This window comes from Deltaproteobacteria bacterium (genome assembly GCA_026388415.1).
Taxonomy (GTDB): Bacteria; Desulfobacterota; Syntrophia; order Syntrophales; family JACQWR01; genus JAPLJV01.
This window is the reverse complement of record JAPLJV010000040.1, coordinates 1-57671: the sequence shown is the minus strand read 5'-3', so window position 1 is coordinate 57671 and position 57671 is coordinate 1. Positions and strand designations below refer to the sequence as shown.

At 51.8% G+C, this 57671-nt stretch carries 56 protein-coding genes (1 of these 56 running past the window's edge); 25 read left to right on the top strand and 31 right to left on the bottom strand.

The genetic code is table 11. The features are described 5' to 3' along the window. The 8 genes from NT140_08325 to NT140_08290 all read left to right on the top strand — a co-directional run. A protein-coding gene (locus NT140_08325; GenBank protein MCX5831877.1) for a fumarate hydratase crosses the window boundary here: on the top strand, positions 1–49 show its final stretch. 863 nt of this gene lie to the left of the window's left edge; the window shows 49 of its 912 coding nt (coding positions 864–912); its start codon lies off the left edge, out of view; it ends in the stop codon at positions 47–49. A 10-nt stretch (positions 50–59) separates the two neighbouring features. Then, entirely contained in the window at positions 60–695 is a 636-nt protein-coding gene (locus NT140_08320) for a fumarate hydratase C-terminal domain-containing protein (GenBank protein ID MCX5831876.1), read from the top strand. Between the two features lie 368 nt (positions 696–1063). Further along, positions 1064–2263: a hypothetical protein gene (locus tag NT140_08315; protein MCX5831875.1), complete on the top strand. Its 1200-nt coding sequence runs from the start codon at positions 1064–1066 to the stop codon at positions 2261–2263. 125 nt (positions 2264–2388) lie between these two features. Beyond that, positions 2389–2679, top strand: a complete 291-nt coding sequence (locus NT140_08310) for a type II toxin-antitoxin system RelE/ParE family toxin (protein ID MCX5831874.1) — start codon at positions 2389–2391, stop codon at positions 2677–2679. 9 nt (positions 2680–2688) lie between these two features. Next, on the top strand, positions 2689–2994 hold the full coding sequence (locus tag NT140_08305; GenBank protein MCX5831873.1) for a putative addiction module antidote protein: 306 nt from the start codon (positions 2689–2691) through the stop codon (positions 2992–2994). 172 nt (positions 2995–3166) lie between these two features. Next, entirely contained in the window at positions 3167–4144 is a 978-nt protein-coding gene (locus NT140_08300; GenBank protein MCX5831872.1) for a tripartite tricarboxylate transporter substrate binding protein BugD, read from the top strand. A 94-nt stretch (positions 4145–4238) separates the two neighbouring features. Further along, entirely contained in the window at positions 4239–4700 is a 462-nt protein-coding gene (locus tag NT140_08295; GenBank protein MCX5831871.1) for a tripartite tricarboxylate transporter TctB family protein, read from the top strand. A gap of 25 nt (positions 4701–4725) precedes the next feature. After that, positions 4726–6228 (top strand): tripartite tricarboxylate transporter permease, encoded by a 1503-nt coding sequence (locus NT140_08290; protein ID MCX5831870.1) that lies wholly within the window; start codon positions 4726–4728, stop codon positions 6226–6228. Between the two features lie 143 nt (positions 6229–6371). Here the strand turns inward: NT140_08290 and NT140_08285 are convergent, their stop codons facing one another. Together NT140_08285 and NT140_08280 are read right to left on the bottom strand one after the other, a co-directional pair. Continuing rightward, complete coding sequence (locus tag NT140_08285) at positions 6372–8009, bottom strand: ATP-binding cassette domain-containing protein (protein MCX5831869.1); 1638 nt, start codon at positions 8007–8009, stop codon at positions 6372–6374. Positions 8010–8151: 142 nt separating this feature from the next. Beyond that, positions 8152–8352, bottom strand: a complete 201-nt coding sequence (locus NT140_08280; GenBank protein MCX5831868.1) for a cold-shock protein — start codon at positions 8350–8352, stop codon at positions 8152–8154. A gap of 297 nt (positions 8353–8649) precedes the next feature. Between NT140_08280 and NT140_08275 the strand changes: the two genes are divergently transcribed. Continuing rightward, complete coding sequence (locus tag NT140_08275; GenBank protein ID MCX5831867.1) at positions 8650–10233, top strand: class I adenylate-forming enzyme family protein; 1584 nt, start codon at positions 8650–8652, stop codon at positions 10231–10233. A gap of 100 nt (positions 10234–10333) precedes the next feature. On the opposite strand, the gene NT140_08270 is transcribed toward NT140_08275, so the two are convergent. From NT140_08270 to NT140_08250, 5 genes are all read right to left on the bottom strand, one after another. Further along, entirely contained in the window at positions 10334–11635 is a 1302-nt protein-coding gene (locus NT140_08270) for a TRAP transporter large permease (GenBank protein ID MCX5831866.1), read from the bottom strand. Further along, positions 11628–12110, bottom strand: a complete 483-nt coding sequence (locus NT140_08265) for a TRAP transporter small permease (GenBank protein MCX5831865.1) — start codon at positions 12108–12110, stop codon at positions 11628–11630. Before NT140_08265 ends, NT140_08270 begins: the two co-directional genes overlap by 8 nt. 50 nt (positions 12111–12160) lie before the next feature. Next, complete coding sequence (locus NT140_08260; protein MCX5831864.1) at positions 12161–13177, bottom strand: TRAP transporter substrate-binding protein; 1017 nt, start codon at positions 13175–13177, stop codon at positions 12161–12163. A 378-nt stretch (positions 13178–13555) separates the two neighbouring features. Beyond that, the gene (locus NT140_08255; protein MCX5831863.1) at positions 13556–14314 is read right to left on the bottom strand and encodes a transglutaminase family protein; all 759 of its coding nucleotides are present in this window, start codon (positions 14312–14314) and stop codon (positions 13556–13558) included. Between the two features lie 15 nt (positions 14315–14329). Beyond that, on the bottom strand, positions 14330–14494 hold the full coding sequence (locus NT140_08250) for an ankyrin repeat domain-containing protein (protein MCX5831862.1): 165 nt from the start codon (positions 14492–14494) through the stop codon (positions 14330–14332). Positions 14495–14661: 167 nt separating this feature from the next. Between NT140_08250 and NT140_08245 the strand changes: the two genes are divergently transcribed. Continuing rightward, entirely contained in the window at positions 14662–14880 is a 219-nt protein-coding gene (locus NT140_08245) for a hypothetical protein (GenBank protein ID MCX5831861.1), read from the top strand. A gap of 6 nt (positions 14881–14886) precedes the next feature. Next, complete coding sequence (locus NT140_08240) at positions 14887–15165, top strand: type II toxin-antitoxin system RelE/ParE family toxin (protein ID MCX5831860.1); 279 nt, start codon at positions 14887–14889, stop codon at positions 15163–15165. A 278-nt stretch (positions 15166–15443) separates the two neighbouring features. Here NT140_08240 and NT140_08235 read toward each other — a convergent pair whose 3' ends face one another. The 3 genes from NT140_08235 to selB form a co-directional block, all read right to left on the bottom strand. Then, the gene (locus NT140_08235; protein MCX5831859.1) at positions 15444–17384 is read right to left on the bottom strand and encodes a hypothetical protein; all 1941 of its coding nucleotides are present in this window, start codon (positions 17382–17384) and stop codon (positions 15444–15446) included. A gap of 261 nt (positions 17385–17645) precedes the next feature. Beyond that, a complete protein-coding gene (locus NT140_08230) occupies positions 17646–18602 on the bottom strand; it encodes an HD domain-containing protein (protein ID MCX5831858.1) in 957 nt (318 codons plus the stop codon). Positions 18603–18685: 83 nt separating this feature from the next. Next, positions 18686–20611, bottom strand: a complete 1926-nt coding sequence (selB, locus tag NT140_08225; GenBank protein ID MCX5831857.1) for a selenocysteine-specific translation elongation factor — start codon at positions 20609–20611, stop codon at positions 18686–18688. 90 nt (positions 20612–20701) lie between these two features. Here selB and NT140_08220 point away from each other — a divergent pair, with 90 nt between their 5' ends. From NT140_08220 to NT140_08180, 9 genes are all read left to right on the top strand, one after another. Further along, complete coding sequence (locus NT140_08220; GenBank protein MCX5831856.1) at positions 20702–22639, top strand: enoyl-CoA hydratase/isomerase family protein; 1938 nt, start codon at positions 20702–20704, stop codon at positions 22637–22639. A gap of 53 nt (positions 22640–22692) precedes the next feature. Then, entirely contained in the window at positions 22693–24555 is a 1863-nt protein-coding gene (gene iorA / locus NT140_08215; protein MCX5831855.1) for an indolepyruvate ferredoxin oxidoreductase subunit alpha, read from the top strand. Between the two features lie 20 nt (positions 24556–24575). Next, positions 24576–25166: an indolepyruvate oxidoreductase subunit beta gene (locus NT140_08210; GenBank protein ID MCX5831854.1), complete on the top strand. Its 591-nt coding sequence runs from the start codon at positions 24576–24578 to the stop codon at positions 25164–25166. Positions 25167–25175: 9 nt separating this feature from the next. Continuing rightward, the gene (locus NT140_08205; protein MCX5831853.1) at positions 25176–25982 is read left to right on the top strand and encodes an acyl-CoA dehydratase activase; all 807 of its coding nucleotides are present in this window, start codon (positions 25176–25178) and stop codon (positions 25980–25982) included. Between the two features lie 26 nt (positions 25983–26008). Beyond that, positions 26009–27271, top strand: a complete 1263-nt coding sequence (locus NT140_08200; GenBank protein ID MCX5831852.1) for a 2-hydroxyacyl-CoA dehydratase family protein — start codon at positions 26009–26011, stop codon at positions 27269–27271. A gap of 67 nt (positions 27272–27338) precedes the next feature. Beyond that, on the top strand, positions 27339–28718 hold the full coding sequence (locus tag NT140_08195) for an FAD-binding protein (protein ID MCX5831851.1): 1380 nt from the start codon (positions 27339–27341) through the stop codon (positions 28716–28718). Between the two features lie 18 nt (positions 28719–28736). After that, the gene (locus tag NT140_08190; GenBank protein ID MCX5831850.1) at positions 28737–30005 is read left to right on the top strand and encodes a (Fe-S)-binding protein; all 1269 of its coding nucleotides are present in this window, start codon (positions 28737–28739) and stop codon (positions 30003–30005) included. A gap of 56 nt (positions 30006–30061) precedes the next feature. Then, positions 30062–31669: an AMP-binding protein gene (locus NT140_08185; protein MCX5831849.1), complete on the top strand. Its 1608-nt coding sequence runs from the start codon at positions 30062–30064 to the stop codon at positions 31667–31669. A gap of 66 nt (positions 31670–31735) precedes the next feature. After that, positions 31736–32500 (top strand): SDR family NAD(P)-dependent oxidoreductase, encoded by a 765-nt coding sequence (locus NT140_08180; GenBank protein MCX5831848.1) that lies wholly within the window; start codon positions 31736–31738, stop codon positions 32498–32500. 192 nt (positions 32501–32692) lie between these two features. On the opposite strand, the gene NT140_08175 is transcribed toward NT140_08180, so the two are convergent. Next, positions 32693–33904 (bottom strand): thiolase family protein, encoded by a 1212-nt coding sequence (locus tag NT140_08175; GenBank protein MCX5831847.1) that lies wholly within the window; start codon positions 33902–33904, stop codon positions 32693–32695. A gap of 57 nt (positions 33905–33961) precedes the next feature. Here NT140_08175 and NT140_08170 point away from each other — a divergent pair, with 57 nt between their 5' ends. Then, complete coding sequence (locus NT140_08170; protein ID MCX5831846.1) at positions 33962–34444, top strand: hypothetical protein; 483 nt, start codon at positions 33962–33964, stop codon at positions 34442–34444. A gap of 133 nt (positions 34445–34577) precedes the next feature. On the opposite strand, the gene NT140_08165 is transcribed toward NT140_08170, so the two are convergent. From NT140_08165 to atpD, 13 genes are all read right to left on the bottom strand, one after another. Beyond that, complete coding sequence (locus tag NT140_08165) at positions 34578–35285, bottom strand: cytidylate kinase-like family protein (protein ID MCX5831845.1); 708 nt, start codon at positions 35283–35285, stop codon at positions 34578–34580. A gap of 41 nt (positions 35286–35326) precedes the next feature. Then, a complete protein-coding gene (locus tag NT140_08160; GenBank protein ID MCX5831844.1) occupies positions 35327–35836 on the bottom strand; it encodes a hypothetical protein in 510 nt (169 codons plus the stop codon). 90 nt (positions 35837–35926) lie between these two features. Next, positions 35927–37126 carry a PAS domain-containing protein gene (locus NT140_08155; GenBank protein MCX5831843.1) on the bottom strand — a complete coding sequence of 400 codons (1200 nt, stop codon included), beginning with the start codon at positions 37124–37126 and terminating at the stop codon, positions 35927–35929. An 18-nt stretch (positions 37127–37144) separates the two neighbouring features. Further along, the gene (locus NT140_08150; GenBank protein ID MCX5831842.1) at positions 37145–37333 is read right to left on the bottom strand and encodes a hypothetical protein; all 189 of its coding nucleotides are present in this window, start codon (positions 37331–37333) and stop codon (positions 37145–37147) included. 73 nt (positions 37334–37406) lie between these two features. Continuing rightward, the gene (locus tag NT140_08145; GenBank protein ID MCX5831841.1) at positions 37407–38297 is read right to left on the bottom strand and encodes a F0F1 ATP synthase subunit gamma; all 891 of its coding nucleotides are present in this window, start codon (positions 38295–38297) and stop codon (positions 37407–37409) included. Continuing rightward, the gene (locus NT140_08140; GenBank protein ID MCX5831840.1) at positions 38284–39843 is read right to left on the bottom strand and encodes an alternate F1F0 ATPase, F1 subunit alpha; all 1560 of its coding nucleotides are present in this window, start codon (positions 39841–39843) and stop codon (positions 38284–38286) included. Before NT140_08140 ends, NT140_08145 begins: the two co-directional genes overlap by 14 nt. Next, complete coding sequence (locus tag NT140_08135; GenBank protein ID MCX5831839.1) at positions 39833–40630, bottom strand: hypothetical protein; 798 nt, start codon at positions 40628–40630, stop codon at positions 39833–39835. The genes NT140_08140 and NT140_08135 overlap by 11 nt, the downstream gene beginning before the upstream one ends. A 4-nt stretch (positions 40631–40634) precedes the next feature. After that, a complete protein-coding gene (locus NT140_08130) occupies positions 40635–40913 on the bottom strand; it encodes a F0F1 ATP synthase subunit C (protein MCX5831838.1) in 279 nt (92 codons plus the stop codon). Between the two features lie 35 nt (positions 40914–40948). Then, entirely contained in the window at positions 40949–41671 is a 723-nt protein-coding gene (locus NT140_08125; protein ID MCX5831837.1) for a F0F1 ATP synthase subunit A, read from the bottom strand. Then, positions 41659–41982, bottom strand: coding sequence for an ATP synthase subunit I (locus tag NT140_08120; GenBank protein ID MCX5831836.1), 324 nt, complete (start codon positions 41980–41982; stop codon positions 41659–41661). Before NT140_08120 ends, NT140_08125 begins: the two co-directional genes overlap by 13 nt. Positions 41983–42021: 39 nt before the next feature. Further along, positions 42022–42384, bottom strand: a complete 363-nt coding sequence (locus tag NT140_08115) for an AtpZ/AtpI family protein (GenBank protein MCX5831835.1) — start codon at positions 42382–42384, stop codon at positions 42022–42024. A 51-nt stretch (positions 42385–42435) separates the two neighbouring features. Next, a complete protein-coding gene (locus tag NT140_08110; protein ID MCX5831834.1) occupies positions 42436–42822 on the bottom strand; it encodes a F0F1 ATP synthase subunit epsilon in 387 nt (128 codons plus the stop codon). A gap of 1 nt (position 42823) precedes the next feature. Further along, positions 42824–44203 (bottom strand): F0F1 ATP synthase subunit beta, encoded by a 1380-nt coding sequence (gene atpD, locus NT140_08105; GenBank protein MCX5831833.1) that lies wholly within the window; start codon positions 44201–44203, stop codon positions 42824–42826. A gap of 559 nt (positions 44204–44762) precedes the next feature. Here atpD and rfbB point away from each other — a divergent pair. The 4 genes from rfbB (at position 44763) to hybB (ending at position 51110) form a co-directional block, all read left to right on the top strand. Further along, positions 44763–45815, top strand: a complete 1053-nt coding sequence (gene rfbB, locus NT140_08100; protein ID MCX5831832.1) for a dTDP-glucose 4,6-dehydratase — start codon at positions 44763–44765, stop codon at positions 45813–45815. 224 nt (positions 45816–46039) lie between these two features. Next, complete coding sequence (gene fdnG, locus NT140_08095) at positions 46040–49075, top strand: formate dehydrogenase-N subunit alpha (protein ID MCX5831831.1); 3036 nt, start codon at positions 46040–46042, stop codon at positions 49073–49075. Beyond that, on the top strand, positions 49072–49911 hold the full coding sequence (locus NT140_08090) for a 4Fe-4S dicluster domain-containing protein (GenBank protein ID MCX5831830.1): 840 nt from the start codon (positions 49072–49074) through the stop codon (positions 49909–49911). The genes fdnG and NT140_08090 overlap by 4 nt, the downstream gene beginning before the upstream one ends. Further along, positions 49911–51110, top strand: coding sequence for a Ni/Fe-hydrogenase cytochrome b subunit (gene hybB / locus NT140_08085; protein MCX5831829.1), 1200 nt, complete (start codon positions 49911–49913; stop codon positions 51108–51110). The genes NT140_08090 and hybB overlap by 1 nt, the downstream gene beginning before the upstream one ends. A gap of 26 nt (positions 51111–51136) precedes the next feature. Here the strand turns inward: hybB and NT140_08080 are convergent, their stop codons facing one another. From NT140_08080 to NT140_08050, 7 genes are all read right to left on the bottom strand, one after another. Further along, entirely contained in the window at positions 51137–51700 is a 564-nt protein-coding gene (locus tag NT140_08080) for a 2-oxoacid:acceptor oxidoreductase family protein (protein ID MCX5831828.1), read from the bottom strand. Continuing rightward, positions 51690–52460: a thiamine pyrophosphate-dependent enzyme gene (locus NT140_08075; protein MCX5831827.1), complete on the bottom strand. Its 771-nt coding sequence runs from the start codon at positions 52458–52460 to the stop codon at positions 51690–51692. The genes NT140_08080 and NT140_08075 overlap by 11 nt, the downstream gene beginning before the upstream one ends. An 18-nt stretch (positions 52461–52478) precedes the next feature. Continuing rightward, a complete protein-coding gene (gene vorB, locus NT140_08070) occupies positions 52479–53558 on the bottom strand; it encodes a 3-methyl-2-oxobutanoate dehydrogenase subunit VorB (protein MCX5831826.1) in 1080 nt (359 codons plus the stop codon). Positions 53559–53568: 10 nt separating this feature from the next. Continuing rightward, on the bottom strand, positions 53569–53808 hold the full coding sequence (locus NT140_08065) for a ferredoxin family protein (GenBank protein ID MCX5831825.1): 240 nt from the start codon (positions 53806–53808) through the stop codon (positions 53569–53571). Positions 53809–53828: 20 nt separating this feature from the next. Further along, positions 53829–54521, bottom strand: coding sequence for a cobalamin biosynthesis protein CbiA (locus NT140_08060; protein ID MCX5831824.1), 693 nt, complete (start codon positions 54519–54521; stop codon positions 53829–53831). Positions 54522–54662: 141 nt separating this feature from the next. Next, positions 54663–55655: a methyltransferase gene (locus NT140_08055; protein MCX5831823.1), complete on the bottom strand. Its 993-nt coding sequence runs from the start codon at positions 55653–55655 to the stop codon at positions 54663–54665. Between the two features lie 344 nt (positions 55656–55999). Next, positions 56000–57040, bottom strand: a complete 1041-nt coding sequence (locus tag NT140_08050; GenBank protein MCX5831822.1) for an integron integrase — start codon at positions 57038–57040, stop codon at positions 56000–56002. Positions 57041–57671: the final 631 nt, after the last annotated feature.

Genomic DNA, 57671 nt, shown 5'->3' with positions numbered 1-57671 from the left:
CCGGACCTTGAGCTGGAAGCTGGACGGCGCCTGCGAAATTTCGGCATGAGGGAGGAAAAATGAAAGAACTGAAAACTCCTGTTTCCCAGGAAGAAATCCGGCAGTTGCGCGCCGGTGATGCGGTGCGAATTTCGGGCCTGGCCCTGACGGGGAGGGATACGGCCCTCAAATACATGGTGGAAACCCTGATTGAAGGCCCCCAGCCTTTGACAACAGAAGATGAGCAGATCTACGGGGAACTGCGGGAGGTGCTCGCAGGCGGGGCAATGTATCACAGCGGCCCCATCGTCAAAAAGGAAAACGGCCGTTGGTCTTTTGTCTCGGCCGGCCCCACCACCAGCGGTCGCGCCGAACTTTACCAGGACAAGGTTATCGGCGCCTTCGGTTTGCGTGTGGTCATCGGCAAGGGGGGGATGGGGCCACGCACCCTGGCCGCCTGTCAGCAGCACGGGGCCGTTTACCTGCACGCCATTGGCGGCGCCGGCGTTTACAACGCTGCCCGGATCACAGAGGTGCTGGACGTCTTCAAAGAAAAGGAATTCGGTCTGCCGGAAGCGATGTGGAAGATCCGCCTGGACGGACTGATGGGCATTGTCACGATGGACGCCCACGGACGGAGCCTGCACCGGGAACTGGCAGCCACCTGGGACGAACGCCTGGCCGGCCTGACGGATGCACAATATAAGAAGATTTGACACTGACGAGGTCGTCAATAGTCGTCACACCGGTGAAAACCGGTGTCCAGTATTTTTGTAACACGTTGAAATATCTGGATTCCGGTGTTTCCCCGTCAAGCGAGGACTGAAAAGAGCACCGGAATGACGATTTTTGGGAATTTTCGACTTTTGACGAAATCGTCAACCTTGATTCTTTTTTCTTGCTTACCACGGAGATCATGCCCTGGGATTTCATCGCGACGAGGGTCAGCAAAGGGGGGGGATTTTAGCGGGAAAATGATCGGCGCCATCGTTAATATGTTAATCATATCATAATATTAAGTCAGTTCCGCGCGCCGCTGATTTCCGCCGTTAGCCCTTTTGAACACACATTTGAGGGGGAATAAATGGAAGATATAATACAAGAGCTAAAGACTCCGGCAGTTTGTTTGCAGCTTGCAAAGAATGTTCGTGACAATAATCCTGATCTTGCACAAAAAGCTCGACGACGAGCAGTTGAACTCCGTGCTATTTCCCATGGAAGCAATAGCGGGGTTGAGCTTGAATTGTTTAAGTCAGTTTATGCATACGAGGAATTTTTGTATGAGAAGCACAAGAAACATCTACGTGCAGCTTATACGTGGCGGATGATTAAAAATGATGGAATCATTCGTGCGGCAGAAAAGGCGGTGAATAGAAAAATTGACCCGGCTGGTTATAAAGCGCTTGTGAAAATGGGCATGCACGATCTAACATTTGAAGCCGTTATTATTCGCCACCCCGATGCATTTAATGAAGAGGTTGTATCGCGTGCCAAGGCACGCTTGGAAGAACTATCAGGCATGCATACCACCAGTCCAATGAATGTTTCGCTGTCTGGCTTTGACAGGCATTTGCAGCGGCTGTCAAAAAGTGGCTCTGTGCACAAGAACACTGCTGGACGCAAAGATAAATATGAGGACAAGGTAAGAGAGATATTGGCAAATGCTGAGAATTATCACGATACCTACTACAAAGCTGAGATTTTTAGTGGTCCGAGTCTCTATTTTCATCAGCGCGCGTTAGCAACACGAAATCCACCGGTGTCATCTACTCATTTAGAATACGTTTACGCAACACTTGCCTCCTGGGGGATGCATAGAATGGGTAGTAGTGGACCTAAAATGCAAAGCTTTCACACTTTCTTCCAGAGTGTCGAACCCCTGAACAACGGGATTGCCCAGGCGCAGGGATTTGATTTTCACGAAATGACCGATATGAAATGGGCGGTCTTAAAGGAAATTTTTCTAGGCATTAAGGTAATGGCAAGCGGGACAAGCATTGTTGGGCATTCTAAGGTCATGCATCACATGTTACCCAATGTCATTCCGCCCATCGATCGCGAATACACTCTTTGGTTTTTACATGGCAGTACAAACATAAAGAATGATTTGGAGAGCGAATGGCTCCTCATGAAAGAAATTATATCACAATTTTTTATCCCAGTTGCCTCCGATACGACATTTTCTTCGAAGGCAGAACAATGGATGAAGAGAAATGAGGATTACCCTTGGGACACCTCAGTTCTAAAAGTAGTGGACAATCTCGTTATTGGTTCAAAAAAATGATTGTGCTAACAAGCGCCTGGACGTAGACGGGCTAAAAACCGCGCCCGCTGGTCAGGCGTAGCGTTGGGCACCCCCACTATAACAATTTTGTTGACAAAGTGTAGCCATACGGCTACAACATTTTCATGATCGAAATTCGTAAAACCGAACATTTCGCTGAGTGGATCGACAGTCTGCAAGATATCCGTACACGTGCACGCATTCAGGCAAGAATTGAGAGACTGGCTGCAGGTAATCCTGGGGATGTTAAGCCTGTGGGTGAAGGAGTTTCGGAGATGCGTATTGATCATGGTCCCGGCTATCGGGTTTATTTCATACAGCGTGAGCGATCGGTGATAATCTTGCTGGCTGGTGGCGATAAAAGCACGCAAGCCAGAGATATAAAAACTGCACTTCGCTTGGCACGAAATTTATAGGAGTTGAATATGGCAAAAACTGTTACAACAAAATATGAGGTCTCCGAGCACCTTCGCACTCCTCAAGAAATGGCCGCTTACCTGGAAATGTGCATTGAAGAAGCGAATGGTGATGCAGCGTTTATTACAAAAGCATTGGGGGACATCGCAAGGGCAAGAGGTATGTCTCAGGTGGCACGAGATGCCGGTTTGTCTCGGGAAAGTCTGTATAAGGCTCTCTCCGGTGAAAGAAGTCCAGGCTTCGATACCATCCTTAAAGTAATAAATGCACTAGGTTTGAAGTTGCACACAGAAGCAGCCCGCACAACGGAATAATCAGCCCAACAAAGGCAATCCAGCCGATCGTTGCGCTCCGGCAGATTTTTGCGTATGAGGAATTATTATCTTGACACAGAAAGGCGACTTCAATATTATCCGATGAAATCCGAGGTGGGTACTGTTTTCTTGTAACTGATATTCATAACTAGGCGTTGATGGAGGAGGGACCATGATTAACAAAGTTTTGAGTATACTTATTTGTCTTGTGTTTCTTGGCGTATTACCGGCGTACGCAGCAGAACCGTACCCGTCAAAAGTGGTTACCATCGTCGTGCCGTTCACTGCCGGCGGCCCGACGGACACAGTGGCCCGTCTGCTTAGCCGGTCCATGGGCGCAGCGCTCAAGACCCAGATCATTGTCGAGAATGTGGACGGCGCCGGAGGCACCATTGGGGCGGCGCGCGTGGCTAATGCTCCCCCGGACGGATATACGCTTTTTCTGCATCATATCGGCCATTCCACCGCCCCGTCCCTCTATCGGAAGCTGCCCTATAATCCCATTAGAGACTTCGAGCCCATTGGACTGATTAACGAGGTGCCGATGACGCTCGTCGCGAGGAAGGATTTTCCGGCCAAGGATCTCAAAGAGCTGATTGCCTATGTAAAGGCCAACAAGGAGAAGATCAATTTGGCCAATGCCGGACTGGGCGCTGTCTCGCACTTGTGCGGCATGCTTTTCATGACCGCTATCCAGACGGACTTGACCACCATTCCCTATAAAGGCACGGGTCCGGCCATGAATGATCTGCTCGGCGGCCAGGTGGACATCATGTGCGATCAGACCACCAACACCACCAGTCAGATAAAAGGTGGAAAAATCAAGGTTTATGGAGTGACGACCAGGAAGCGGGTACCGTCGCTGCCGGATGTGCCGACACTCGGTGAAGCCGGGTTGCCGAACTTTGAAATATCGGCGTGGCACGGTCTGTATGCGCCCAAGGGCACACCGAAGGCCATCATTGATACGCTGGCGAAGGCTCTGCAGGATTCGTTGAAGGATGCCACGGTAAAACAGCGCTTTGCCGAACTGGGCACCGAACCGGTGGCCGCAAATCGCGCTACTCCGGAAGCGCTCCGGGCGCATCTCAAGGCAGAAATTGACAAGTGGGCGCCGATCATCAAGAAAGCGGGCATCTACGCCGACTAATTAGTAAGTGAGAAATTATTTTTTCCGGAAAAAATAATTTTGTTAACTTACTTATCCCGTTTATCGGGGCCAGGGCTTGTTGCAGGAGAATGTCGTGACATCACACATACGCAATATCAAGGATTTCTGTACCGGTATCATTTACATTGCCTTTGGATCGGCCGTAATTTTCATCGGCCGTGATTATGGAATGGGCACCGGCACGAGGATGGGACCGGCCTACTTTCCGACGGTTCTCAGCCTGCTTTTGATCGTAATCGGGATTATTTCCATGATCCGATCGTTTATCCAGCCCGGCACTCCGATCAGCACCATAACATTCAAGGGACTTTTCCTCGTTATTGCTTCAGTATTGCTGTTTGGACTGATCGTTCGGGGCGCCGGGCTCATCATAGCGCTGCCCGTTTTGGTAATCGTCAGTTCTTATGCGAGCATTCAGTTCCGCTGGAAGCCGACACTGGCAGTGGCAATGGCGCTGACGTTCGGCTGCATTTTGATATTCCTGAAGGGCTTGGGAGTTCCGCTCCCAATATTGGGTTCGTGGTTTGGCGGATAATCTGGTCACTATTTAGAGAGGCATTATGGAACTCATTGCGAACCTCAGTTTAGGTTTTCAGACGGCCGCCACGGGCGCCAACTTGTTGTACTGCCTGGCAGGTGTTTTTCTCGGTACCCTGATCGGCGTTTTGCCCGGACTCGGACCGACGGCCACCATTGCCATGCTGCTCCCCGTTACCTTTGTCCTGCCGCCCGTCTCCGCCTTGATTATGCTGGCTGGCATCTACTACGGCTCCCAGTACGGTGGTTCCACTACCTCTATTCTGGTGAATGTCCCGGGCGAAGCGGCATCGGTGGTTACGACGCTCGACGGTTATCAGATGGCGCGTCAGGGACGGGCCGGTGTGGCCCTCACCGCGGCAGCCGTCGGTTCCTTTTTTGCCGGTACTGTTGCTACCTTCCTCATCGCCCTGTTTGCGCCGCCCCTTGCCGAAGTCGCACTGAAATTCGGCCCGGCGGATTATTTTTCGCTCATGGTCCTCGGACTGATGGCCGCCGTAGTGCTGGCTCAAGGTTCCCTGCTGCATGCCGTGGGCATGGTTATCATGGGCCTTCTGCTCGGGCTGGTGGGTACGGATGTCAATTCCGGCGTCCAGCGATTTACCTTCGGCATTATCGAGCTGGCTGATGGTATCGGTTTTGTCGTGGTTGCCATGGGCATGTTCGGTCTCGGCGAAATTATTCGCAATCTGGAAAACGAAGCAGGCCGCATGGGCGAGGTGACGAAGGTCACTTCCCTGATGCCAACCAAGGAGGACTGGAAACGCATGGTCTGGCCGATCCTGCGCGGAACTACGATCGGTTCGGCCCTGGGTATTCTGCCGGGCAGCGGCTCCATTCTCGGCGCCTTTGCCGCCTATTCTATTGACAAGAAGGTCTCGAAGCATCGAGCCGAATTCGGCAAGGGTGCCATCGAAGGCGTTGCCGCCCCGGAGTCGGCTAACAATGCCGGCGCCCAGACCTCCTTCATTCCTATGCTCACGCTCGGTATCCCGTCTAACCCCGTTATGGCGCTTATGGTAGGCGCCATGATCATTCAGGGCATCCAGCCCGGTCCATCAGTAATTACCGAGCAGCCGGCGCTGTTCTGGGGGATTATCGTCTCCATGTGGATCGGCAATCTTTTTCTGCTTGTCCTCAATCTGCCCATGATCGGCATGTGGGTGAAGATTATTACGATACCTTACCATTTCCTTTACCCGGCGATCCTCGTGTTTTGCGGGATCGGCGTGTTCAGCTTGAAGAATGCCCAGTTTGATATCTATTTCATGGCGCTTTTCGGCTTCCTGGGATATATATTTACCAAATTGGACTGCGAACCTGCCCCGCTGCTCCTGGCCTTCATCCTCGGCCCGCTGATGGAGGAGTATCTGCGCCGGGCCATGCTGCTCTCGCGCGGCGACCCGATGGTTTTTTTACAACGCCCCATCAGCTTGACCCTGCTTAGTCTTGCCGCTCTGGCGATAATTGCCGCCTGCATCCCCACCCTGGGGAAAAAACGCGAAGAGGTCTTTCGCGAAGAATGATGAGGGGATGCTAACCCCGATAAACGGGATAAGCCCCGCTGAGCGGGATAAGTGCGTTAACGAAATTGTTTACTGGTAAACAATTTCTAACTTGCTAATGCGTTCACGCATTTGCTTTCCGCGGTAAAGCAAATGCTAACTTACTAAAGGCGAAATCCCTGCTGACCGTAGCCAAGCTCCTGCCTGATCATCGTCACCTCGCCATTTTCTAGGTATTCATCAAAGCCCATCATCCGGTCTATAACTCCGGCCGGGGTGATCTCCACGATCCTGTCTGCCACCGTAGATACCAACTGTTGATCGTGGGAGGAGAAGAGCACCACCTCCGTGAAGGCGATCAGGCCATTGTTCAGGGCGGTGATGGACTCCAGGTCCAGGTGGTTGGTCGGCTCGTCGAGGATGAGGGCGTTCGCGCCCGTGAGCATCATCTTGGAAAGCATGCACCGGACCCTCTCGCCGCCGGAGAGGACAGATATCTTCTTCGTCGCCTCTTCCCCGGAAAAGAGCATCTTGCCGAGAAACCCCCGGGCGAAGGTCTGCCCCTCGGCCTCAGGGGAGAACTGGGCGAGCCACTCCACTAGGTTCAGGTCGTTGTCGAAAAAAGAACTGTTCTCTTTGGGGAAATAGGCGGGATTGATGGTTACCCCCCAGCGGAAGCTGCCGCTGTCCGGCGACATTTCCCCGGCCAGGATCTGAAAGAGGGTGGTCTTGGCTAGACTGTCCGCGCCGACAAAGGCAATCTTGTCTCCCTTGTTAACAATTAGCGAGAGGTCGTTCAAGACGGGAATCCCGCCGATTGCTTTGGAGAGTCCGTTTATCTCCAGAATGATGTCGCCGCAGGGCCGCTCGGGCTTGAAGACGATGAAGGGGTATTTTCGGGATGAGACCGGCATTTCCTCGATCGTGAGTTTCTCGAGAAGCCTTTTCCTGGAGGTGGCCTGTTTGGCCTTGGAGGCATTCGCGCTGAAACGCTGGATAAATTCCTTCAGTTCGTCGGCCTTGGCGGTGATCTTTTTGTTTTCGCTCAACTTTTGTTTCAGATGGAGCTGGCTCGCCTGGTACCAGAAATCGTAGTTGCCCACGAATACCTTGATCAGTCCGAAATCTATATCCGCCACATGCGTACAGACCTGGTTCAGGAAGTGGCGGTCGTGGGAGACAATAATGACGGTGTTCTGAAAGCGGGAGAGGAAATCCTCCAGCCAGGCGATGGATTTCAGGTCCAGATGATTGGTCGGCTCGTCCAGCAGGAGGATGTCCGGATTGCCGAAGAGGGCCTTGGCCAAAAGCACTCGCACCTTATCGCCCCCATCCAGTTCCTTCATCTTCTTTGGGCGCAGCTCCTCCGGAATACCGAGACCGCTCAACAGCACGGCCGCCTCGGATTCTGCTTCATAACCGTTTATCTCCCCGAATTCGGCCTCTATCTCGCCGCAGCGTATTCCGTCCTCCTCCGAGAACTCCGCCTGGGCGTAGATCGCCTCCCGCTCGGCCATCAGTTCGTAAAGCCGTGCGTGCCCCATAATAACGGTGTTGAATACGGTTTCCTCGTCGAAGGCAAACTGGTCCTGGCTCAGGACTGCTATCCTCTCTCCGGGACTGACCGAAATGGTACCCTGGTCCGGTTCGGTTTCGCCCGCCAGTATCTTGAGGAAAGTGGATTTGCCCGCGCCATTAGCGCCGATCAGTCCATAGCAGTTCCCCCGGATAAACTTTATGTTGACGTCTTTGAAGATAATCCTCTTGCCATAGGAGAGGGCAATGTCCGATGCGTTTATCATGTCTTGATCCCTTTATCGTAAAAACCCCCGGATCATCACCGGGGTTTCAGTGCGACTTTTTATTACCCTACCCACCCAGTGGGGACAATAAAAAAAGCCCCCCATTACAGGGAGCTTTTTTAATGAAAACGAAGGTCAGGTCTTACAGCTTGCGAACACTCTCCGCAGCCGGACCTTTGGGGCCGGCGACAACTTCGAAGCTGACCCGATCACCCTCGGCAAGCGACTTGAAGCCGTCTGCCTGGATTGCTGAATGATGCACGAATACGTCCTTGCCCCCGTCCTGCTCGATAAAGCCGAAACCCTTTGAATCATTAAACCACTTTACTGTTCCTTCTGACATCTTTACTACTCCTTTGTATTGGGTTCCTTGCGGGAACCATTTAAATGTTGCCGAACTATTCGGCTGGCAGCATGTTTGCGCAAACAAAAAAACCGCACCTTCCGAGAACGTGGATTGTGCGGTCCGATCTTTTCGTTATTCGTTAGCTACAAACATATACTGCACATCAACTGGGACACCCTAAATGATTTTTTATGGAAATGCAAGGTTTATTTTGCTTAATATTGTTTTTTTATTGTCTTGACATACATGGCACCTTAGCCTAATATCCCAGAAAAATAAATCGGGAGGATTAATATGGGCAATACATATACACACATCGGCGATATCTTAGCGAGAAATGCCAGAATGTACCCTGACGACGTAGCGCTTATAGAGCGCATACCCGCGGAGAAGAAAAGATCGGAAATTACCTGGAAGCAATTCGACGACCAGGCCAATCAGTTTGCCAATGTTCTTTTGAAAAAGGGCATCAAGAAAGGCGATAAAATAGTTCACTTCATGATGAACTCCATTGATTGGTTAGTGGCATATTTCGGTATTGTAAGAACGGGAGCTTGGGTTGTGCCGCTCAATTTCCGTTTTATGGCTGAAGACGTCAAGTATTGCTGTGACGTGGCAGAACCGAAAATTATCATTTTCGATCAAGAGTTTACCGACAGAATAACGGCCATCAATGCTCAACTCCCGACCGTGGAAGAATATATCTGTGTCGGCAATAAAATGCCCGATTATGCACAGGACTTTGCAAAACTTCGCGCCGGCGCACCGACGACACCGTTGAGCGTAGCAATCGGTCCCCAGGACGAATGCGGACTCTACTTCACATCCGGCACCACCGGGCAGCCCAAGCCAATCCTGCTCACCCACGACAACATGCTCTGGGCCTGCATCGTAGAAAATGCCCACCATAGACAAACCAGGCAGGACTGTTTTATCCTGATCCCACCGCTTTACCACACGGGCGCCAAGATGCACTGGTTCGGAAGTTTTATCGTCGCGGGCAAGGCGGTTATTCTCAAAGGCGTATCACCCGAATGGACCCTCGAAGCAGTTAGTGAAGAAGGAGGCACCATCGTTTGGCTGCTGGTGCCGTGGGCCCAGGATATACTCATGAAATTAGAGAACGGCGAGCTGAAGGCATCCAACTACAAATTGGATCAGTGGCGGCTCATGCACATCGGCGCCCAGCCCGTGCCGCCGTCCTTGATCAGACAATGGAAAGAGCGTTTCCCCGCCATGGATTACGATACCAATTACGGTCTCAGCGAGTCCACCGGCCCGGGATGTGTCCATCTCGGTCTGGGCAATGAACACAAGATCGGCGCTATCGGACTACCCGGTTTCAACTGGGAATTCAAGGTTGTGGACGAGTTTGGCCAGACATTGAAGCAGGAGGAGGTGGGAGAGCTGTGCGTACGCGGGCCGGGTATCATGAGAGAATACTATAAAAACCCGGAGGCGACAAAGAAAGCGCTAAGCTTTGACGGCTGGCTCTCTACGGGCGATATGGCACGCGCCGACGAAGACGGCTTTATCTGGCTCGTGGATCGCAAAAAAGACATCATCATTACGGGTGGAGAGAACGTCTTTCCCGTAGAGGTTGAAGATTTCTTCCATACCAACCCGAAAATCAAGGACGTGGCTGCCATCGGCCTTTCCGACGAACGTCTCGGTGAAATTGTCGCCGTGGTTATTGAAACGAAAACGGGCATGAGCCTGACCGAGGATGAGGTTCTTAAATTCGGTGCGGCGCTGCCCAAATACAAGCGCCCGAGAAAAGTATTCTTCGGACCAATCCCGAGGAACCCCACCGGCAAAATTGAAAAACCAAAGCTGCGCAAGCAGTATGCCGGTATTGCCGAAGCCTTCAAAATCTGAGCGGACAAACGCAACAGTTCTTCCGTTTCAGGCCCTAAACAAAAAGGGGCGCCGGTGCTTTCTCCGGCGCCCCTTTTACCTTTTACCCTTTCTTTATCCCTTACCCCATAAGCAGATTCGGAAGCCAGAGCGCCAGTTGCGGGAAGATGAAAAGCAGAGCCGCGCAAACGACGAGACTGATTAAAAAGGGATAGACCCCGGCGTAAATCACGCCAAAAGGAACCTTGGTGATCTTGTTGACCACAAAGACGTTAATGGCAACAGGCGGGACTACTACCCCGACCATGACCGTGATGGCGATGATCATGCCGAACCAGATGGGATCAAAGCCGAGCTTGATGATACACGGATAGAAGATCGGGGTGGCAAGAATCATGAAAGCCAGATCATCAATAAATGAACCGCCGATTAGATAGATAATGCTGATAATAATCATGATTATGTAGCGATTCAGGGCCAGCGCACCTACCCAGTCCGCGGCGATCATGGGAATCCTGGTCACGGCCAGAAAGTGCCCCAGGACGGCTGAGCCCGCGATGAGCATCAGGACCATGCACGCGGTGCGCAAAGATTCCGCCACCGACGTGATGTAGCCCTTCAATTTTATGTCCCGCTTGGCAAACGATAATATGAGCACAAAAAAAGTCCCCACGCTGCCCGCTTCCGTGGGAGTGAATAATCCCGACATCAGCCCCCCGACCATAAACAGGAAAATGGCCACCACCCAGGCAATCTCGGGCAAGGCAAGGAGGCGCTCTTTCCATGTGGATTTTTCGCCTTTTGGGCCGAGGGCCGGATCAATTTTGCACCAGATATAGATGATGCAGATGAAAAAGAAGGCAATCATCAATCCCGGTATCAATCCGGCCAGAAAGAGCTTGCCGATGGACTGCTCGGTAATGATGCCGAAGACGATCAGCGTAACGCTGGGCGGGATGAGAATACCCAGCGTTCCCACTACGGCGACGATGCCGGTGGAGAGCTTCTTGCCATATCCGTAGCGATCCATTTCCGGCACGGCCACCACGGCAAACGTTGCCGCCGTAGCCGGGGAAGATCCGCAAATGGCCTTGAAGGCCGTGGCGCCGGCCACCGTTGCCATAGCCAGCCCGCCGGGAATATGTCCAATGAATTTGTAGGAGGCATTGAATAACCGGCGGGCAATGCCGGCATTAAAAGCGACTTGGCCCATGAGCACAAAGAGGGGAATAACCGTAAATCCGTAAGAGGAAAAGACATCGAAAATATCCTTGGCCAAAAGATTGGAGGCGGCGCTGAAAGATACGATATAACCGAATCCCAGGAAACCGATTAGGGCCATAGCAAATCCCAACTCGATGCCCGTGAGAAAAAGCAGCAATATTATCGCCAGACCCGCAAGGCCGATGGTTACCTCATTCATATTCGCCTCCCAGTATCTTGTAGATGTCGCCGACCATGACCAGACACTCCATAAAGCAGCACAGGCCCACTCCGTAGGCAATCGGGTAAAAGGGGAGCCGCAGAGTGGTCGTGACTTCACCCGATTGGAAAAGATCCATGCCGTATTTCATGAGGTTCCAACCGATCAGCAGGAATAACACGATGACGACGCATCTGGTGGTCAGGTTAATGATGTTCTGGACTGGCTTGGAAAATTTCAAAACCAGAAAGTCAACGAAGATATGCCCTCTCATCCAGGAGGTGATTGGCAGGGAAAAGCCGATGACAATGGCGCCGGCATAAGCCACCATTTCATAGGTGCCGCGAACAGGCATCTTGCAAAACCTTAAGACTACGTCAGCAATGGTCAAGAGCATGAGAAATGTCAGGCTGATCCCGGCGATAACATTCAGCAAACTACATATTCCCTTGATAACGTTGATGAATCCTTTCATGAGGCGCTCCTAAATTATATGTTTCTTATATTACCCCTCAATTCTCCATCCTATTTCTGCAGTTGCAGCAGGCGATCCTGGCAGAATTTCAAAGCCTCCTTTGCCGGCAGACCCTTGGCCGTCTTTTCTTTTACATATTCTTCAAACATGGGCTGTACCGCCTTGATCCATCTGGCTTCTTCCGTTTTGGAAAGCGTGGTAATTTTGCCGCCCTGCTTCTGGTAAAAATCATAGCCGGACTTGTCTATATCATCCCAGGCCTGTCCGGTCTTGACAATCCACTCCTCATTGATCTTTTCGATGATTTTCCGGATCTCGGGAGTCAGCGCATTCCATTTGCTTTTATTCATCGCCACAAAGAATGAGATGTTATAGGCCGTACCGAAGTTCTGAGTCGTATATTTTACGACTTCACCGATTTTCCATCCCTGCAGCGTCTCCACAGGGCACGCCACACCTTCGGCCACGCCTCTGCTGATGGCATCGTAAGTTTCACCCATGGGCATACCCACGGCTGTGGCGCCGAGGTGACTTACAAGCTTGCCGGTGGTGCCGGTGGCCCGGATCTTCATGCCCTTGAGGTCCTCAAGTGTGGCGATAGCTTTGGATTTGTTATGGATGATTCCGGGGCCATGGGCGTGCAGGTACATTATCTGCACTTCTTCCAACTCTTTAGGCTTGAATTTGTTGTAATAATCATTAACCATGCGGGTGGCCGTAGCGGCGGTCTTGGATCCCATGGGCAGGTCGAGGACCTCCGTCAGAGGAAACTTGCCCATCGTATAAGAAAATACCGAGCTACCGATGTCCGAAATACCTTTAACCACGCCATCGTAGCACTTGTCGGCCGGGGTCAGCGTACCACCGTAAAACATCGTGACCACAACCTCTCCCTTGGTCCTTTTCTCGATCTCTTTACCCCATTCCGTAGCCAATACGCTATTTTTGTGAGGTGCAGGGAAGAATATTGAGTAATTGAGCTTTGTTACTGCAAAGGCCGTTGTGGAAAATAAAATGCCTACCATTACTGCAACGAGAGTGAAAGGCACCATCTTAAAGTGTTTCATTTTTTTCTCCTTTGTTAAAGGTTAAAGTTTATCCATGAACAATTTACGACATGGAAGCTATTATGTGGCTATTTTTAGCTCAACGGCGCGCCGATGTCAAGAAATAATCAAGCACCTTCTTCAAGGATGACGTTTTACTGTTTTCAGGAAGAAGCATGTACGGCTCTATGAGGGATACGGCGCCAATGACCACATTGAAACCGATAAACCTCTTATGATTGTGACCGGTTCCGGCCAGAGAAGCGGCCAAGCAGGAAGTCATCCGGCAATATTATCGAAGCGGGATTGAGGCGCCTGGGCGTCAATCTCACCAGTGGACTCAATATTTCCACCAGGGACCTTTTCCTGGCCTGACAGTCTTATCAAATTCCCGTATGCTCATCCTTTCGTCTCGGCTTCCACATCCTGCTCGAAGTCGGCCCAAGCGCCGATATCCTGTCCTTCTGCACGCCATAAGCCGGGGTAGAGTTCCCGGAACGTGGTGAACATACTTTCGATCGGTGTATCGGCAAACTCTCCCCGGTAATGGATGTACTCCATGTGCCGATTGCCCGCCGCATCAAAGGAATGGAAGAGCGAGTCCGATCGTCCGTCGAACTCCAGGGGAAGAAGGTTGAACTTCCGGCAGAGCTGGATATTGAACGCCGGCGTGGCCCTGACCCACCGCCCCTCAAGGTAGAGCGAGGTGTATCCATGCCAGTAGAAGATATCTGTCCGCATCATCTGTCGCATGCGCTCCGTGGAAAGGTGGTTACGGACATCGGCAAAGCCGAGCCTCGCCGGGATACCCAGTGCGCGGCAGCAGGCCGCGAGCAGAATCGCCTTCGGAACGCACCAGGCACGTCCGGCTCTAAGGGTTTGGCTCGCCTCGAAGCTCTGTACCGATACAAAGAAAGTGTAGGGGTCGTATCGGATGCCATCGCGTATCGCGTAGTAGAGGCGGACTGCGGCTTCGACGTGATCGCTCGCCCCGGAGGCGTATTTCGCGGCGAATGATACTATATCAGGGTGGTTGGTTTCGACGGTGGGGGTAGCGGCCAGATAAATGGCGAGGCTGGAATCGGTTTCGGTTTGCTGGCCTTGAAATTCAGTCTCGGGTGTTTCTGCCATCGTGATTCCAATTATTCGTTTGTCCACGCCTATCTCTATTTGTTATCCATTGTTGGCTAGAAGGCAAGAATCGCTTCCCTTCGCCATCAAAATCCGTGCGATCTCAAAGCGCCTGCGAGCTGCTGCATAAAACAGGGCGCTTTGCTTATTGCCGTAAAGATAACGGACATCCGCTCCATGGTCAACCAAAACTTTTACGTTATCCAAAATATCTCACCCTTCGGTAACATTTTTCAATGAGGCAACTGGACGATGTCCGTATATCCATACCGAACAGTATTGGAAGTGTCTCCCATTTTTTACGAGTTGCATTACGCAATCAATAGATGTATAGTGTTTACAGAATGCAACAATAATTTTGGGAGGAATATGCGATGGCAACAGCCGTAAGGGTATCTGAAGGACTTGTCACTGAGGCCAGAAAATTTAGTCGAATTGACCACCGGTCCGTAGCAGGCCAGATTGATCATTGGGCTCGAATGGGTAAATGCGTCGAAGAGAATCCGGACCTGACCTATTTACTCATCAAGGAAATTCTGATCGGGCTTGGGGAATTGGAGCAAGGCGAAAAAACGGAATACAGATTTGGATAGGCGGCTATGACAACATACCAGTCAAACTCTTTCGCCCAGAAGGTAAAGAAGATGCTGAAACAGGAAAAAGAATTCCTGGATCAGGAGGTGCTAAAAATCTCTCAGAACCCTTCGCTTGGAGAAGAGAAGAAGGGAGACCTTGCGGGAGTATTCGTCCATAAGTTCAAGATAAATACCATGCAATATCTTCTTGCCTATCGAAAGGTCGGCCAAGACCTGGAGTTGGTTATGATTGGTCCCCACGAAAACTACTATCGGGATTTGAAGCAGTATCTGAAAAGCTGACAAAACCGGGACCGAGAAAGAAAGATACCGAGAATTAAGTTTACTGTCCGCGGGACTCCCGAAATGATTGAAGTCATAGTCGTTGCCGTGGGGATGAGAAAAAAACTCGATGCCTATTCAAAAGCCCAGAGGCGGACAAAGGGGTCATAAGGCTTGTCAATAATTTAGTATGGTGTCCCCAAATTACCGTCCCCAAATTACCACCCAAAATTACCCAAAAAAAGCGCTGCCCGCCTGAGAGAAGACGGACAGCGCTGGTTTATACAACTGATATAAACTTAACCAACAGTAGGAGGATCGTGATGGATAAGCATGTCGAGCTGCGCGATTGACGTGTCTCCGTCACCATCTATTAGCGTGAAGCTAAATGTCTCATGCCCTGGGCCTGCTGCATTGCTGGGGTCATGCGCAGTGTAAGTGTAAGCACCGGTGCTGGGATTAACATCAAGCACGCCGCCGTATTCACCTGTCACCTTCAAACCGTCTGCGGGGGTGGTATCGGAGTGTCCATCGATTACTTTCCCATCGACATGGCTCAATGCCGCAATCGAATCAACATGGCCACCGTCGGCGCCAAATTCACCTTGGAGGGTGCCGTGGACATCTCCTACGACTTGATAGGTATCTGGCTGTGGCGTGGTCACATGAATATCGTCTATCTGTACCGTAAACTTATCGGATCCACCCGTCACATCGTTTGCATCGAAGACCAGGCGATAGGTGCCATCGGCCCCTGCTGGATTGTTTAATGGGTAATTTACGGAATCACTCTCTGTCAGTGTGCCGCCTGCGCCGTTGACCGCACTCCAATCACCATTGCTACCCTCATGGTAGAGCGTCCAGCTGAAGTGGTCTCCTGACGTACTATCTACGATGTTGACATCGAAGTGGATGTTGGCCGTGTGGCCGTCAGCCACAACGAATTCGGGTGAAGAAACAGCCCTTACTTCTGGATTACCCGAGCCCGGATCCGTGATCGTTATTATATGATCTGAAATCGATACATGGTTCGTTATCCCCCAACTATGAGGATCGGCGTCGAGCACATTTAGAGTCGCATGACCAACACCGTGAACATCATCAACATTCCAACCAGTCAGTATGTCTGCAGGTGCGTGCGGAATTGTGATATAATGTGCCTCGCCGGAAGTGTCATACGCCGCCGGCACGTCATCCATGATATTGATGGTAATATGCGCCGGGTCAGAACTGGCTGTACCGTCCGAGGTGGTCATTGTGAATACGTCGTTCTCAGGTGCATCGTGGGTTCCTGGTACTGCGGCACTCGTCAAGTCATAATGGTAGCCGACGATTCCGGTTGCGGTATCGTATCCATCAATCGTCAATGTCCCATGCGCATGCTCTCCTGCAAAGGTGTGCCCCACCAAATTGGCAATGTTGATTGTTTCGCCATTGATGGTGACAGTCTTGATATCGCCCAGACCATCGGCATCAGAAAGAGTAAAGTGCCCGGTGACATCCGTCGTTGTATTAACAACGTGCGATCCATTCGCTAGGGCAGCCTCGTATACAGAGGTACCGCCGGTAATATCCGAAACATGGTTTATACCGTCGGTAATAGTCGGAGCATGGTTAACGGGTGGTACGTAGGGCGGAACAACAGGTGCGTCGGGCGGAACAACATGTACGTAAGGCGGAACAACAGGTGCGTCGGGCGGAACAACAGGTGCGTCGGTTGGTGCAGCGAATGCTCCCTGGATGGTGCCTGATGTTCCAAATTCTGTTCCTGTGGTGCCCGCGCCAGAACCAACTTGGCCCTCAGCGCCTGTCAGAGATAAACTGAAGGGCGAAGTGACTCCTCCGCCTGCCCCGCCGTCACCGCCGGCGGCAGTGGCATCCAGGTCAATCGGCTGATCGCCCGCTAAGAGGGCCTGCTGAATCTTATCGGCCTCGGCGGTGGCATCCGCGGTTACTCCCGGCGCTGCTCCGGCATAAACATCTTCGTCAATAGTCACATGGCTCATTCGGCCGAGATCCAACTGGGTCGCCGGGGCGCCATCATGGCCGTCTATCATGATGGAAACGCTGCCGTCACTGTCGGTGATAATCTGGTCATGGGCAAAAATCGGGCTGTTGGGTGCGAGGGCTCTTTCCGTCCCATCCGCCGCCACGGCTTTTGCCGTTCCATATTGAATAAATACCTTGCCTACCGTCTGACTTCCTGCTGCTGTTCCCGTTGTGCTTTCGCTGCTGGCCATGATTAAATCCTCCTTTTAAGGTTAAAGAATTGTTTATTGTTATTTTGAGTCCAGTTTAAACTTTGTTTTTATATAGTCTATAGTACCTTGGTACTAGTTTTGAAGTTTTTTTTTGGGGGGGGTGGTTGGTTCGACAGGCTCACCATGAGCGGAACGGCTATGCTCACCAGGAGCGGGAAAGTAATGCAGGGTGGATTTGCGAAGCGTTACACAAGCACTGGACACCGGTTTGCACCGGTGCGACGACTTTTGACGAGGACCTCATGCCTTGTTTCTGTAAATAAACCGCTCCAGCAAGCGATGATAAGGGGTCCAGCCGGATTCATCATCGGGGGCCGCCGCAATGAATTCCTGAAAGGCGTTTACCTTGGCATCAAGGTCGTCCATAAAATGGACGATCAGGGCCTCCACGGTCTTGGGGCGCTTCGGCGAACCATACTCCAAATCTCCGTGATGGCTAAGCATTACATGCCTTAACTTCAGCGCCAGGTGAGCGGGGAAATCTTCCAGCGCGGCGATCCGCTTATCCACCATCTCAGCTCCCATGACAATATGTCCAACCAGGCGGCCCTCATCGGTATAATCAACGGTCCGGCCATAGGATAATTCATAAATTTTGCCGATATCATGCAGGATGCCGCCTGTCAGCAGCAAGTCCCGGTCAATGCCTTCATACTGGGCGCAGGCCAGGTCGAGGAGGCGAGCCACCGAAAGGGTATGCTCCAGGAGACCGCCGAGATAGATGTGATGAAAGCCTTTCGCCGCCGGCGCCCTTTTAAAAAGATCAGCTATCTCCTCATCCCGGAAAAAGGCGTTCAATAAGGCTTTCAGGTGCGGGTTGTCCACGCTTTCCACAATGATCATCAGTTCGGCCAGCATCTCCCCCCCATCCCTTCTGGCGGCGGGGAGATAGTCGCTCAGGGTGATGTCCTCATCGGCCGCTTTTTTCAGCTCCATGATGGAGAGCTGGATTACGTTCTTATAATTTGCCGAGCGCGCTTCAATACGGACAATGTCGCCCTTTTTGAAGGCCTTGTCCCATTCCCGGGCATTATCCCATATCTTGCCGTCGAGCTCCCCCGTTTTGTCTTTGAGGCGCACATTGAGATAAGGCGCACCCTTCTGGGAAAAGGCCAGGTTTTTTTCCGCCACCAGGAAATAATCTCCGACCTTGTCTCCCGACTTGATGTCACGAATATATATATTTTTTTTCTCCACGGTATTTTCCTTTCCCAACACGTTACAAAAACACTGGATACCGGCTTTCGCCGGTATGACGACTTTTGACGAGGTCGTTAAGGTTACTGATTGTTCTCTGCTTTGTCTCTCAGGAGGCGATACTCGCCCGCCCGGATGGTCAGCTTGGTCATGTCGAAATATTCCATGAGAGGAATAATAAATTTTCGGGACAGGCCGGTAAGTTCCTTGAAGCTCGCCGGGTTGGCCTTCTCCTCCCGGATCAGCAAGCCCTTGTAATCATTCCTCAGTTTTTGAATGACCGCGCTGTGAAAAAATAAATCCGCGCTGATTTTTACAAGCAGTCCTTCCTTGAGCATCACTCCCAAGACGTTATCAATTTGCGCCTTCCGGTCGGCAAATTTTGCCATTACTTCCTTGACGGAGGGCGGTGTCAGCGCCGCATCCAGGTAAACGCGGGCCAAGGCCCCGCGCAGGTCCTCCTGTTCGCCGGACAAGTCAACGGCATGCCCGGCAAGTCGGACATGCTCCCTTTCGACTACCAGCCCACCGCCTTTTTCCATGTCCTGCATAACCAAATGGAAAAGCTTGGCGCTGACCGGGCGTCCCAGGGAGTTCTTCAATTCCTCTTTTTGCAGCCCCTCTTTCAAAGGAAATTTCTCATGATACAACTTCGTCTGCGACATGATCCGCGCTTGAAGGCCTTTATAAAGGCCGAAGGCCAGAGCCCGTGTTTCTTCTTTATCAATCAGGACGGCCTGTTTTTTGGCAAACATTTCGGCCAGAATGTTTTTCATCATTGTCTGGTGGAGCCCGGTTCGTACGGCGAGTTGCCGCATGGTAATCCCTGTCAGACCCGCCCTGGCCAGCATCACGGCCGTTCGTTCCTGATCTGTGCCATCACGGAGGACGCGAAAATCGTCCCCTGTCTGCTCCAGATGTCGTTTATGCTTCACGGCCTGGGAATCAAGAATCATGCCCCCACCAATCGTCGTCATGGGAGAATAGCTCCTGATAACAAAGCGGTCCCGCGTCATGACCACGGCCGGTGATTCGAGCACTAACTGGGCAAAGGCATTTTCCCCCGGCTCCAGTTCGTCCTGGTCCATCAATACCACGCGGGTAATAAGCTCACTGGCGCCCACGTGCAATCTGACCAGCGCCCGGTTCTTTAATTTTTTGCCGGCGGCAGGCAGATATTCGAGGCTGACATCCAGGCGACGCGACGGGCTCAGGGTAGCGGGATGGGCCAGCACATCGCCTCTTAGAATCGCCGCCTTTTCTATCCCCTGCAAATTCACGGCGGTCCTCTGCCCCGCTTCGGCTTCCTCCACCTGCCGGTTATGCACCTGCAAGCCCCGCACTTTCGCCATGATCTGGCCGGGCAGGATGGCCACTTCCTCTCCCACGCGGAGACTCCCCGACAATAACGTGCCCGTCACAACCGTGCCAAAACCTTTCATGGTAAAGACCCGGTCAATCGGGAGCCGGAAGATGCCATTGTCGTAATCATCCTCTATTTGATCAGTAACGTTCGAGATTGCCTGCAGAAGTTCCGGCAACCCTTCGCCGTTGGCTGCGGAAACCGGAACCAGCGGGGCAGAGGCTAGGAATGTGCCTTGCAGATATTCCCGGACGTCATCGGTGACGAGCTCCAGCCAGGATGGCTCAACAATATCTGTCTTCGTGAGGGCGACCAGGCCCTTTTTAATACCCAGCAGGGAACAGATATGCAGATGCTCTTTCGTCTGCGGCATCACCCCTTCGTCGGCGGCAATCACCAGGACCACCATATCAATGCCGCCGGCGCCGGCCACCATGTGTTTTATGAAGCGCTCATGACCCGGCACATCCACGAGCCCGAGCAATCGGCCATCGGGAAGGGTGAGGGAGGCAAATCCCAACTCAATGGTAATGCCGCGTTCCTTCTCTTCCTTGAGTCGGTCCGTATCTATGCCGGTGAGAGCCTTGACGAGCGATGTCTTGCCGTGATCTACATGCCCGGCCGTGCCCAGAATAATATGTTTCATGTTGGCCCTTTCCGCGTTGCTTGTACCACGAATGGAAGGGTGATTGTAAACATAATTTTTTCCATTCTATTCCAGATTTTTTCTTGACAATTGAAATTTTGTTCTGTCCAGCGAGGTCTGTCCATCATCGCGAAGATTCTTGCCGATGGCATAGAGCGTAAGCTTTTTACCCCCGCCCAGGTTAAGGAAATACAATCCCGCATCACCGGCACAACAGACCTTAATGCGGTCGCTGATGCCGACCTGGTAATCGAGGCTGTTTTCGAAGACAAGAAAGTAAAGTCGGAGCTGTTCGCCAAGCTGGATAAGATTTGTTCGGCGCAAACAATCCTGGCCACGAATACATCCAGCTTTTTCGTGAAGGACTTTGCCTGTAAGACATCACGTCCCGATCGGTTTATCGGCTTTCATTATTTCTATCATCCGGCCAAAAACCGCCTGCTGGAAGTTATCCCCCACGCAACAACGAGCCGGGAAACCATTGAGAGGTCTCTCCTGGCGGCAAAACTGCATGGAAAAACGGCTATCCTCGTGAAAGATGCGCCGGGATTTGCCGTCAACCGTTTTTTTGTCCCCTTCCTGAACGAAGCGGCGCGTCTGCTCGGGGAAGGCGTGGCCAATATCGCCACGATAGATGAAGCTGCTAAACGGGCCTTCAATATCGGCATGGGGGCGTTCGAGCTCATGAATGTCACGGGCATCCCGATAGCGGTCCATTCTTCCACTACCCTCGGCAACGAGCTGGGCCCCTTTTATGCTACGGCGGCCGCCCTGAAAGCCCAGATGGATAAGAATGCACTCTGGGATTTATCCGGCGCCGTTGATGAATCCAAAATACAAGCGGTGAGCGACAGATTATATGGCGTCTGCTTCGGGGTAGCCGCGGCGCTGGTTGGCGAAGGCGTGGCCACCATGGAAGACACGGACCGGGGCGCCAAGATCGGGCTGCGCTGGTCGCTGGGCCCCTTTGAACTAATGAATCAGATTGGTGTTGAACGCGCTTACGACTTAGTCTCCGCCATAACGAAAAAGTACCCGGATTTTAAAATGCCTGACCTGCTGGCAAAGCAGAAAAGTACCGGTAAGCCCTTTGTTTTCAGTTATGTTGATCTGGAGGAAAAAGGCCCGGTTGCCTATATCACCATCAACAGACCGGAGGCGATGAACGCGTTTAACGAAGCTATTTTTGCCCAACTGGCAGACCGGTTTGCCAAGGCGGAAAACAACCCGGCAATAAAGGCCATCGTGTTTCGGGGCGCCGGCAAAACTTTCATTGCCGGGGCGGACATCCGTTACTTTGTGGAAAAGATCAAGGCCGGCAGGATTGCCGATATAATTGCCTTCACGAGAAAAGGGCACGAGCTGTTGCTGAGAGTCGAAAATTCAAAGAAATTGACCATCGCCCTGATGGATGGGCTTTCTCTGGGCGGGGGCACGGAATTCGCTCTGTCGTGCCAAGCCATAATTTCCACGTCAGCCACCACCATGGCTTTGCCCGAAACAGGCATCGGCATCTATCCCGGTCTGGGCGGGATGCTACGCCTCACGCGTCAGATCGGCCCGGAGCTGGCCAGATATTTCACCTTTACCGGCGCCACCATCAGCGCCCAAGACGCCTCCGAGCTGGGCATCGTCACGGCATTGGTAGAGCCGGGCGAAATAGATCAGGCGATCGAAAATCTGCTGACGAAAGGCAAGCCGGACAAATACCGCAAGCGCGATGTGCCCGTGCGGTTTCAGGCAAGGGCCCAGCTTTGCAGCCCGGGCAATGTTGCCCAACTGCTCGCCCGGAAGCAGCCCGCCGGAGGCGATGGTGAACTCGCCGCTAAGACTCTTAAAGCTATGAGTTACAAAGCTCCCTTGGCACTGAAGTTCGCCGACGAAATCATTAGTCAACAGAACGGAAAGTCTATTCCGGAGGCGGTGGAAATTGAGCTGGGCAGTCTGCAAAAAATATTTTCTACCAGCGACGCACTGGAAGGACTTTCCTCACTGGGAAGAAAAAAACCAGAGTATAAAGGTATTTAGGAAATTGGGGATCATTTGCTGCTTAACGGGACAATGCTAACAAGGATGGAATCATGCATAAACTTTTAACGAATAATTCAGGCGAAAAAATACTCCTCTTGGGAAACGAAGCTATTGCCAGGGGAGCGATCGAGGCGGGACTTGCGTTTGCGGCCACTTACCCGGGAACGCCCTCCTCGGAAATCTCACTCAACCTGTTCCAGGTAGCCCAGGAAAGCGCCCTCTACTTCGAATACAGCACCAATGAAATGGTGGCGCTGGAAGTAGCGGCGGCGGCGGCGAATTCAGGCGTGCGCAGCATGTGCATCATGAAACATGTGGGGCTCAATGTGGCCGCCGATGCCCTGATGACCTTGGCATATGTAGGCGTCAAGGGCGGAATGGTCATCGTCACTGCCGATGATCCCGCCATGTTTTCCAGTCAGAACGAACAGGACAACCGCTACTACGGCAAACTCTCCGGGTTGCCGATTCTGGAGCCCTCGTCGGTGGGGGAAGCAAAGGAAATGCTCTCCTATGCCTTCGATCTTTCGGAAAAACTGCAGGAGCCGGTGATTTTCAGAACGACCACCCGGCTCAACCACTCTACGGGCATCGTTGAGTTAGGCAAAATTAAAAAACCAAAGGTCAAGGGTACTTATACCAAAGACCCGTTAAACTACGTTACCGTGCCGGCTGTGTCGAGAAAGCTGCATGTCAAGCTGCTGAAGAACATCGCTGCCGCCACCGCTCTGGCCGACAAGTCGAGCTATAATTTTGTGGTCGGCCGGGGTGATTACGGCATCATCTGCAACGGGGTGAGTTATGCTTACGTAACCGACGCCCTCAAGGACTTGAAACTGGCAAGTAAGGTCCGGGTGCTGCGCATTGGTTTTTCCCATCCCCTGCCGGGAAATTTAATCAAGAAATTTTTGCGGGATTGCAAAAAGATTTTAATCGTGGAAGAAGGCGAACCCTACATGGAGGAATCCGTCAAGGCCTTTGCCCAGGAAGAGAAGCTTACTCTGACGATCAAGGGCAAGGACGATGATCTTTTCTCCCGTCTTTATGAGTATGATCCCGCTCTGGTCAGGCAGTGCGTCGCCCGGTATTTCGAGGTTGCCTACAAGGCGCCCAAACCGCTTGACCTCTCCAACGTTCCGGAACTTCCCCAGCGTCCACCCACCCTTTGCGCGGGATGCTCTCACCGGGCCACATTTTACGCCGTTAAAAAAGCGGCCGCCGAGCTGGGGATGGATACCATCTGCCCCAACGACATCGGCTGCTACACCCTCGGGTTCCTGGCCCCTCTCAGCATGGGCGATTTCGTCATCTGCATGGGCTCATCCGTAGGCACAGCCGGCGGTTTTTCCAAGGTAAACGGTGATAAAAAGGTCATCGCCTTCATCGGGGATTCAACGTTCTTTCACTCGGGCATACCGGGCCTGATCAATGGAGTCTTCAATAACCACAACTTTACCTTAGTTATCCTTGATAACGGCATCACGGCCATGACGGGCCACCAGCCGAATCCGGGGGTTGACATGAGTGAGTTCAATCTGACCGGTTACGGGCGCGTGGTCATTGAAGACGTAGTGAAGGCCCTGGGAGTTCCACACATCACGGTGATCAAGCCTTATAAAATCAAAAAGAGTATGGAAGCTATCAAGGAAGCCCTGAGTTTTAAAGGTGTTTCCGTGATCATTGCCAAGGAGATGTGCACCCTCTATGCCAAGAGTCTGAAAAAAGCGCAGGGAAAGCCTTTTTACATCAGTGACAAATGCAAGAATCACCGAACCTGCGTCAATGAACTTGCCTGTCCGGCGTTCTTCATAAAGAATAACCGGGTCCAGATAGACCCGATCCAGTGTGTCGGGTGCACGATATGCGCGCAGATTTGCCCGGAAAATGCGATTTTGCCAATAAAAGACAAGTAATGTCGGAGGTATAAAATTAAATGAAAACAACAAGATTAGTCATTGTGGCCGTAGGCGGTCAGGGAAACCTGCTGGCTTCGCGCATTTTGGGTGAAGCGGCGCTGTTGGCCGGAGTTGCGGTCCGTTTGAGCGAGATCCATGGCATGGCGCAGCGGGGAGGGGTTGTAGAATCAACCCTTATCTTTGGCGAGGCGGAAAGCACGATCATTTCGAATGGCGAAGCGGACGTCATTGTGGGCTTTGAGCCTTCCGAAACACTGCGGACGATGAACAAGGGCAACTCCGGCACCGTAGTGATAACCAATCTGGCGCCGCTCCCCCCCTTCACGGTGGCCATCGGGAAAGGAGTTTACCCCGATTTGGGCTTGCTGCAGAAGCTGATCCGGGAGAAAGCGAAAAGACTTATCGCCTTCGACGCCGCGGCCCTCGCTAAAGAAGCGGGCAACGTCCTGTCGGTGAATATGGTCTTGCTCGGCGCGCTCCTGCAAACCGGCGTTCTCCCTCTCAAGACTGAGGACGTGAAAGCGGCGATTGTCGCCAGAACCGGTAAATTCTCCGCAGCAAATATTAAGGCGTTCGATCTGGGCTTTGCTTCTGCCAAGCTCAGTTAGTTCACCCTGATGAATATTCAAAAAGTTTTTGTCGGTATTGATATAGGGGCATCCCGGACCAAAGTAGCCGTCATGGATGCCACGCGTCGTCTTCTCGGGTATGCCGTGGAAAAATCAGGAACAGATTTTTCCGCGGCGGCGGAGAAATGTCTCGCTGCCTCGCTGGCCATGGCCAAGGCGTCCAGGGAAGATATCGTCCATACCATTTCCACTGGGTACGGTAGAAAAAATGTACCTTTCGCCAACAATGCCAAGACAGAAATCAGTTGCCATGGGAAAGGATGCTTTTACTATTTTCCCCTGGCCATCACCATTATTGATATCGGAGGACAGGACAACAAAATTATCAGGCTCGATAGCGAAGGGCGCAGGGTTAATTTCAAGATGAACCGCAAATGCGCCGCCGGAACGGGCGCCTTTCTGGAAGAGATGTCCGCCCGTCTGGACATACCCCTGGAAAACATGGACAGCCTGGCCAGGCAATCGCAGCACATAGTGGAGTTGGGAAGCTTCTGTACCGTCTTCTCGGGCACGGAAGTGTTGGAAAAAATACGTCAGGGGAAAAAAGTGACCGATATCACCAAAGGCCTTTTCCTGTCGGTCATAAGGCGGGTCCTGGAAATGGACTCGCTGGCGGACAATATCGTCATGACGGGAGGCGTAGTCGCTCACAACCCCTATATTGTAACCATGACTGAAGAAATTCTTAAAAGGAAGATCCTGGTGCCTGAGCATCCCCAGCTCACGGGCGCCATCGGTGCGGCTCTTTACGCCAGCGAAGCACAGACCGATATTTCCGCCAGTATGGCGGATTAACTATTGAAGCAAATGGAGACGACAATATGAATGAAGAGAAGAAACCGGTGCGAAAAAAGATTCGTGCCGCTGTCGAGATGAACAGGATAATGGCCGAGTATTTCTATGAGCTCGATAATGCCGCCAAAACGGGTGAAAAAAAGATTGCCTGGTGTACCAGCGTCGGACCGGCCGAAATTCTCAGAGCCCTGGGCTTCCTGGTTTACTTTCCCGAAAACCACGGCGCCATGCTGGGGGCGACCCGCATGTCCACGGACGTCATCCCTCTGGCCAACGCCCGCGGTTATTCTCCCGAAATCTGCTCCTATCTTACTGCCGACGTGGGGGCCTACATCGCCGGGGTGACGCCTCTATCCAAGGCTTACAAGGGCATCGAAAAAGTCCCCCGGCCCGATGTGCTGGTTTACAATACAAATCAGTGCCGCGACGTGCAGGACTGGTTTTTGTGGTATGCGCAGGAGTTAAAAGTCCCCCTGATGGGCATCAACTCCCATCGGGGCGTGCGGGATGTGGGCGAAGCCCATGTATCATCCATTGTCAAACAGATGGAAGACCTGATCGAACCTTTAGCGGCTATATCAGGGAAAAAATTCGACCTGGACGAATTGAAACACGTGGTTGGTCTTTCCCGCGTCTGTTCGGACCTATGGAAAAAAGTCCTGGACACTGCCTCCGCGCGGCCCTCGCCGGTCACTTTTTTCGACTGTACCATCCACATGGGCCCGGCCGTGGTGCTGAGAGGAACAAAGCAGGCGGTGGATTACTATAATCTCCTGCTGGCGGAGTTGAATGAGCGAATCAAGAATAAGGAAGGCGCCCTGGAAAATGAACGTTTTCGGTTGTATTGGGACGGGATGCCTGTCTGGGGCCGGCTGAGCGACCATGCCGCCCTTTTTTCCAATCTGAACACGAACGTCCTTGCTTCAACATATTGCAATAGTTGGATATTCACAGATTTCGAGGCATCCGACCCCTTTACGAGCATGGCCAAGGCCTACACCCGGCTCTTTATAGTGAGATCCGAAGATGCCAAGGAACGATATATCAAGGATATGTTAAAGTTCTTCAAGATTGACGGCATGATCTACCACGATGCGAAAACCTGCCCGAACAACTCCAATTGCCGTTATGGCATGCCCCAAAGACTGGAAAAAGAAACAAAAATACCGAGCCTGACCATCAATGGGGACTTGAATGATCTCCGGTGCGTCTCCGATGAGCAGACCAAGACCAACATAGAGGCATTTATCGAACAACTGGAGGAAAGGAAACTTGATATTGGAGCGTGAACAGGGTATGTACATATAACCGAGATAAGTAACAATACCAAATAACCTTTAGAAGAGGGGGGCATGGATGATAAAAGAATCATTAATAGGCGAATTTAAAAGAATTGTTGGTAAGGAGAATGTCCTCACAACGCCTGAGGCTTTGAAGGCATATTCCTATGACGGGACCACAAGCTGGATACATGAGCCCGAAGTAGTCATATTCCCTACAAAAACGAAGGAAATTTCCGAGATCATGAAGATTGCCAACGCGGAGAAGATCCCCGTGACTCCGAGGGGTGGGGGCACAAACGTAAGTGGTGGTTCCGTTCCCTGGCATGGCGGCATTGTTCTCTGCACCACGAAGATGAACAAGATATTGAAAATTGACAAAGAGAACCTCACCGCCACCGTGGAGCCCGGCGTTGTCCTTCAGGATCTGACTCTCAGACTCATGAAAGAGGGGCTTTTCTTCCCGCCTGACCCCCAGAGTTTTTTGGGTGCTACTTTGGGTGGAATCATCGCCGAAAATGCGGGCGGGCCGGCCTGTGTCAAATATGGCGTCACAAAACAGTATATCCTGGGCATTGAAGTCGTGTTGCCTACCGGTGAAATTGTCAGCCTCGGCGGACGGACATTGAAAAACGTTGTGGGTTATGACCTGCTTCATATTTTTATCAGCTCCGAAGGCACCCTTGGTGTCGTGACCAGGGCGGAATTGAAACTTAACCCGATTCCTCCGGCGAGGAAGACCACCATGGTTGTCTTTGATGATGTGGCCAAGGCCGGAGAAAGTGTGTTCAGGGTTCTGGAAAACGGCGTAATACCAGACAAGATCGAACTTCTCGATAACTGGGTTATCAATAGAATTGAAGAAATGATGCCGATGGGGCTCCCGAAGGATGCCGATGCGGTGCTCCTGTTTGAATGCGATGGCATTGCGGAAGCAGTCGAGAAAGAAACGGAAAAGATTGTAGAGATCACCAAGAAATACGGCGCCGTTGATGTAAGGGTGGCTAAAGATGTGGATGAAGCAAATAAATACTGGCTCGCCAGACGCGCCGGGTTTGCTGCTGTTTTCGGCAAGACAAAAACAGTCTTCGCTGAAGACGTGACCGTGCCGAGAGGAATGATACCGGCCTTGATCAACAGATGCAAAGAGCTGGCGAAGAAGTACGATGTGGAGATCGTCGTGCTCGGTCATGCCGGAGACGGGAATCTCCATCCTGCTGTCCTTACAGATATAAATAACAAAGATCACTATGAACGGGCAGTAAAGGCCATGGAAGGCATTATTGAGGCGGCCGTTGAATTTGGCGGTGTGTTATCTGGTGAACACGGTATCGGTCTCGAAAAACAGAAATTCTTCATGAGGGTCACAGACCCCGTCGTTGTAAAAATGATGAAGGATGTGAAGGCGCTTTTTGATCCTAACAATATCATGAACCCGGGCAAAATCTGGGATTAGCATATAAGGGGGTTCTCCTTGAAAGACATAGAAGAGCTTAAAAAAATAGAAGAGTTTTCAGATCAGTGCATGAAATGTGGTTTTTGCAGTTTTTTCTGCCCGGTATATCAGGAAGAAAAGACGGAGACTTCCGTTGCCAGGGGTAAAAACTACCTCGTTAAACAGATCCTGAGCGGTAATCAGGAATTCACCGAGGAGATGGGCACGATCATCAGTAAATGCCTTCTGTGTAAACGATGCGTCGCTAATTGTCCTTCAAAGACCCAGATTGACAGGGTTGTTGTGGGGACAAGGGCCCAGATGGTGAAAAACAAGGGGTTGGGTTTTATAAAGAACTTTGCGTTTCGGAAGGTAATGTCCAACAGAAAGGCCTTTGGAAATTATGTGAGATTAGCCAAGGCATTCCAGTGGCTGCTTCCCAAGACAGAAGGCAATATCAGGCACTTGCCCGATTTTATGAAGGCGCTGGGCCAGGGAAGGAATATCCCTGCGCTGGCCGACAAGTTTCTGCGTGATCAGGTTAAACCTGTCTATAAGCCACAGAACGGTCAGGCGGCAAAAATGAAGGTCGGCTTCTTTATGGGGTGTGCCATGGACTTTGTATATCCTGAACTGGGGCTGAAGATTATTGATTTCCTGACAAAAAAGGGTATTGAAGTGGTTGTTCCCGAAAGTCAGAACTGCTGCGGCGCGGCCATTTACTTCAGCGGTGATTTTGAGACCGGCAGGATGCTTGCCGAAGAAAACATTAAAGCATTTAAAGATGTTGATTATATTGTAACAGGTTGCGGCACGTGCAGTTCCACTTTGAAGGATTATCAGAAATACCTCCCGGATAACGAGGATCAGAAAAAAAGATATCAGGAATTTGAAAAGAAGGTCAAAGACAGCACCGAGTTTATTATTGATGTGATGAAGGTGCCACTGGAAGAATTCAAGCTGAAAAAGGAATTCGAAGGCAAGACGGCCACATGGCACGACCCGTGCCACCTGGTAAGGTATCAGAACATCAAAGACCAGCCCCGGATGATCCTGAAGGCCTTAAAGGGCTTGAAATATGTTGAAATGCCTAATGCCGATATGTGCTGCGGCATGGGTGGTTCCTTCAGTGTTTATCACTATGACCTGACCAAGAAGATTGCCGATAAGAAGATGGACGGTATCAAGGCAACTGGTGCAGATATAGTTGTCACTGCCTGTCCTGGTTGCATGATAAATCTGATAGACAACGCCCTGAGAAACAAGATGCCGCAGAAGGTGTACCATTTCCTGGAGCTCGTTGAATAAAGGCAGTTTTTACCAAAAAATTATCGTTTTAAAAAATAATTTCAGGAGGACGAAACATGAAGAACGGACACTGGTTAACAGCAAAAGACGTGGTACGAGTAAATGCCCTGAAGTTTCCTGATAAAATCGGTATCAAAGACTTGTACAAGGCTTATACATTCAAACAGTGGGACGAGAGATCATGCCGACTGGCCAATGCACTTGCCGATATGGGCATGAAGAAGGGCGACCGGTTTGCCGTCCTCGCCTACAACTGTGTGGAATGGATGGAGATTTACGCGGCCGCGGCGAAGGGCGGGTTTATATGCGTTCCACTGATGTTCAGGCTGGCGCCGGTAGATATTGAATATATCACCAACCACTGTGAGGCAAAGGTTTTTATCGTACAGGGTGGAAAGGATGGCGCCGACGGCAAAGAATTCCCCTGGATTAACCAGATGAATGAAACGAAGAAAAAGCTCACTACCGTCAAGAAGTATGTCTCCTTTGCCTTGAATAATGAGAAATATGACGGCTTTGTTTCTTACGAAGAAGCGCTGGCCAAAGCGAGCCCGGAAGAACCGGCGACCGTGGTAGATGCGGAAGATCCCTGGGTCATCATGTACACCGGTGGCACAACGGGCAGGCCCAAGGGCGTCGTAAAGACACACGCCAATCTCTTTGCCCAGTATTTTATTCAGATATTTGATCACCAGTTCAATTATGATGACTGCAATCTCCTGGTCATGCCCTGCTGCCATGTAAACTCCCTCTTCTATTCATTTGTTGTTACCTGGGTCGGCGGTACCGTGATGGCATACAACATGGTGAGTTTTAGCCCTGAGAATCTGTTAAAAACCTTCGCGGAGCACAAAGTTACCTTTACCTCATTAGTTCCCACCCATTACATCATGATGCTCGCGCTGCCGGACGATGTGAAGAAGAAATATGATCTGACCTGCGTTAAAAAACTTCTGATCTCCTCTGCCCCGGCCAGAAGAGACACCAAGCTTGGCGTCCTCAAGATGTTCTCCAACTCAGAGCTCAATGAAGCATACGGCTCTACGGAAGCAGGCATTGTAACAGTCCTCAAACCCCATGAACAGCTTACCAAGCTTGGCTCATGCGGTCGTGAGGTTATCGGCACCGACTATATCAAATTCTACGATGAGGAAGGAAAACTGGTAACGAAGCCGAACGAAGTGGGCGAACTCTACTCAAGAAGCCCCATGGTTTTTGAAGAATACTGGAAAGAGCCCGAGAAGACCAAAGCAGCGATGAAGGGCGAATACTTCAGCGCCGGCGATATGGGATACCGTGATGAAGACGGGTATATCTATCTCGTTGACAGAAAGGCCAACATGATTATCTCCGGCGGCGAGAACATCTTCCCGTCTGAGGTAGAGAACTGTGTCGGCAGTCTTGAGAAAGTTAAAGATGTTGCCGTCATCGGCGTTCCTCACGAAAAATGGGGTGAACAGGTAATGGCCGTCGTGGTATTACATGAAGGAAAAACCTCAACACCGGAAGAAATTATCGGCCACTGCAAGGGCAAGATCGCCGGCTTCAAGGTTCCCAAAAACATCGTCTTTATCAAAGACGAAGAAATGCCCAGAAGCGGCGCCGGCAAGATACTCCACAGGATACTGAGAGAACAGTTCGGAAAATGGAGCGATCATCAGTAGCAAGGTAGATTGGTGAGGGGGCTGATTTCGAATCTGTCCCCTCACCAATTATAAAAGGAGAATATTATGGAAGGCGTCAAACACGATTTCGCCGGCAAGGTGGCTATCGTAACTGGAGGCGGAAAAGGAATCGGCCGGGCTATCGCTCTGGGATTGGCCGCCTCCGGCGCCTCTGTGGCCATCGCTGCCCGCAGTCCGCAGGAGATCGAAGCAGTGGCCGAAGAAATCAACAAAAGCGGCGGTAAAGCCATCGCCGTTGTTACCGATCTGACTGTAAACGAACAGTTAGAAGATATGGTAAAGAAAACCATCAGTACATTCGGGCGGATAGATATTCTGGTCAACAATGCCGCCCGGAGCTTCATGCGCAACCTCATAGATCTGCGTGAGGATGGGTGGGATAAGGTGTTTGATACCAATGTGAAAGCCGTCTGGCTTTTAAGCAGGCTTGTGGCCCGGACGATGGTCGAACAAAAAAGCGGGCAGATTATCAACATTACCACCATTGGTGCGGAAAAGGCTGAGGCGGGTATGGCCGCCTACTGCTGCAGCAAAGCGGCGCTCAAGATGCTGACCCGCAGCATGGCCCTTGAATGGGCTCCCTACGGCATCCGGGTTAACGCTGTAGGCCCGGCCTTGACGCGGACGGAATTCAGCAAACCTATGTGGTCTAATCCGGAGATTGCCAAGCTGGTATCTGCAAAGATTCCGATGGGACGTTTGGCCGAACCGGAAGATATTGTCGGCGCCGTTCTTTTTCTGGCCACGGGAGCGGCCGATTTTATCACGGGTCAATCAATATACGTGGATGGAGGCGCCCTGACTGTGTAATTACAAACCCAGCGTGAGGGAGCAATTCTCACAATCTGTATCAGAACTTATAAGGAGGTTTTATCTCCTTGACCTCGCACGAAACACTGATTATCATCTTCGAATACCATAAGCTGAGCTTCAAAGAAGAACGGCCAAAGTAGAATGAGCTGGAGCCGGCAGAAATTCCGGCCCCAGCTCATGTATTTCTGATTAGCTGACCTTGAAGATCATGGAAGCACCGGTATCGCCGGCAGCACAACCGGTCCAGAGGCAATAGCCTCCACCGATCATCGCCATCTCTTCGAGCATCTCAGCAATGATCCTGCCTCCAGTAGGAGCTTGGGGATGTCCATAGATCAGGGAGCATCCGTAGTTGTTCATCTTCATGACATCGATGCCCATCTTCTTGGCAAAGTTGAGGTCATTCGTTGTAAAGGGGTTGTGGCTCTTAATTGCTTTCATGTCAGTGATCTTGAGACCTGCGTTGGCAAGTGCCATCTCGGCAGCCGGTACCGGTGCTGAAGCCATGAAGCCGGGGTTCACGCGGGAAAAGCCGAATGAGACAATCTGTATCTCTATCTTGGGATCAGCGCTCAACTCCTTGGCCTTATCACGGGTGGTGACGATGAACCCGCAGTTGCCGTCGGCAGGAAATGTCTGGGCGCCAAAGCTGTGGATACCGCCTGGCTCCGCCGGTCTCAATTTAGCCAGACCTTCGGCGGTCGTAGGGGTAACACCCTCATCAAGCTCAACCAACTTAGTCCCTTTCTTGCCGACTTTCACTTCTGCGGGGAACATATACCTTTTCTGAAAAGCCCTGTCATCGGCTTGGGACATCATGTACTGCTCGTAACGCCGAAGGACAACTGCGTCAGACTCTTCCTTGGTGAATCCTTCTATTTTGGCTACGTTCTCGGCAGTCCCTACCATCTTCGTAGGCGGAAAGACGTTGGGATCTGAATTGAAGTTGTCCATGAGCCAGTTTTCATGGATGACCTCGCCACCTGGACCCATGGGATTCGGCCACACGGTGTGCGCCCCATTGGAGGTGCGGTCAGTCATAAGACCGAAACCCACATCGAAAGCACCTGCCTCTACGGCTAGTGCAGCAAGGTTAAGAATTGTGGTGGAGGTCGTACAAGCCTGGTTGACCATAAGACCAGGCAGGTTCTTCTTATTGTCTGTCAGCATGCCGGCAGCCCAGTTATGACTGTAGAACAAGTGATGCTGGTGAATGCTTATCCCGAAATACAGATAGTCAAGGATGGCTGGATCGATCTTCTTCTTCTCCAGAAACCACCGTCTCGCAGTCTTTGCGCCTAACTCGATTGCGTTCTCGTTTTGCATACTGCCCTGCCAACGGCAGAAGGGGGTCGAATAGTATCCGTTGTAAGGGATATACGCCTTTGTAAAAGTTTTCATGTAACTACCTCCTTATAAACAATTAGTTAATTTGAGCTGTAAAAGGTCCTGTCAAACATGCATTCCTTTGTAGGTCACACACCGGTAATGCTGCGTAAAAATTACCTCCCCCAGCTTTTATACTATTTGACTCTCTACGTTAAATTGATAGTTGATAAGACATTGCTTTTCAACAGCGGGAGTATAGGGTGGCTGTTTTTGGTTGTCAAGGGATATTTTTTATCTATTTTGCGTCAAAAAGCAGGGGCCGCCCAAGGCTACGATGCCTTGCATATCCTGGCGAAGGCGGTCAAGTTTACAGGGTCTCGCAACCCCCTCGATCTGTCTTACGCGATTCGGTACATGGACGTCTGGGAAGGCGCCAACGGCCGGTACAAGTTCGATGGCACAGGGGGAGCTCGAAGACAAGCTCATATTCGTCAAAATGTTTCGGCGTGGGGTGCCTGTGGCCATTCGGAGGTGAGCCGGTATCAAACCCGGTCATTATTGATAAATCAAGTCAACCATGAAGTATCTTTTGAGAACGGAGATCGCGCCTGATTTGGGAAGTTATGGAAGCAATGAGGAAGTATGACGCCTACTGCAAGCCTAACCCATTGATTTTTTAGGATCCAACCGAATATTGTTGTAATCGGAAATTCTTATCAACACCAAGTGTTATGTCCCTTTATTTTCACGGCTCCTTTAAAATCCTTCGTTGAAAATTCATTAAATTAAAGGCCGCCTTGATGGTTTCTATTGTCCCATCGATACCCAAACGGCTTGAATCAATCACTAAATCGTAATGAGCAGGATCAGCGATATTTGTATGAAAGTACTTCCGAATAAAGGCATCCCGGTTTGAGCCGGTCTGGGTTATATATTCCTCCGCCTCCTTGCGGGACGATCCCCGGCTTGCCATGACCCTGGCGATCCGTGCCTCCTTGGGGGCTACGAGCCTGACGCGAAAGGTTTCTTCAAGGGGGAGAATATAGTTAGCTCCCCGGCCAAGAATAACGGCGTTGCCGTGCCGTCCAATAGTACTGATAACTTTCATGAGGTGCCGCAGATAATTATCTGGCCACAGGTGGCGTGACTCGAAGAGGGACGTCAGCCAGTTGTCACGTTTTTTGACATCCTTCTCGTCCAGTGAAGAGACGACTTTCTCGCTCATTTGAACGCTCTCAGCTACTTTATGGATAATCTGGTTGCTCATGATGTCCATTCCCAGGGCTTCTGCCAATCTCTTGGCAATCACGGTTCCTCCCGTGCCGGGTTCACGAGAGATGGTGATCACGGGATGATACACCTTGACCTCGCCGTCCCGTTCAGCGGTGACAGAGCGCCACTTGTTTATCTGTTCTTCCACCAACACATTGAAGCTACGGGGTATTTTTAACATTTTGCCTCCTTTCCCCTTACTCTTTCTTTAAGAAATTTCAACTATTTTTGCGCGCTTTCCCATAGTGATATGGCGCCTTTTACCTTTGACGCCTTGAATTGTTGCTCAACTTCCCTGCGGAGCAGTTCATCATATTTCAGAGCGAGGACATACGTTGCATAGTCAAACATCAGAATCGTACGGTTCAGGCTTTCGGTGGCATGATGGTGTTCGACGGCAGTCATAAATTGAGGTTCGGCATAGAGCCAAATGTGGCGCCTCATGAGCGTGAGCGCGTAGATAGCCTGGGACAGCGGGATACGCGCCTTATAGCTTTCTTCCGCATGTTGGGCAAACTGGATATGCGCGTCATCAAAAGGGTTATCGGAGAGGAACAGTTTTCCGACTCTGCTGAAAAAATTCAGGGCCTGCTGGATGACCTTCCCTTCCGGCATTTTATGATAATAGGGCGTTTTGGGATTCATTCTGATATTGTTATACCATTGCCGGGCGATGGCTTCCGCATGTTTCTCCGTTATCTCTATTAATTGGGTGGCGTATGATTTCATCATGGTCTGACCTCCTTGATTCCCGCTAAAATATTAGACTCCTGTTCAACAGACCTGCTCAATGGACGAACGCTCGGCAACGCCAGAGAGAGACTACTTCTTCTTTGGCGCACTTGCCTTCAGCGCGGCCTCGGCCGTTTTTTGATCCGTAATGTCTTCGATGGTCTCGACGGCGCCGACGAGTTCTCCCAGGCTATCCTGGATGACGGCAGCCGTAAACCGAAGCCAACGCCCATTTTCCCCCAGATCGGGGAAGAAATCCGTTGCTTCGAATGCCTCTTCATCGACATCGCATTTTCGGTGTTTTCCCTTGTACCACTTGGGAATATTTTTCACCGCACTGTCCACAAGCAGATCGGCCATACAGGGCCTCTTTCTTCCATAGAAGGCTCTCCATTGCTGATCGGTCCCGATCATCTTTTCGGCCGGTATTTTGGTCAAAATTTCCAAAGCCCGGTTCCAAAGAATGACCTTGTGGTCACTCCCGATCACAAAAGCAGGGATGGAAAAACCCTGGAAAATGCTGTTCATTCTTTTTTCGCTCTTGACTAACCTTTGCTCTGCAATTTCGCGTTCCCTTTTGGTTTCCGTAAAATCTCCCAATGTCTCGATAGCGCCGACTAAAGCTCCCTGCGAGTTACGGACTGCCGTCGCGGTGAACCATAGCCAGCGACCGTTTTCGCCCAGATCGGGGAAAAATCCCTCCGCTTTAAAAGTTTCATCAAGAAGTTTCGATTTAGATACGCCACCGTACCATTCCGGTACTGTATCAAGTGATTGATTTACGATCAGATCGGCCATGCAAGGCCTTTCTTGGGCATAAAAAGCACGCCAGTGCTGACTGGTCCCGATCACCTCTTCCGCCGGAATTTTGCTTAATTTTGCGAGAGCCCGATTCCAGTAAATCACCGTGTGATCAACTCTGATGACGAATGTCGGCAAGGGCGAGCTCTCGATAACACTGAATAGCCGTTGCTCTCTTTCCTTTTTCGACAGTTCAGCCGCCACACGTTCCGTGATATCCTCCAGTGTCTCAACGGCCCCCACAAGCCGGCCCTTGGAATCCCTGATGACTGCAGCCGTAAAGCGAAGCCATTTGCCGTTCTCCCCGAGATCAGGAAAGAAGTCGGTCGCCTCATAGGCTTCTTCCAGCAGTTCGGATTTGGTGTATTTCCCTTCGAACCACCTGGAAATCCGCGCCAAGTCCCCATCAACCAGAAGATCTGCCATGCAGGGTCTTTCTTCGGCATAGAACGCTTTCCACTGCTTGTTGGTGCCGATCACCTCGCTCATCGGGATTTTACTCAGATGCTACAGGGCCCTGTTCCAGTAGATCACCTTGCGGTCCTTTCCAATCACAAAAGCAGGGATGGAAAAGCCCTGAACGATGCTTTGCAGCAGATGCTCCGATTCCCGGGAGCTGTCTGACAATTCCAGTTTCTTCTTAATCGTCCTGCCGCTGCCGCCCGTGTCAATTTTATTACCTGTATTTATCTTCATAAATCACCCCTTCCTTTTATAATTTTTAAGTATTCAGTCTTCACGTACTGGATAATCTGACCGCCTGACTTCATCAGGCTCTCGATTCCTTCAAAACTTCGAAACCGGCCACAATATCCAGCAGTTCTTCCGTGATGGTCATCTGACGCTGCCGGTGGAACTGGACGTGCAACTCCTCGAGGCGTTCTTCGATATTCTTCTCCGCGTTCTGCATGGCGGCCAGCCGGCTGGCGTTTTCACTGGCCAGGGAATTGGCGAAGGCCCGGTAAACCGAAACAAACAGGTATTCCCGGATCATGGATCGGAATATGCGCTCCCAGTCCATGTTAAACATGGGCAGTGTCCGGGAGTCCCACTTCTTTTTCTGCAGATCGGCCAGCCATATCTTGTCCACGGGCAGCAGTTTGAGCGTCCGGGGACGATAGGTCGCGCCGGAGAGATACTCGTTGTAATAAAGAACCATGTTTTCCACGGAACGTTTGAAGCGCCAGTCTTCGAGGAGCAGCGTGATATCCTGGACCATGGCCGTGATCCCTGCCGTCGAACCCGGCTGGGTCAGGATTTCAAAGACGTTCTCTCCCGTATCGCTGAGGATGTCGGCCACTTTCACTCCAACGACGATGAAAAACCGGTCTTCCTTTTTGAAGTCCGTCCTGTCCAGCTCTTGGACGGCATGCTGGGCAATGATACTGTTGAACTGGCCGCAGAGCCCCTGGTCCGTGCCGAAGACAATCGCCCCCAGTTGCTTCTTGGCACGCTGTCGCGGCGGCTCGGGGGCGCCCTGGCGGTCTTTCAGAATGATCTGCAGGCCCATCTCGACGGTCCGGTTGTAATCGGCGAGGGATTCGACGGAACGCTGGTACTGGCGGATGCTGACGGCGGCCAGGGCCTTCATGGTCTTCACGACGCCCAGAAGATCCTGAGCGCTCTTTATCGTTCGCTTCAGGGCTTCAGGGGTTTGCACGGTCGGGCTCCTTCAGAAAACTGGCCGCCGTATCTTTGGCGATGCTGGTAATCGTTTTCTGGTCCGCGTCGTCAAGTTTACTTCCTCCGGTGATGCGGGAGCAGAAATCGCTCTGGTTTACCGCCACGTTTTTGCGCAGCGATTCTTCTGCCGCCCGGATGTCGGCGATGGCTATGGTGTCGAAGTGCCCCGTGGTGACCGCCAGCATGGCAGCAATCTGCTCCGCCACCGGGATCGGTTTGTACTGGGGCTGCTTGAGGATTTCCCGGACGCGCCAGCCGCGTTCGAGTACCTTCCGGGTCGCCTCATCGAGGCGCGTGCCGAACCGGGAAAAAGTCTCTAACTCCTCGAACTGGGAATGGGAGATTCGCAGATCCCCCGCCACCGCGCGAAAGGCCGGGAGCTGGGCCTTGCCGCCCACGCGCGACACCGATTTTCCCACATCCACGGCAGGGAGAATGCCCTTCTGGTAAAGGCGCGGGGAGAGATAGAGCTGCCCGTCCGTAATGGAAATCAGATTGGTCGGGATATAGCCTGAAATATCCTGCGCCTCCGTCTCCACGATGGGCAGCGACGTCAAAGAGCCGCCGCCGTGTTCTTTCCTCAGATGGGTCGAGCGCTCTAGCAAACGGGAATGGATATAAAAAATATCTCCGGGAAAGGCTTCCCGGCCCGGCGGCCGCCGCAGCAGCAACGAGAGTTCGCGGTAGGCGCGGGCGTGAGAGGTGAGGTCATCATAGACGATCAGGACGTCGCGGCCGGAAGCGATGAAATATTCGCCCATGGTGGTGGCGGCGTAGGGAGCGATAAACTGGAGGCCCGGCGGGTCATCTCCCGTGGCGGCAACGACAATGACGTAATCCATGGCGTTGTACTGCTTGAGGTCCGCAATGACCTTGGCGACGTCTGAGGCCTTTTTGCCGACGGTGCAATAGATGCACAGGACGTCTTTGTCTGCCTGGTTGATGATGGCGTCTATGGCAATGGCCGTCTTGCCCGTCTGCCGGTCGCCGACGATCAGCTCCCGCTGACCCCGGCCGATCGGGAACAGGGCGTCAATCACCTTGATCCCCGTTTGAAGGGGCTCCGTAACGGGATCTCTTGCCATGACCGCCGGCGCTTCGCGTTCGACGGGCAGTCGTTTCATGGTCCGGATCTCTCCACGGTCATCGAGGGGAACACCCAGAGCGTCCACGACGCGGCCAATGAGAGCCTCACCGACGGGAACGTCGAGGATCCTGCCCGTGCGTCTCACTTCCGCGCCCGCCCGCAGGTCACCCGTGGGCCCCAGCAGAATCACGCCGATTTCCTGGGGATCAATGTTGAAGGTTAGTCCCTGGAGGTTTTGAGGAAACAGAACGAGCTCGTCGGCCCGGATGCTGGGCAGCCCTTCGACCCGGACGATGCCGTACCCGACATAGGAAACGACGCCCACCTCGCGCTCCCGCAGTTCGGCCTCCTGACTGGCCAGAACATCGTCGAGCGTCTGGAAGGTCCCGTCGAGAAACGCCTTCAATTCATTCTTCTCTGTCGCTTCAACGCTCATGATCCACTCCTTCTTTCGTCTGCTTCAAATCCTGGGCCTCTCCGTACAGAGCCGAATAGAATCTTTCCTCGAGGCTGTCGAGGTAGTCCTTGACGCTCCAGGCGATTTTGTGGCCATTCGACCGCAGCTCGCATCCGGACAGGACGTCGTCCGACCGTTCATAGACAATCCCGCTGATGCCCGGAAAGAAACGGCGCAGAACGCCGTCGAGCCTCGCCTGTGTCGCCGGTGGAATCTCAAAGGCGCAGGAAATAACGATACTGCCGTTTTCGGTCGGCCCCTGAAATTTTTTCCGCTCCTGCTCGTCCAGGGCTTCGATGCGTTCGATGAGGACTTCCACGATCCGCTCCTCGAGGTCGAGGTCGGCCAGATCTTTCAGGACGCGCCGGCTCACGGCGTAAACCTGATGACCCGCCAGACGTCGCAATTCCTGGAGAAAGTTGGCCCGTTCAGACTGCAGGGCCTCCATCCACCGGGCCTTGAGAAAGTCCACCTCTTCACGGGCCTTTTCGAGGAGTTGTCCTTGATAGGCCTCCGCATCCTGGCGGCTCTTGAGGAGCATCTGCTCGTAACCCGCCTCGATATCCCGGAGCTTTTTTGTGTGGCTCTCCGCGGCCGCTTCGGCCGCTTGCCGGGATTTTTCGGCCTCCATAAAGACCGCGCCGATCTTCGCCTCCCGGGCGTCCATCGCCCCGATGATCCGCCCGAAGAGAAACTTCTTCAGCAGGAACATGAGGATCAGGAAGTTGACGATCTGGGAGAAAAAGACAAACCAGTCGATATGCATGGAATTATCCCCCCGCTTTCTTGATGACGTATGCCCAGAACGGATTGGCGAACACCAGAATCATGGAGATGACAAAGCAGTAGATTGCGATGGATTCCATCATTGCGAGACCCACGAAAAGCGTTCTCGTCAGGGAGTTGCGCTCATCCGGCTGCTGTGCGATGGAACTTAAGGCGCCATGTATCGCCCGTCCCTGCCCCATGGCCGGCGCAATGGAGCCCACAGCCATACAGATGCCTGCCGTAATAATCGATACCGTTGCTACAATGCTCACGTTGTCCATAACTTGTTTTTTCCTCCCTTCGTTGTTTTTCGGTTTCAGGTTGTTTTGTACACTTTGGGTTTATGTTCTGTGCCCTCATGCGACTGTGTTGCCGCTGCAATGTAAACCATGGTCAGGACTACAAAGATATATGCCTGAATGATGCCGATCAGCAGTCCCAGGGCCTGCATGGCGACAGGGAAAAACAGGGGCGTCACCGAAAGCAGGATGGCGATCACCTTTTCATGGCTCATCATGTTTCCAAAAAGCCGGACGGCCAGGGAGAGCGTCCTGGCCATTTCGCCCATGACATGCAGGGGGAAAAAGATAAAGTTCGGACGAAAATATTCCTTGAGATATTCGATAAGACCCTGTTTCGTAATGCCGAAAATCGGAACGGCGAAGAAGACCAGAACGGACAGGGCCGCTGTCGTCGTGAGCGACGAGGTCGGCGCCACATAACCGGGGACGAAGGTCAACACATTCGACATGAGGATGAAAATGAACAGGGTTCCGATAAAGGGGAAATAGGAATCCCCGCCTTCGCTGACGACTTCCCGGATCTCGGAGCGGATTGTGGCGACAATCACCTCCATCAGGTTCTGCCAGCGGGACATTTTGCGGTCCGACGACAGATTCCGCGTGATCGCCAGTGAACCGATGACCAGGATAACCATGACGATCCAGGTGTACACGAGAGCGGCACTGATGGTGATAAAATGCCACGCGAAATAAATGACCTGATCCGGACTGATCTGATGGATGGCTACGATTTCCATGAGCATGCTCCTGTAGGCCGTGTCACCCGACCCGGCGGCATCGGGATCCTGCCAAGGGTGCCGACCAGAACCGTCTTGACGATGAAAAATCCCAGGACGGCAGCGGCCATACGTTCCCATGCCCCGTCTGTGAGGAGGAAAAACCCGCCTAAGGCAAAAATGGTCCGTGCCGCAAAGCTCAGAATCATGAGCCTGTGCGGGCTTTTCGCTTCAGGGAGCCTGCGCACTGTCTCCCAGAGGCCTAAAAAATAGACCAAGCCGATCAGACCGCCGAGGACGAAGGGGACTAAAAGTGTTGATAAAGAAAACATGCGCCGATCCTCTCACACCATTGTCGAAACAACTGCAGCCTAAGCTTCCCCCTGCGGCGGTGAACTATCATCCCCGTCTTTGATAATGTCTTCCCTGGCCCTCCTGACCCAGTGCCAGGCGTTTGCGGATCCCAGCGCAACCCCCAGGATCAGAAGCATCAGCGCCCAGGAAAAGCGGCTGGGCCAGGTCAGGTCAATCCAGAGCCCGAGTGCTGTTCCGATGAGCGTGGGAATGGCGACGGACCACCCCACGACACCGATCATGCCGAGACCGAACCAGACCGTTTCGTCTTTGTGCTTCTTGCCCTTGATGCGCAGCGATTCCTTCACCCCGATTTTCCGGGTGTATTCTTTTTCCTGCTTCAGGCGCCTTTCCTTCGGTGTCATTTGTTCGTCACTCATGATGACCTCGTAAAAATATCGCTAAATGATCGTCTGCCGGCGGCGAATTCGCTATTCATGTCTCAGCTCGATGAACCGGCGCAGTAGATCCACTTCCAGTCTGGCCGCGGCGGTCCGGGCCTTCTTCTCACGTTCGTCTATTTCCCTGAACTGGGCAATGACAACTTCCTTCAAATGACCCAGTTCGGGGCTTCGATAGGCGTTGCGCGTCGAAACCAGAACATCGGACCCTGTCTTGACCAGCGTGCCGATATCAATGGCCAGATAGGAGTCTTCGCCTCCGGCCGTGCTGTAGGAGAAAACGCCGGGAACGAGGGCCGCTGTAAAATCGACATGCAGGGGCAAAAGGCAGAACAGGCCGTTTTCCGCTTCGGCGACCACCTTGGTCACCTCTTCGCTCAGAAATATCTCGGCCGGAAGCAGGATCTTCAGCTTCATCTCAGGCCCTCACCGCCTCGTCAACCGTGCCGATCATATACAGGGAACTCTCGGGATAATCGGCGAACTCGTCGTTTAGTATCCGTTCACAGCCGTCCAGCGCGTCCGGGAGGGCCACCATCTTGCCTGCCTTGCCGATGAACTGCTCCGTCACGTGGAAGGGCTGAGTGAAAAAACGTTCCAGGCGGCGGGCCCGATAAACGGTCCGTTGATCCTCCCGGGAAAGCTCGTTGATACCCAGCATGGCGATGATGTCTTTGAGTTCTTCGTACAGGCTCAGATTCCTGCGAATATCCTGCGCGATCCGGTAATGGCGCTCCCCGGCGATGTTCGGCATGAGCATCTTGGAGCCCGATTGCAGCAGATCAATGGCCGGATAAAAACCCTCACTGGCCCGTTTACGGGACAGAACAATGGACGCCGTCAGGTGGCTGAAAGTGTGGGAAGCCGAGGGATCCGTAAAATCGTCGGCGGGCACGTAAACGGCCTGAATAGACGTAATGGCCCCCGTGGTGGTGTTGCAGATCCGCTCTTCCAGCGCCGCCAGGTCGGAGGCCAGCGTGGGCTGATAACCGAGGCGTGAGGGGAGGAGTCCCATGAGCCCCGAGACCTCCTGTCCGGCCTGGATGAAGCGGAAGATATTGTCAATGAGGAGCAGAACGTCTTGGCGTTCTTCGTCGCGGAAGTATTCGGCCATGGTGAGCCCTGTGTGTCCCACGCGGAAACGCGCCCCGGGCGGTTCATTCATCTGTCCGAAAACCATGACGGTATTGGGCAGAACGCCCGCCTCCTTCATCTCACGATAGAGTTCCTCGCCCTCGCGGCACCGCTCGCCGACGCCGCAGAAGATGCTGATGCCGTGGTGTTGGCCCACCATGTTGTGGATCATCTCCGTCAGCAGGACCGTCTTGCCCACTCCGGCGCCTCCGAAAAGTCCGGCCTTTCCGCCACGCTCCAGAGGACACAGGACATCCACAGACTTGATGCCCGTGTGGAAGATCTCGGAAACAGTGGACTGCTGGGTGATGGGAACCCGCACCCCCTGGATGGACCTGGTTTCACATCCCTTCAATGCTTCGAGATTGTCAATGGTTTCGCCGAAGACGTTAAAGACCCGCCCCAGAAGCTCTTTGCCCACCGGAATCATAAACGGTCCGCCAGTATCGGTTATGGTCGAACCCCGGGCCAGTCCCTGGGTCGGCATCAGGGAGATTCCCCTGACCGTTTCAGCGTTCATCTGAACCATGACTTCGACACGGGTCCGGCCGTCGTCTCCGGCAAGGAGGACGTTTCCAATGTCCGGCAGTCGGCCCGGCCCAAAGCGGGCGTCGATGACACTCCCGCGCACGCTTATCACCGTTCCCTGATTTTCCACGCTCATCTCCTCTTAATCGCCAGATTTATATTGCCATTGTCCTAAAAATGCCTTTATAAATTATTGCTTTTGACAGTTCGGAGTATAGGGGGGCTGTTTTTCTTTGTCAAGGGATATTTGGCATCGAAAAGATAATTGGGGACAGCCACTAATTATCGCTGCGCGAGGGGCGTTAAAATTATGCAATCAGAGCCGACAGAGAGGGAAATAAGTTAGCTATCAGGCTGATAATTCCAAAACGAAAGTTCTGTATAGGTAGTTATCAGTATCTTTCCATTACAAAAAGACTAAGCGGTAATCAGGCCTCGTACCTCTCGTACTGACTTCTTGCCAAATATCGCTTGAATTTTTTCCGCGGAAGTTTTAGTTGTAACGGCGGTGAAAGAAGGCGCTTGACCCATGGAATGTTACCAATGAGACCTTTGCACAACATCCTTATTCGTCATTCCGGTGAAAACCGGAATCCAGGAAGTGGTTGATAATACTGGATACCGGCCTTCGCCGGTATGACATAATTGCTGGTTTTATGTAGTTATGCAAAGCTCTCCCAATGTGAAGGAGGAAAGTGAAGAGCGACAATTTATTAGTCACAGGCGGCTGCGGTTTCATCGGCAGCAATTTTATCCGTTATCTCCTTGGGCAACCGGATTTCCAGGGCCGGATTGTCAATGTTGATAAGCTCACCTATGCCGGGAATCCGCATAACTTGAGCGATATCACTGAGCTTCACCCCGGCAGATACGTGTTTCTGCAGGCGGACATCTGCGAGGCCGGTAAGATGAAAGAAATTTTCCGCCGCTACCAGATAGATGCGGTCTGTCATTTTGCCGCCGAATCGCATGTGGACCGCTCCATAAAATCCCCGGAAGACTTCATGCTGACCAACATCATGGGCACTTTCAACCTTTTGGAAGCAGCCCGGGAGATTGATCTTTCCCTTTTTCATCATGTGAGCACGGATGAGGTATATGGCAGCTTGGGGCCGGAGGGCTACTTTACCGAGGAGACCCCTTACCGGCCTAACAGCCCCTATTCCGCCTCCAAGGCGGCTTCCGACCACCTCGTGCGGGCCTATCACCAGACCTACGGACTGCCCGTCACGGTTTCCAACTGTTCCAATAATTATGGCCCCTGCCAGTTTCCCGAGAAATTGATCCCGCTGGTTATTATCAACGCCCTGGAGGGGAAGCCGCTTCCCGTCTATGGAGATGGAAAAAATGTCCGGGACTGGCTCTACGTGGCGGACCATTGCGAGGCCATCTGGACGGTCATGAAGCACGGGCGGAGAGGGGATACCTATAACATCGGCGGCCGGGCGGAAATGGAGAATATCACGATCGTCAGGATGATCTGCGATATCCTCGATGAAATCGCCGCCCCCCTGCCGGGTTGCAATCGTCGGGAGTTGATCACCTTTGTCACCGACCGGCCGGGGCATGACCGCAGGTATGCCATTGATTTCGAGAAGTTACAGCGGGAACTGCATTGGGCGCCGCGCGAAACCTTTGCCACCGGCCTCCGGAAGACCATCGCGTGGTATCTGCAAAATTGGTTTTGGCTGGAACAGGTGCGTACGGGCGCCTATCGTCAGTGGATGGACGAACAATACGGGCTGTAGAAAAAAATAGTTACAAAGTGGCTAAAACAAAGCTTGACGTAAAATGCAAATAATTATAATGTGCGCCGTGTTCCCCAAACTGGTCGAGGTCGGCCGGCATCTAAGTATTGGACTGATTTGAACAACAGACCGCCGGTAATTGCAACACCTCAAAGAATGGAGAACGTAAGCGGCATATGCCGTGACCGGACCTGATTGAATGACCATCTGAAGGAGAAGAGGTTATGGATATTTCGAGAAGAAAGTTCATTATTGGGGGCGGAGTTGCAGCCGCGGGGCTGGCGATTTCTGAAAAAACGGCCGGTGCCAGCAATTTCGACTCACCGGAGCTTCGAACCAAAGGTCTCAAAACAACAACTACTGTGTGCCCATTCTGTGCAGTAGGGTGCAGTATGATCGTGCACGTAAAAGACGGCAAGGTCGTCAATATTGAGGGTGATGAGTCAAGTCCGATCAACCAGGGCTCGCTCTGTTCAAAAGGCGAAGCCATGTTCCAGGTGGCAAACAACGAACGGCGCCTTCAAAAAGTAATGTACCGCGCCCCGGGCTCAGAAAAATGGGAAGAAAAATCCTGGGATTGGGCTCTTGACCGGATATCAAAGCTCATGAAGGAAACGCGTGACCGGACATTCAAACTTAAGGAGATCAACAAGAAAGACGGCAACCAATATACCGTAAATCGCACTGAGGGCATTGCCATCTTTGGAGGGGCAGGTCTCGATAACGAGGAATGCTACCTTGAAAGCAAATTTGCACGTTCTATGGGTGTGGTTTACTTAGAGCACCAGGCGCGTCTCTGACACTCGTCCACCGTCGCCGGTCTGGCGGCATCTTTTGGACGGGGTGCAATGACAAACCATTGGAACGACCTGAAAAACAGCGATTGTATTATGGCCATAGGCTGCAACCCGGCCGAAAATCACCCGATCTCTTTCAAATGGATCGAAGCAGCCATGGAAAAAGGGGCAACGCTTATCTCTGTAGATCCACGCTTTACCAGGACTTCCTCAAAGGCAAGTATCTACGCCCGCACCAGGCCTGGGACCGATATCGCATTTCTCGGGGGGCTCATTAATTATGCTTTGCAGAACAACCTTATCCAAAATGAATATGTCAGAGAGTATACAAATGCCTCCTTCATCGTTACCGAAGGGTATGGCTTTAAAGAGGGGATGTTTGCAAACTGGGATGTTCGTGAAAAGTCTTATAACATGAAATCCTGGGCCTATGCGCTGGACGAATCGGGGAAAGCGCGTCGCGACCCGACGTTGTCAGACCCCCGTTGTGTTTTCCAGCTCTTGAAAAAACACTACTCCCGTTACACAGTTGATATGGTCTGCTCAGTTACAGGCGCTAAAAAAGAGGACTACCTGAAAGTTGCCCAGACCTTCTGTGGCACAAGCAGACCTGATAAGGCGGGCACCATACTTTACGCCATGGGGATCACCCAATCTACCCACGGGGTCCAGAATGTACGCGCTACTGCCCTGCTCCAATTGCTGCTTGGCAATATCGGCATCGCCGGTGGCGGGGTAAATGCACTGCGTGGCGAATCCAATGTTCAGGGCTCCACTGACTACGGCCTTCTCTTCCATGTTCTGCCGGGTTACATTGCATCGCCCGATTTCAGTGATTCTTCTCTCGAAGCATACATTGCCAGATATTTCCCGAAGTCAAAGGAGCCTAAGAGCACCAACTGGTGGCAGAACGGCGGCAAGTATATTACCAGCCTCCTCAAAGCATGGTGGGGTGAGAATGCAACTGCTGAAAACGGTTTCTGTTATGATTATATGCCAAAACGAAGCGGCAACTATTCTTATGTCCAGGCTATGCGCAAGATTTTGAAGGGAGAGATTGAAGGTCTGGTCTGTATGGGGATGAACCCTGCTGTAGGAGGACCAAACTCCCTCAAGGCACGTGAAGGCCTTGGAAAGCTCCAATGGCTCGTCACTGCCGATCTCTGGGAGACCGAAACAGCTATTTTCTGGAAACGTCCCGGAGTAAATCCCAAGGATATCAAGACAGAAGTTTTTATGCTGCCTGCGGCTGCATCCATGGAGAAAGAGGGAAGTATAAGCAACTCCGGACGATGGGCCCAGTGGCGTTATGCCGCGGTCTCACCGCCCGGCGAAGCCAAAAGCGACCTCTGGATACTCGATCAGTTCCACAAAAAGATAAGGGCTCTTTACAAAAAAGAGGGCGGGGCTTTCCCTGATCCAATTGTAAAAATGGCATGGAACTATGGCGACGGTCATGAGCCTGATGTTCACCGGGTCGCAAAGGAAATCAACGGCTACTTTACACGCGATACAAGCATTAAAGATAAAGACAAAACCCTGGAGTTTAAAGCCGGAGATCAGGTGCCGGCCTTTGCCCAACTCCAGGACGACGGATCAACGGTGTCGGGCTGCTGGATATATTGCGGCTCATACACAAAAGACGGGAATATGATGGCCAGGCGGGACTCTACAGACCTTCCCAACAATCTCGGGATGTATCCGAAATGGGCATGGGCCTGGCCCGTAAACCGGCGCATCCTTTACAACCGTGCCTCCGTTAATAAGGCAGGGCAGCCGTTTGACCCAAAACGTCCTGTCATTGCCTGGGATCCTGTTGAAAAGAAGTGGCAAGGGGATGTGCCTGATGGAGGCGCTCCGCCTGTGGAAGATGAAAAAGGGGTCAATCCTTTTATCATGAATTCCGAAGGTGTAGGCCGTATCTATGCTCTTACCATGCCAGACGGTCCTTTCCCGGAGCACTATGAACCGATAGAAAGTCCGGCAAGGAATCTTCTCTCCAAGGTACAGAACAATCCCTGTGTGGCGTTATCTGAAAATGACAGTTGCGACATGAACAAGTATCCTTATATCGGCACTACTTACCGTATGACCGAGCACTGGCAGACCGGAGGGATGACACGCAGTCTGCCCTGGCTTGTAGAATTGGTCCCGAACATGTTTGTAGAGATAAGCAAATCGCTGGCACAGACAAAGGGGGTCAAAAACGGCGACCTTGTTAATGTAAGCACTGAAAGAGGCTCAATTGAGGCATACGCACTGGTTACTGCCCGCCTTAAACCGTTCGTTGTTGACGGCAAGCCCATCGAACAGGTGGGCATGCCGTGGCATTTCGGTTACGCCGGCATGGCCACAGGAGATAGCGCCAACGTCCTGACCCCGGAAGTCTTAAGCCCAACCTCAAACATCCCCGAGTACAAAGCATTCCTTTGTAATGTTGAGAAGGGAGGTAATAAGTCATGAGCGCAGCAAGAGATTTTTCCCAGGATAGAACTTTCCTGATAGATCTGTCAAGATGCACCGGTTGCCGCGCCTGCCAGGTGGCATGTAAACAATGGAATCAGATGAAGGCTGAAAAGACCGTGTTTTTCCAAGGCGCAGGCTACCAGAACCCGCCTGCCATGTCCGAATACACCCTTACAAAGATCAAGTTCTGCGATTATGAAAAAAACGGCCATAACGAGTTCGCCTTCTACAAGGAAATGTGTATGCACTGCAACGAGCCTGCCTGTGTATCGGTATGCCCTGTCAGCGCCCTTATCAAGACCCCTGAAGGGCCGGTTGTTTACGACACCAAGCGTTGCATCGGCTGCCGCTTTTGTATGATCGCCTGCCCCTTTGGCGTGCCCAAATACCAATGGAGCAAGGCACTGCCCTTAGTGGTAAAATGCACCGGATGCTACAGCCGGCTTAAGGCAGGACTTAAACCTGCATGCGCAAAGGCATGTCCCTCGGCCATCTCCTACGGCAGCCGCACGGACATGATTCAGGAGGCAAAACGGCGCCTTGCGTCAAAACCTGACCGTTATTTTAACAAGATCTATGGACTCGAAGAGGCGGGCGGTACCAGCGTACTCTATCTGACAGAGCAGCCTTTCGATGAACTCGGATTCAAGCATGTCACCAAACGTCTCCTACCCTCTCTTACATGGGCCGCCTTGCGTTTTGTGCCAGGCGTATTCCTTACTATGGGCGGTTCATTGGCCTTCATCTCATGGCTTACCCATAGAAAGGACCGACTGCGTAAAGAAGAGGAGGCGAGAAAATCTGCGACGACTCAGCCAAAGGAGGGTGAATAATGTCTGTTATAGCTAACATAAAACAGGAGATTAAAGGGTATCACATGTTTATCAAGATACTCATGCTTCTGGTTGCAGCCGGCGTGCTTGCCGCTACCGCCCGTTTCATCTTCGGTCTCGGCGCCACCACCAACTTGAGCGATGTATATCCCTGGGGGCTCTGGATTTCTTTTGATGTTGTAACATCCGTTCCTTTAGCGGCAGGCGCTTTCGTTTTGGGTGCAGTGGTTCACTGTTTTCATATCAAAAAGCTTGAACCGTTGGTTCGACCTGCAATTGTGACCGGTTTCCTCGGCTACTCCCTTGTATGTATAGGTCTTCTACTTGATCTGGGTCAGCCCCAGCGGGGATGGCACATTTTCGCATATCCTAATCTGCATTCACCGATGTTTGAAGTAGCCCTTTGTGTCATGTCTTATACGACAGTTGCATTTCTTGAGTTTCTTTCACCTGTGTGCGAAAAATTCGGGTTTCATGTACCGCTGCGTCTGCTCCGTACCATAGAGGTGCCTCTAATAGTTCTCGGAGCGGCAATTGCCACGCTACATCAGTCAACTATCGGCACGTTCTTTCTCATCGCCGTAGATAAGCTGCACAACCTCTGGTATAACCCGCTCCTGCCGATGCTCTTCTGGATATCGTCTGTTTTCACAGGCCTCGCCATTGTTATTGTTGAAGCCATCATGGTACACCGGTATCTGAAACAACCGGATGAAACGGAGTTGCTTGCCACGCTAACGAAAATCATCCCCTGGTTTCTCGGAATCTACCTTTTCATCAAAATCTATGCCCTCTTCTTTCTTAGTGCAAGACCGCTCTTTGATCGTCCAGGGCTCACAATTCTTTTTCTTATGGAGGTAGTACTGGGCATCATAATCCCGTTAATTATGTTTATGACCAAACGCATAAGAACCGATAGCCGGTGGCAGTTGCGCGCTGCAAGCATGGTCGTTTTTTTCGGTCTTGTTCTGAACCGGTTCAATGTCTCCATGTTCGGCTTGATCCAGAAAGACCAGAAGATATATTATCCGTCATTCCTGGAATCGGTCGTGACAGTTGGGATCATCGCGGCCCATATACTGTTTTTTGCTTTAATAGCAAGGTACTTCCCGATTTTTGAGCACCACCCCGAAGAAGTTGATTACACAATTCCCGACCGTTTTCGCCGGATCGAGAAAAATCCTGTTACTGAACCTTAATTGGCAGTTTATCCAAGGAACTTTAGTCAATTATATACGTGGGATGGTGGTCGGTAGGCCTCGGCCGCCTCTCTTCCCTTTTCCAGGGCGGCCATGTTCAGGGGAATCAGTTTTGCTTTAGAGGCGAATTCCGCCTTGACACATTCCTGCAGAATTTCGAAATCCACCATTTTGCTGCGGGCGGCAAATGCTCCCAGGGCAACAATATTGGCGGCTTTGCTGTTGCCGATTGCAATTGCCATATCGTTAACGGGGATCTTTATTTCATCTACATCCTGCCGACCCGCATCACAGGAGATAAGAGAGCTGTTGATCATTATCACACCGCCGGATTTAACCACGGGCGCGAATTTCTCCAGTGAAGGCCGGTTCATGGCCACCAGATGCAGCGGATTCCTGACGATCGGGGAACCTATGGGCCGGTCGCTGATCACCACCATGCAATATGCTGTGCCGCCGCGCATCTCCGCGCCGTAAGAAGGAATCCACACTACTTCAAAGCCCTGTTCCAGGGCCGCATGCGCCAGAATCTTGGCGCTGAAAAGTATCCCCTGCCCGCCGAACCCCGCAAACATTACTTCATTTTGCATCAAAGCCCCCTCCCCCTTCCGCATGACCAGGGTTTTTAAATTCGCCAAGCCGGTAATAAGGAAGCAGGGTTTCTTCCGCCCATTTCACGGCTTCAACAGGAGTAAGCCCCCAGTTTGTCGGGCAGGTACTCACGAGTTCCACGAAGCTGAAACACCGGCCTTCCAATTGATATTCAAACGCCGTTTTAATGGCTTTCTTGGCCTTGACTACATACTTGGGTTTAATAATCGTCTGCCTCGTAATATAGGCCGGAGTCTGCAGGGACGAAAGCAGTTCGGCCATCTGGATCGGCATGCCGACATCATTGACATCACGGCCCAACGGAGAAGTTGTCGTGCGCTGGCCCGGCATGGTGGTCGGCGCCATTTGGCCGCCCGTCATGCCATAAACGGCATTGTTGATAAAGATAGTCGTAAACTTTTCTCCCCGGTTGGCCGCATGAATAATCTCGCCCATACCGATGCTGGCCAGATCGCCGTCTCCCTGATAAGTAAAAACCATGAGATCGGGGCGCACCCTTTTTATCCCTGTCGCCATGGCCGGCGCCCGGCCATGGGCCGCTTCCTGAAAATCAAAGGTAAAATAGTTGTAGGCCAGCACTGCACAACCTACCGGGGCAATGCCAACCGTTCGTCCTACTATGCCCAGCTCATCAATAACTTCCGCGATAAGCCGGTGGGCAATCCCGTGGGTGCAGCCGGGACAGTAGTGAGTGTCAACTTCAGTAAGAGATTCTGGTCTCTGGAATGTTTTTCCCATTGTTTTTTTACTCCTGTTTCATCGGCTCTGAGCCAGAAAGCCTTTCACCACATCCATTATCTCTTCCGGCGTCGGCACTTCCCCGCCGCACTTGCCAAACCACTCGACAGGGCATTTACCGTGCACACATCTCTCCACATCTTCAACCATCTGGCCCATGTTCATTTCGATGCTCAAGGCCATGGTGCAGCCGCTTTTCGAGGCAGCGGCGGAAACCGCCTCCTCCGGAAACGGAAAGAGGGTCTGGGGTCTGATCATGCCTACCTCAATCCCTTCTTCCTTCAGGCTATCAATGGCCGTACGGCAGACCCGGCTCATAGTGCCGAAGCTGACGATAAACATCCGATAGTCGGAATCCATATTATATTTTTCGTACCTTATTTCCTCGCTCTTCATGCGGGTGTATTTTTCCTTCAGGACCAGGTTGTTGTTATTTAGTTCCACGGCATCCAGAAAGAGAGATTTGACCAGATTGCGCTTGCTGCTCTTTCTCATACCCATCCCGTTTGTGGCCCAGGCATCTTTGTTGCTCGGTTCTGACTTCAGGCGCTCCGGAAATTCAACTGGTTCCATCATCTGCCCGATCAATCCGTCTCCGAGAATCATGACGGGATTCCGGTATTTCTCCGCCAGGGGGAAGGCCCGCATGACCATTTCCGCCGCCTCCTGAACGCTGGCCGGCGCCATGACGAGCAGATGGTAATCGCCGTGGCCGCCGCCCTTGGTCGCTTGAAAATAATCGCCCTGCGACGGCAGTATTCCTCCGAGTCCGGGTCCCCCTCTCATGATGTTGACAAAGACCGCCGGCAACTGGGCGCCGGCCAGATAGCTTATGGCTTCACTCATCAAGCTGACACCGGGGCTGGAGGAAGTCGTAAATACGCGGGCCCCGCAACCGGCCGCGCCAAAAAGCATATACCCGACGGCTACCTCGCTTTCTCCCTGCAGAAAAACACCGCCGATTTCCGGCAGGCGGTGGGAAAGGTATTCCGCCACCTCGGACTGGGGAGTAATGGGATAGGCAAAGTAGTTCAAGCAGCCGGCCCTGATGGCGGCCTCACCAATCGCTTCGTTCCCCTTCATTAAAATCTTGCCCATGTATCTCCTCCTACTCCTTTACCACGGTTTTCCCCTTATCGGCAGCATCCGCTATGCTGATTGCCGCATCGGGGCACATAATGCAGCAGGTTGAACAATAAACACAATCCTCGGGACGGGCCTGGTAAGCGGGGAAATATCCTTTTGTATTTACCTCCGGCGAGATAGCGAGAACTTTCTTCGGGCACACGTCAATACACAAACCGCACCCCTTGCATCTGTCAAACTCAATAAAATATTCGTATTTCATCTAAACTCCTTAACCACGACTTACAACAGGGCGGCTTTTTTCCAAGGCGGAACAAGCTGCCTGTGCAAAACCAAGAGGGGGCATGAGAAACGCTCCCCGTCAATTTCATCCTCGAGCCCGACAGAAACAGTAATGAATTCCAGGGGAAGACCGCTTTTATGGGATACCTCCATTACAAAGTCATACCCTTCATAGATGATATCAGCGGTTGTTTCATCAATCAGATTGGCATTCCCGATGATACCGCTTACCGGCATGCGGGAAGCCTGCTCTATTTCATCCTTCATCCTCATGCACCCGCTTAAATTATCCGTAAAGGGCCGCAAAGGATTGATCACCTGCAGCATGCGGAAGGGATGCCCTTTCATGGCATCGCCCAGAGACGCCAGCACGGTTGCCCCGACCTTATCTCCTCCCACATCGAGGATGGTAAGTCCGCTGGGTCTGCGAAGCAGTCCGGCCACCGCCGGGCTCAATATCGGCAGGTCGGCCTGCAGGTATCTATCTGCGGGCAAGATGACTTTAATACCCAGCGCGGCAAGCTGTTTCCTCGCCTCGCGCGCCCGGAAATAGGGATTGACCAGATCAAGATCGGCAATGCTGACCTCCAGGCCGGTCAGCCTTCTCTCTGCCGCCAGATTTACGGAAATCTCCGTTTTCCCGCTCCCGTAGTTGCCGACAATTACAACAATTCCCTCAAGACTGATATCCACTTGCACCAACCGGCAGTAATTTCTTTATTTGACAAGGCTTATGTTTTAACCGGGCGGAGTATAGGGAGAACAGTTTTGGATGTCAATTAAATTTATTGAATCCCGGACAACGCCACTTTAATAATTTCCCTTACGGCAGGTTTAAGGCTTGAATGCTTCCACAAGTGCTTCCATTCTATCAGATTTGTTGAGTAAATGGATGTTATGAAAACCAGCTTGCGATAGACCGGTACTGATTTCATCAAAGGTATACGTTCTCCCGCCTTTAGTGGCAACGAGCATGTTGACCGCAAATATTGCTCCCGCTTCCGAGCGGGTTCTGTCCGGTTCCATGACATGATCCCGGATAATGACCTTACCGCCCGGGATCAGGGAACGAAAAACCTTTTTGTAAAGGTCAAGGTTTTGCTCCGGGTTATTGGAATGGATAATTGCTGACAGAAAAGCCAGATCATGACCTTGAGGAATTTCATCGCGCAGGTAATCGCCGCCTGCAAGAGTGACCCGATTAAGCATTCCTTCTTCTTCCAGCCGTTCCCGGGCCAGTTCGATGACTTCGGGCAGGTCAAACAAAGTCGCTTTCATTGCGGGTGAGCTTTTCAGAAATGCAATGGTATAGGTGCCCGATGCTCCCCCCAAGTCAAGCAGGAACTTGGAGCGATCATGATTTATTCCTTTGATAATTTCCCCCGCACGCGAGCCGGAAACTGTGTGCATCGCTCCTATAAAGGATTTTAATTCATGGCCGCTGAAAGAAGAATCTCTATCGGCGCCCGATGGAGTTTTTCCCTTAGCTATATCCGTCAAATTGGCCCATCTGTCCCAGAGATGGGCGGCATGAAGGATCATGGGCAAGATTGAATTTGGATCACTATCAGAAAGATACGGGGCCAGTGAGGGAGTGCATTGATATGATTCGTTGCTCTTTACAAGCAGGCCCATCGCGGCAAGAGCGTCTAATAGAATAGTCGTGGCTCTGATATCGGTACTGAGCCTTGCTGATATTTGTTGAACCGTTAGGGAGGTTTTTTTCAGCAGGTCAAAGATATTTAACTCCGCTCCGGTTAACAGGATACGGCTCTCCATGAAATTACGGGATAATTTCATGACCTCTTCAGGTGTAATGCTGATCATAGGCTGCCCCTTTTTCATTCTCTTTGATAAACGTAGATTATTATGACACACGGAATCCTTCCATTCAAGTACGAAGTATGAATTCCGGGGACAGCTTCGCCAGTGCCCTGGAAAACCTCAAGCAGACCATCGAGACCAAATTTCAGACAATGGCGCAATAAACAGCCGCTGCCGAGGCAGAAAAACGGGGCAAAAAATTGGCAGGCAAATGAAAAGGCATATGCTTGTTTAATTAATTATATCATTATTTTAAGTCAGTTCAACGCGTTGAACTGACCCGCACGGACAGGCCCCCGAGGGCATGATAACAAAATTGTTTACCTTTTTTACAATCGAGCAAACCCTCATCCTTTTTTTCCATCTGCTTTTAAAAGCGTATCGAGAGGGCTTTGCGGTGCTTTCGACATATTGCGCAGCACATGGGTATAGATCATCGTTGTCTCAACATTCTTGTGGCCGAGAAGCTCCTGAACCTCTCGAATATTGACTCCGTTCATCAGTAAATGCGTGGCAAAACTGTGACGTAACGTATGCACAGTGGCGTGTTTCGGAATGCCGGCCTTTCTGACCGCGGCCGCAACAGCTTTCTGAATGGAGCTGGGACTGATATGATGACGGCGCACCTTGCCGGATCGCGGATCAACGGAGAGTGACGCGGCGGGGAAGACATACTGCCAGCGCCATTCTGTGACGGCATTCGGATATTTTCCTTCGAGAGCGTCCGGCAGATAGGCCTCGCCAAAACCTTTGGCTAAATCCTGCTCGTGAATTTTTTTGACTGCGTCCAGATGCTCTTGAAGTTTATTTTTAACAGCATCCGGAAGAACCGTTATTCTGTCTTTATCGCCTTTACCTGCCCGGACAATAACGGAATTCAATCCGAAATCAATATCCTGAACCCTCAGTCTGGCCACCTCCATCAGCCGCATGCCCGTGCCGTAGAGGATATGAACCAGCAGAAGTTCCCTGCCGGATAAATGCTCCAGCAGGCCGAGTACTTCATTTTGCGTCAGAACTGCAGGCAACTTGGGGCCTCTTTTGGCCCGCACCGTTTTACTTAGATCATGCAGATCAATTTTGAGAACCTCGCGGAACAAAAACAGCAGCGCGTTGAACGCCTGATTTTGAGTAGAGGACGACACCCGCTGCTTGATCGCCAGGTGCCCCAGAAAATCCCGGACATCCGCTTCATCAGCGCCTGTAGTTTCCCAATCTTTATTTTTTACGCCCGTCAGGTAGGCATGAAAACGCAGGAACCAGTCTATGTAAGTTCTTTCCGTGCTATAGGCATAATGCTTGATGCGCAAAATTTCGCGAATTTTTTCCTGCACTGTTTTGGCGTCGGGATATTTTTTTTCGGGTGCAGTTTCCGTAGCGGGTGACAGCACCGATGTATTGCCCGCCAGGAAATGATGAATATACAGCTTGAGAGCGTTATCGGCCTGTGTGCATTGCCAGTCCTGCAGTTTCTTGTCCTGCTTCAGAACATCAAGAAACATTTGGATTCTTAAATCCAATGGTTTGTCTTGCCGTGAATTGGAAAACTGCAAGAACTTGCTTGCCCAGTTAGCGTAAAAAGGGATCTGGTTTTCCGCCGCCAGTTTGCGCTGGGCAATAAACTTTTGAAACTCCGGCAAAATATGATTCATCTGGTGCTCCTGATGATGAAATAGTTGAACCCGGCCATTATTTGCCAATAATCATTGATTATACGCGTTACGCTTTTGCAGATAATAAACACTTTTTAAGTAAGATGTCAATAATATTTTATTTAATAATTATTTGCTTTTAAATAAAATTTCGCGTAGATAATTACTCATTAAATCAATGTCGCTGTTGAAAAAACAGCGGAATTAGGTATTATGTATATTAATTGTTGCCGTCGCGCTGCGCGCGACGGCAACGGCGGAGCTAAGCTACAGCTTGATCGATATGTTGGCGCATCAAGTCAGGCGGATTGGGGAAGTCCTGAGGCTCCTGCCTGATAGTTGCCTGCTTGCTGATTCGCGCGGCGCC

Excerpts from the sequence above, each read along its gene's own strand:
- NT140_08320 (MCX5831876.1), top strand. The coding sequence starts at position 60 with ATGAAAGAACTGAAAACTCCTGTTTCCCAGGAAGAAATCCGGCAGTTG.
- NT140_08315 (MCX5831875.1), top strand. The coding sequence starts at position 1,064 with ATGGAAGATATAATACAAGAGCTAAAGACTCCGGCAGTTTGTTTGCAG.
- NT140_08310 (MCX5831874.1), top strand. The coding sequence starts at position 2,389 with ATGATCGAAATTCGTAAAACCGAACATTTCGCTGAGTGGATCGACAGT.
- NT140_08305 (MCX5831873.1), top strand. The coding sequence starts at position 2,689 with ATGGCAAAAACTGTTACAACAAAATATGAGGTCTCCGAGCACCTTCGC.
- NT140_08300 (MCX5831872.1), top strand. The coding sequence starts at position 3,167 with ATGATTAACAAAGTTTTGAGTATACTTATTTGTCTTGTGTTTCTTGGC.
- NT140_08290 (MCX5831870.1), top strand. The coding sequence starts at position 4,726 with ATGGAACTCATTGCGAACCTCAGTTTAGGTTTTCAGACGGCCGCCACG.
- NT140_08285 (MCX5831869.1), bottom strand. The coding sequence starts at position 8,009 with ATGATAAACGCATCGGACATTGCCCTCTCCTATGGCAAGAGGATTATC.
- NT140_08280 (MCX5831868.1), bottom strand. The coding sequence starts at position 8,352 with ATGTCAGAAGGAACAGTAAAGTGGTTTAATGATTCAAAGGGTTTCGGC.
- NT140_08275 (MCX5831867.1), top strand. The coding sequence starts at position 8,650 with ATGGGCAATACATATACACACATCGGCGATATCTTAGCGAGAAATGCC.
- NT140_08270 (MCX5831866.1), bottom strand. The coding sequence starts at position 11,635 with ATGAATGAGGTAACCATCGGCCTTGCGGGTCTGGCGATAATATTGCTG.
- NT140_08265 (MCX5831865.1), bottom strand. The coding sequence starts at position 12,110 with ATGAAAGGATTCATCAACGTTATCAAGGGAATATGTAGTTTGCTGAAT.
- NT140_08260 (MCX5831864.1), bottom strand. The coding sequence starts at position 13,177 with ATGAAACACTTTAAGATGGTGCCTTTCACTCTCGTTGCAGTAATGGTA.
- NT140_08245 (MCX5831861.1), top strand. The coding sequence starts at position 14,662 with ATGGCAACAGCCGTAAGGGTATCTGAAGGACTTGTCACTGAGGCCAGA.
- NT140_08240 (MCX5831860.1), top strand. The coding sequence starts at position 14,887 with ATGACAACATACCAGTCAAACTCTTTCGCCCAGAAGGTAAAGAAGATG.
- NT140_08235 (MCX5831859.1), bottom strand. The coding sequence starts at position 17,384 with ATGGCCAGCAGCGAAAGCACAACGGGAACAGCAGCAGGAAGTCAGACG.
- selB (MCX5831857.1), bottom strand. The coding sequence starts at position 20,611 with ATGAAACATATTATTCTGGGCACGGCCGGGCATGTAGATCACGGCAAG.
- iorA (MCX5831855.1), top strand. The coding sequence starts at position 22,693 with ATGCATAAACTTTTAACGAATAATTCAGGCGAAAAAATACTCCTCTTG.
- NT140_08210 (MCX5831854.1), top strand. The coding sequence starts at position 24,576 with ATGAAAACAACAAGATTAGTCATTGTGGCCGTAGGCGGTCAGGGAAAC.
- NT140_08205 (MCX5831853.1), top strand. The coding sequence starts at position 25,176 with ATGAATATTCAAAAAGTTTTTGTCGGTATTGATATAGGGGCATCCCGG.
- NT140_08200 (MCX5831852.1), top strand. The coding sequence starts at position 26,009 with ATGAATGAAGAGAAGAAACCGGTGCGAAAAAAGATTCGTGCCGCTGTC.
- NT140_08195 (MCX5831851.1), top strand. The coding sequence starts at position 27,339 with ATGATAAAAGAATCATTAATAGGCGAATTTAAAAGAATTGTTGGTAAG.
- NT140_08185 (MCX5831849.1), top strand. The coding sequence starts at position 30,062 with ATGAAGAACGGACACTGGTTAACAGCAAAAGACGTGGTACGAGTAAAT.
- NT140_08180 (MCX5831848.1), top strand. The coding sequence starts at position 31,736 with ATGGAAGGCGTCAAACACGATTTCGCCGGCAAGGTGGCTATCGTAACT.
- NT140_08175 (MCX5831847.1), bottom strand. The coding sequence starts at position 33,904 with ATGAAAACTTTTACAAAGGCGTATATCCCTTACAACGGATACTATTCG.
- NT140_08170 (MCX5831846.1), top strand. The coding sequence starts at position 33,962 with ATGCATTCCTTTGTAGGTCACACACCGGTAATGCTGCGTAAAAATTAC.
- NT140_08165 (MCX5831845.1), bottom strand. The coding sequence starts at position 35,285 with ATGTTAAAAATACCCCGTAGCTTCAATGTGTTGGTGGAAGAACAGATA.
- NT140_08160 (MCX5831844.1), bottom strand. The coding sequence starts at position 35,836 with ATGATGAAATCATACGCCACCCAATTAATAGAGATAACGGAGAAACAT.
- NT140_08155 (MCX5831843.1), bottom strand. The coding sequence starts at position 37,126 with ATGAGCGAGGTGATCGGCACCAACAAGCAGTGGAAAGCGTTCTATGCC.
- NT140_08150 (MCX5831842.1), bottom strand. The coding sequence starts at position 37,333 with ATGAAGATAAATACAGGTAATAAAATTGACACGGGCGGCAGCGGCAGG.
- NT140_08140 (MCX5831840.1), bottom strand. The coding sequence starts at position 39,843 with ATGAGCGTTGAAGCGACAGAGAAGAATGAATTGAAGGCGTTTCTCGAC.
- NT140_08135 (MCX5831839.1), bottom strand. The coding sequence starts at position 40,630 with ATGCATATCGACTGGTTTGTCTTTTTCTCCCAGATCGTCAACTTCCTG.
- NT140_08130 (MCX5831838.1), bottom strand. The coding sequence starts at position 40,913 with ATGGACAACGTGAGCATTGTAGCAACGGTATCGATTATTACGGCAGGC.
- NT140_08125 (MCX5831837.1), bottom strand. The coding sequence starts at position 41,671 with ATGGAAATCGTAGCCATCCATCAGATCAGTCCGGATCAGGTCATTTAT.
- NT140_08120 (MCX5831836.1), bottom strand. The coding sequence starts at position 41,982 with ATGTTTTCTTTATCAACACTTTTAGTCCCCTTCGTCCTCGGCGGTCTG.
- NT140_08115 (MCX5831835.1), bottom strand. The coding sequence starts at position 42,384 with ATGAGTGACGAACAAATGACACCGAAGGAAAGGCGCCTGAAGCAGGAA.
- NT140_08110 (MCX5831834.1), bottom strand. The coding sequence starts at position 42,822 with ATGAAGCTGAAGATCCTGCTTCCGGCCGAGATATTTCTGAGCGAAGAG.
- atpD (MCX5831833.1), bottom strand. The coding sequence starts at position 44,203 with ATGAGCGTGGAAAATCAGGGAACGGTGATAAGCGTGCGCGGGAGTGTC.
- NT140_08090 (MCX5831830.1), top strand. The coding sequence starts at position 49,072 with ATGAGCGCAGCAAGAGATTTTTCCCAGGATAGAACTTTCCTGATAGAT.
- hybB (MCX5831829.1), top strand. The coding sequence starts at position 49,911 with ATGTCTGTTATAGCTAACATAAAACAGGAGATTAAAGGGTATCACATG.
- NT140_08080 (MCX5831828.1), bottom strand. The coding sequence starts at position 51,700 with ATGCAAAATGAAGTAATGTTTGCGGGGTTCGGCGGGCAGGGGATACTT.
- NT140_08075 (MCX5831827.1), bottom strand. The coding sequence starts at position 52,460 with ATGGGAAAAACATTCCAGAGACCAGAATCTCTTACTGAAGTTGACACT.
- vorB (MCX5831826.1), bottom strand. The coding sequence starts at position 53,558 with ATGGGCAAGATTTTAATGAAGGGGAACGAAGCGATTGGTGAGGCCGCC.
- NT140_08065 (MCX5831825.1), bottom strand. The coding sequence starts at position 53,808 with ATGAAATACGAATATTTTATTGAGTTTGACAGATGCAAGGGGTGCGGT.
- NT140_08055 (MCX5831823.1), bottom strand. The coding sequence starts at position 55,655 with ATGATCAGCATTACACCTGAAGAGGTCATGAAATTATCCCGTAATTTC.